This window comes from Chelatococcus sp. XZ-Ab1 (genome assembly GCF_029309855.1).
Classification (GTDB): Bacteria; Pseudomonadota; Alphaproteobacteria; order Rhizobiales; family Beijerinckiaceae; genus Chelatococcus_A; species Chelatococcus_A sambhunathii.
Genome location: NZ_JARKII010000001.1, coordinates 278,039 through 332,932, shown reverse-complemented (window position 1 = coordinate 332,932; position 54,894 = coordinate 278,039). Strand labels below are relative to the sequence as shown.

Genomic DNA, 54,894 nt, shown 5'->3' with positions numbered 1-54,894 from the left:
TAGGCGTTTCCGCCCTCGCGAGCGGCTACGGCACCTGGTACACGGCCAAGCTCGCCCTGGATTCGTGGACTTTCAACGAGAAATCCTATGGCATCGTGCCTGTGCCGCTCGTCATCCCGCAGGCGAGCCTCGCCATCGGCCTCGCCATACTGACCATTGCCATCCTCGACGAACTGCACGAGACCGCGGTGCGCGGACGTCCGTCCTTCCGCTCGGCAGAAGACGCCATCGCCGTCGGCAAGGAGGCCTGAGCGATGGACGCCGTCACGCTCGCGAGCCTGCTCATCGTCGTCCTCTTCCTCGTCCTCGGCACCGGCACCTGGATCGCGCTAGCTCTCGGCATCGTCGCCTATGCCGGCATGGTCATCGCCGTCTCGGCGCCGCCAGGCCAGGTGCTCGCCACCTCCGTCTGGGGCGCGGCGACGTCGTGGGACCTCACCGCCCTGCCGATGTTCATCTGGATGGGCGAGATCCTCTACCGCACCCGCCTGTCGCAGGACATGTTCTCCGGCCTTGCGCCGTGGATGCGCGCCCTGCCGGGCCGGCTCCTGCACGTCAACGTCGTCGGCTGCACGATCTTCGCTGCCGTCTCCGGCTCCTCGGCCGCAACCTGCGCCACCATCGGCCGCATCTCGCTGCCGGAGTTGAAGAAGCGCGGCTATGACGAGCGCCTCGCCATCGGTACGCTCGCCGGCGGTGGCACGCTCGGCCTGCTCATCCCGCCGTCGCTGATCATGATCGTCTACGGCGCGGCAACCGAGCAGTCGATCGCGCGCCTGTTCATCGCCGGCATCGTGCCGGGCATCGTCGTTGCCGGCCTCTTCATGGCCTATGTGGGCGGCTGGGCACTCCTCAACCCCGGTCGCATGCCCGAGCGCGAGCCAAGCATGCCACTGCGCGAGCGCCTTGCTGCCGGCTGGCGGCTCATCCCCGTCATCCTCCTCATCCTCGGCGTCATCGGCTCCATCTACGGCGGCTTCGCCTCGGCGACGGAGGCGGCGGTCGTCGGCGTCGCGCTGTCGCTCGTCATGTCGCGCGCCATGGGCACGCTCGACTGGGCAAGCTTCCGCGACGGGCTGCTCGGCGCCACACGCACCTCCTGCATGATCGCCTTCATCCTCGCCGGCGCGGCCTTCCTGACGACGGCGATGGGCTTCACGGGCATCCCGCGGGCGCTCGCCGAATGGATCGGCGCCATGAACCTCAGCCCGTGGCAGCTGCTGCTGGCGCTGACGCTGTTCTACATGGTGCTCGGCTGCTTCCTCGACGGCATCTCGATGGTGGTGCTGACGACGGCGGTCATCATGCCGCTCGTCCAGGCCGCGGGCTTCGACCTCATCTGGTTCGGCATCTACATCGTCATCGTCGTCGAGATGGCGCAGATCACGCCGCCCGTCGGCTTCAACCTCTACGTGCTGCAGGGCATGACCGGACGGAGCATCTTCCGCATCGGCCTCTATGCCCTGCCCTTCTTCCTCATCCTCGCCGTTGTGGTTGCCCTGCTCGCGATCTTTCCCGATCTCGCGCTATGGCTGCCGCGCACCATGCTCGAGGCCGGCTGAGAGCTTGCGGAGGTCGCCATGACGAAGAACAGCACAGACAATGCCCCAGCGGAGGCCCGGGAGTGGCCCGCACTCGGCCCCATCGTCTCCTCGGCCCATCTCGCCTCAGGCGCCCTGCCGGCCTTGTCGGAGTTCGAGTTCGGTCTCATCCTCGTCAGCCATGCCTTCCATCGCTGGATGGTGCGCGGCATGGCCGCCGCGGGGGTGCCGGACCTGTCGCCACTCGACGTGCTCGTGCTGCACTCCGTCAACCACCGCGGCAAGGGCAAGAAGCTCGCCGACATCTGCCTCGTCCTCAATGTCGAGGATACCCACCTCGTGACCTATTCGGTCAAGAAGCTGGAGCGGCTGAAACTCGTGAAGAGCGGCCGCACCGGCAAGGAGAAGACGGTCGCCGTTACCGCCGAGGGCGAAGCCGCCTGCCTGCGCTATCGTGCCATCCGCGAGCAGTTGCTCGTGCGCGCGGTCCGCGGCCTCGGCCTCGACGAGAGCGCCCTGTCGCAGATCGCGAGCAACATGCGGGCGCTGTCCGGCCATTACGACCAGGCCGCCCGCTCTGCCGCTTCACTCTGAGGCAGGGGTGCGCCGCTTGACCTTCGCGGCCGCGCCGCGCATCGTCCGCCACACGACCTTCACTCGATACGTGTGGAGAGAGCGATGCGCGCCTTATTCGCCTTGTCCGTCGCAGCCGTTATCATAAGTCCCATGGCCATTGCCGCCGACTACGACCGGACCATCGCCTATCGCGCCGGCCCGGCTCATCCTTACGACACCGTCCCGGCCGAGCGCCGGGAGGTGCCGTGGACGGGCCGCGTACCCGCCTGCGACGACCCGGCCGTGCTCTCCGACATCCGGGAGCGCTTCGCCACCACCGAAGCGCGCTACTGGGCCTCCTCGCTCAGCATCACCAGCTTCGAGCACATCCGCTCCCTGGGCTATCGTCCCTGGAGCGCGAGCTACATTCCACGCCGCTTCTGCGCGGCCCGGTCCTGGACGTCCGACGGGCGCAAGCGCACGGTCTATTACTCCGTGCGCGAGGATCTCGGGCTTGCCGGCTGGGGCTGGAACGTCGAATGGTGCGTCAGCGGGCTCGACCGCTCCTATGCCTATGGCGGCCACTGCCGCGCCGCCCGCCCCTGAAAGCGCGCCGATGCCGAGATCGAAGGGGCGGCCCCGCCTCACCGGCCGCAGAGCGGGGCTGGCCATCTGCGCGAGCCTGAGCGCCCTTCTGCTCGCGGGCGGTGCCGATGCCGCCGGGCCCGAGCGGGGCGGCCGCCCAGGCGCGTTCGACTTCTACGTGCTTGCCCTCTCCTGGTCGCCGGGCTTCTGCGCGCTGTCCGACAAGGCCGACGAACGCGAGCAGTGCCGTGACGGGGCTGGCCTCGGCTTCGTCGTGCACGGCCTGTGGCCGCAGCATGAGCGGGGCTATCCGACCGACTGCGCCAACGTGCCACGCAATCCCTCGCGCGCCGCCGTCGCCGAAGCCGCGGGGCTCTATCCGGACGAGGGCCTCGCGCGCTATCAGTGGCGCAAGCATGGCACCTGCTCCGGCAGGAGCCCGAGCGACTATTTCGCCGACGTGAAGCGCGCGCGCGACATGGTGACCATTCCGCCGCAGCTGCAGAGCCCGGCCGGGGACCAGGCCTTCACGCCCATCGACCTCGAACGCGCCTTCGTCGCCGTCAACAAGGGCCTCAGGACCGACATGATGTCGATCGTCTGCCGGCGCGGCGTGCTGCAGGAGGTGCGCATCTGCCTGACGAAGGACCTGCGCGGCTTCCGCACCTGTCCAGAGGTCGACCGCAGCGGCTGCCGCTTCGGCGATCTCAAGGTCGAGGCGCCGCGGTGAGGGCCTTACCGACATGAACTACCGTCACGCCTATCACGCCGGCAATTTCGCCGATGTGATGAAGCACGCGCTGCTTGCGCGCATCCTCGTCCATCTCCTGAAGAAGGACGCGCCGTTCCGCGTCATCGACACCCATGCCGGCATCGGGCTGTACGATCTTGCCGGCGAGGAAGCCGAGAAGACCGCGGAATGGCGCAACGGCATCGGCCGGCTAGAGGCGCCGCTGCCCCAGGAGGCCGAGGCGTTGATCGCTCCCTACCGGGCCGCCATCGCCGCCGTGCGCGCCCGCCACGGGGAGAGCACTTATCCCGGCTCGCCGATGCTTGTCTCGGCCATGCTGCGCCGGCAGGACCGCGCCATCGCCGTCGAGAAGCACCCGAAGGACGCCCAAACGCTCACCCGCACCCTGACCTACGACCAGCGCATCAAGGCCGTCGCGCTCGACGGCTGGACCGCGCTCCACGCCATGATCCCGCCGCCCGAGCGGCGCGGCCTGGTGCTCATCGACCCGCCCTTCGAGGAGCCGGGTGAACTCGGACGGCTGGCAGAGGAGATCGCCCGCGCCTGGAAGAAGTGGCCGACCGGCCTCTTTGCCGGCTGGTACCCGATCAAGGACGTGCGTGCCATCGACGCCTTCGCCGCGCGCCTCGCCGCGAGCGGCACACGCAAGGTGTTGCGCCTTGAACTGATGGTGACGGACGGGCGCGACGCGGCGCGCCTCAACGGCTCCGGCCTCGTCGTCGTCAACCCGCCGTGGACGCTGAAGGAGGAGGCCGAGGTCCTGCTGCCGGCCCTCGCCAGGCGCCTCGCGCAGGGCGCCGGCGCCGGCTTCCAGGCCGAATGGATCGCCGGCGAGTGACGGCCCGCACCGGCCCCGTCCCCCCTGCCATGCGTCACGGGCGCTTGCCCGCACAAGGCCGGCCCGTCACAAAGCTTGCCACGGCTGACGACAGGTCAGCCGCTGCCGATTCGCCTTCAGACCACACGAGGAGAAGCCTCGCCCATGCTCGTCCTGCGTTCGTCTCCCGCCTCTCCCTTCGGCCGCAAGGTTAAGATCGCCGCCGCCATTCTCGGCCTCTCCGACCGCATCGAGATCGTGCCGGCCGATACGACCGACCCGAGCGATTCGCTGCGCCGGCAGAACCCGCTCGGCAAGATCCCGGCTCTTGTCCTAGAAGACGGGCGCGTTCTCTATGATTCTCGGGTGATCGCCGAATATCTCGACCACCTCGCCGGCGGCGGCCTCCATCCGGCCGGAGAGAAGCGTTTCGATGCGCTCACGCGCCAAGCGCTCGCCGATGGCATCATGGATGCGGCCATCCTGCAGGTCTACGAGGGCCGCTTCCGCGGTCCGGACAAGCACGAGCCGAAATGGGTAGAGCACCAGGCCGGCAAGGTCGCACGGGCCCTCGCCTCGGCTGCCGCCGCCCCGCCGCGTCTTGCCGATGGCATCGACATCGGCCATGTCGCGCTCGCCTGTGCCCTCGGCTATCTCGACCTGCGCTTCGGCGGCGCATGGCGCCGCGAGCATCCGGCGCTCGTCGCCTGGCTCGACGACTTCGCGCAGCGCGTGCCCTCCTTCGAGGCGACGAAGGTTTCGGCGTGACGCCCCAGCCCGGCCTGCCCGCCCCAGGACCGGCTCTTTCAAAGCGTTGGGGAACTGCCGCCCCGGCCAATAAAAAACCCGGCGACCGAAGTCGCCGGGTCTTGAGGAACCGGTTTGAACCGGAAGCCGATTAGAACTTGTAGTTCAGACCGGCGCGGACGACCGAGAACTGGGTCTCCGCCTTGTTGGCACCGTAGTAACGGTTGTCGCCGAGGTCGACGTAGAGGTATTCGGCCTTGGCGGTGATGTTGTTGGTGAAGGCGTACTCAAGGCCGGCACCGAGCGTCCAGCCGACGTTGGTCTCCGACTTCGAGAAGGCGAGGCCAGCCGTGGCGTCGATGCCCGAGAACTTCGTCTCGCCGTAGGCAAGACCACCCGTCACGTAGATGAGGGCGCGGTCGAAGGCGGCGCCGACGCGGGCACGGACGGTGCCGAAGTACTCCACCTCGCCGCGGCCGGTGCCGATGTTGCCGTTGGCGAACGTCGTGGCAGCGGTCTTGCCCTTGAGGTCAGCGTACTGGATGTCCGTCTCGAGACCGACGACGAACTGGCCGATCTGGTAGTTGTAGCCGATCTGACCACCGCCGACGAAGCCGTCCGGATCATCGAAGCCTGCAGCCTTCGAGAACTCGCCCCAGCCGTAACCGGCGTTCACACCGACGTAGAAGCCGGTCCAGGTAAAGATCGGAACGACCGGAGCCGGAGCGACGGGAGCGACGTTGCGGCTCGGAAGGTCGGCAGCGAACGCCGCGGCGCCGGAAGCGATGAGGCCGGCAGCAGCAACACCCGCGAGAAGAATCTTTTTCATCATTTAACTCCTTCATGCTTCCCGCGGACCAGGGCCCGCCCGGAAGTTGCACCCTTCTAACCGAACCTCTGCCGGCTGTCTGTTGCCGCACCGCCACAGGCCCCTTTGGCGACTATGGCTGAAAAGTGACGGAAGCCGGGAGAAATGTGGGACCACCTTCAGGCGGGCGGCGCAAGAGCGGCTGGCACCTTCCGCGCGAGCGTATTAAACTGTTGTTTTTATTTCTTTTTCCCTCTTCGCTGCGGCATTAACCAACCGTTCATCATGCCCTTCTCAGCCTCGTTCCGGGCGTTATGGCGCAGCCTTCGCGGCGTGCCTGCCCGGTTGCTGCATTGCAGCTATGCCTAACGAACACTTAAGAGGCCGCCGCGCGACACTTGCTGCCGGATTGCGAACGCGCGAAGCGAGGGTGGAAGCGCGATCAGTCGCCCATCCCTCCTGCGATACCGGAGGGCCGCTTTGCAGGCTCGCGTTGCGCTGAAAAGGCGCCCCGCGCGGCGGCCTTCCATGGCGCGAGAGTCTTGCCGCGGGCCCACCCGCATGCCAAAGGCAGGCGAGAACTCAGGGTGTGATACGTGAGCCTGCCTCTCTCCATCTTCGTCATCGCGCACAACGAAGCTGACCGCATCGGCCGGACCCTCGAGGCGGTGCGGCACCTGACGGATGACCTCGTCGTCGTCGATTCGGGCTCGACGGACGGGACCGTCGCGGTTGCCGAGGCACACGGGGCCCGCGTCGTCTTCAACCCCTGGCCCGGCTACGGCCCGCAGAAGCGCTTCGCCGAGGACCAGTGCCGACACCCCTGGCTGTTCAACATCGACGCGGACGAGGTCGTGCCTCCGGATCTCGCGGCAGAGATCGCCGCCCTGTTCGCCTCCGGCGATCCCGCGGCCGATGCCTATGAGACGCGGATCGCCGAGATCTTCCCGGGCGAGGCGGCGCCGCATCGTCTCGCCTACGCCCTGGCGCCGGTCCGGCTCTACCGGCGCAACATCGGTCGCTATTCCGATTCGACGGTGCACGATCGGGTCGTGCTCGCCCCCGGTGCGCGCGTGCGTCGGCTCAAGGGCACCATTCACCACTTCTCGGTGCGCTCGCTCGGTGACCAGCTCGCCAAGCTCAACAGCTACACCGACGCCCAGGCGGACAATCTCGATGAGCGTGGCGAGCGGGTCTCGATGCTGCGGCTCTACCTCGAGTTTCCGGCAGCTTTCATCAAGGCCTATTTCGGCCGCCGGCACTTCGTGCGCGGGGTCTACGGCTTCATGACGGCGATGAACTTCGCCTTCTACCGCTATCTGCGCGTCGCCAAGCACGTCGAGCGGCGCCTGCGCACCGAGGCCACCGAAAAGGGCCGGCTTACGAAGTGAGCGTGATCGCCGCGATCAGCCGGCCGTAGTCCGCCTCGCCACGGTGGGTCGCCCGCCGATAGCTGTAGAAGCGTTCCTCGTCGCCATAGGTGCACAGGCCGAGGTCAATGAAACGACCGACGCCGGCCGCCGCCATGCGCGCACCGATGAATCCCGGCAGGTCGAACATGGCATGGTCCGCCCGCTGCGCGGGCGTAAAGAAGCGCCCACAGGCCGGGTCGGCCGCGCGGAACTGGGCGACGAATTCCGGCCCGACCTCGTAGGCCGATGCACTGATCGTAGGCCCGAGCACGGCGGTCATGCGCCCGCGCTCCGCGCCGAGCGCCTCCATCGCCACGACCACCGCCTCGACGATGCCGGAAAAGGCACCGCGCCAGCCGGAATGGGCGGCGCCGATGACTCGCGCCTCGGGATCGGCGAAGAGCAGCGGCCCGCAATCGGCCGTGGAGATGGCGAGGCCGATGCCCGCCACCCGGGTCACGCAGCCGTCGGCCTTCGGCCGCGCATCCGCCGGCCACGGCGTCTCGACGGTCACCACGTCCGGCGAATGGACCTGGTGGAGTCCGAGCAGGCTCTCGGCCGGCAGCCCGAGCCGGGCCGCCATGCGGCGGCGGTTCTCGCGCACGGCGGCCGCGTCGTCGCGCGAGCCGGTGCCGCCGTTGAGCGAGCCGTAGATGCCACCAGAGACGCCACCACGGCGCGTGAAGAAGGCGTGGCGGATGCCGCCGAGCGCGGCGAGCGCCTCCGCCTCGATCGCCTCCGCCGTCGCACTGTCCGCAAAGGCCCTGTCCGGTGCGTTCATGGTTCTTCCCCGCTTGCCTCGGCCGGTGTCGTCAGGCGGTCGAAGCCCGGCAGCATCGGCAGGTCCGGATGCGTCACCGCCATCACCTTGAACAATTCCCCCATCCCGGTGCGCCCGCCCTCTACCAGCCGCTCACGCTGACCGGCGATGGCCCGGGCCTGATCGGGACTGCCCGAGCGCTGCAGCCGATCCGCCCGCGCGCCAAGCCCGAGCGCCTCGAGGAAAACCCGCTGCGTGACAGGCCCCTGCAGCACGGCGCCGGCGGCGAGCGCCGCCCGCCCGAGGGCGGCGAAATCCACATGCGCCGTCAGGTCCGCCTCGCCCGGCTCGGCCAGCGGATCGACCGGCTTGTGATTCTTCATCGCCTGCAGCGTGTCGCCCGGCGCCGTCGCGAGATGGCCGTAGTCGATGGCGAGCAGCGCCCCGCCGTCGGCCGCGAGCCGCTGGGCGAGGGCGCGCATGATGCCGTGACCGACGAGCGGCACCTCCAGCACCGCCCCCTCCCCCGCCTGCTGCGTCAGCCGCGGCTCCGGCTCCGCCGCAAGGCCGAAGACGAGACGCCCGTCCGCTCCGAGGCCGACGAGCCGCTCGCGCCAGACGCCGCCCTGGCGCACGAACTGGCGCACCGGCAGGGCGTCGAAGAACTCGTTGGCGACGATGATGGCCGGCCCCGGCGGCAGGTCCTCGACCCGGTCGTGCCAGTGGAGCGCCGCGACGCGCCCGGCGAGCGAGGCCTTCTGCGCCGCGCGCAGCACCGGGCTCGTCTCGACGAGATGGACGTCGACCGCCTCAGAGAAGCCGGGCAGCACGCGGCCGGCGCGCAGCAGGTCCGCCATCAGCGTGCCCCGGCCGGGGCCGAGCTCGACGAGGCGCAGCTTGCCGGGGGCGCCCATCGTCTGCCAGACGGACGCCACCCACAGGCCGACGAGTTCGCCGAACATCTGCGACACTTCCGGCGCCGTGATGAAATCCCCCGCCCGGCCAAACGGGTCGCGCGTCATGTAATAGCCGTGGCGCGGGTGGCCGAGGGCGAGCGCCATGAAGCGCTCGACCGATATCGGTCCCTCGGCGGCGATGATGGCGGCGATTTCGTTCTTGAGCCGGCTCATGCCGCTGCTCCCCTTCCGCCGGCCGGCAGCGGCTCGCGCCGCAGGGCCCGCCAGATGAGGAAGAGTCCGGCAGCGAGCAGCGGCAGGCTGAGCAGCATGCCCATGGTCACGCCGCCCTCGAGCGCCGAGACCTCGCGGCCGAAGAGGAAGCCGAGCTGCGGATCCGGCTCGCGGAAGAACTCGCAGACGCTGCGCGCCACCGCATAGCCGGCGGCGAAGGCGCCGGCGACGAGGCCAGGCCGGCGAAAGCCGGCGACGCGCACGACGAGCGCAAGGAGCACGAACAGAAGGAGCCCCTCCGAAAAGGCCTCGTAGAGCTGGCTCGGGTGGCGCGGCACTGGCCCGGCGCCGGGAAAGACGACGGCATAGGGAAAGTTAGGCGCCGGCCGCCCCCACAGCTCCGCATTGATGAAATTGGCAATGCGACCGAAGAAGAGGCCGATGGGCGCCACCGTCGCGGCGAGGTCGAACATCGTCAAAACCGAAAGCCCGCGCCGGCGCGCCAGCCAGACGACGCCGAGCGCCGCCCCGACAAGGCCGCCGTGGAAGGACATGCCGCCCTTCCACACCGCGAAGATCTCCGCCGGCTGCGCGAGATAGTGCGGCAGATTGTAGAAGAAGACGTAGCCGAGGCGTCCGCCGAGAACGACACCAAGCGCGGCATAGACGAGCAGGTCGTCGAGATCGGTCTGTGTCGGCTGCGGGCCCGCCCCGCTCCAAAGGCCCGGCCGGCGCACCAGGGCGCGCGCATACCACCAGCCGCCCAAGAGCCCGGCGATGTAGGCGAGCGCATACCAGCGGATGGCGAGCGGCCCGATGCTGATAGCTACCGGATCGATCGTGGGGAAGGCGATTGCAAAGGTTGGCATCTCGATCTCGTCGGCGGATCGTCCCGGCAGTCTTCGCGCGACTTTCCCGACCACGGATGCGGCGTCAACCCCACACCGCGTCAGCCTGCGACGACAGGACCGGCAATAGCACGGGAAACGGGCCCGAGTGCGACAATCTTTTCGTGAGAAGGGGCCACCCGCCTGCCGCACTTGTGCTATAGCCAAGCCGAACTGCGCGAGGAGGCAGCCATGACCCAGACCACCGGCCGGATTTTCGACGACATCGCCCGCCTCGTCACCGACGCCGCCGGCATGGCCGAGGGCGCCCGCCGCGAGGTGGAAGCTGTCGTCCGCGCCCAGATGGAACGCATGCTGCGCAGCATGGACGTGGTCAGCCGCGAGGAATTCGACGCCGTTCGCGACATGGCCGCAGCCGCCCGTGACGAGAACGAGCGTCTCGCCGCCCGGATCGCCGAGCTTGAGGCGCGCCTCGCCCGCGACGAGCAGGACGCGGCGGAGCGGGAATAGCAGGGCGCAAGCCGAACGCGCACCCGAACCCGGCACAAGAAGCCACCGGCTGTGCTGGCGTGCCCGTACCGGAGACCGATTCTGCCAGCGGATCCACGGGGCGTCGAGCGAGCCGGTGAAGCTGATGAGGCTGTCGCTCGCGGAGGGCGCGGTCGGTGTTTCCGCCATTGCGGCATGCATCGCCGCCTGCCATGAAGGGTTCATGAAGCTCCATCCCCGCCATGGCTGGGCCGTGACACCGCGTGACGCCGTCGTCCTGCAGCAGGACTTAAGGGGCGAGATCGATACGAGCCGGCCGCTGTCCCTGCCCGACGTCCGGCTCATTGCCGGCGTCGACGTTAGCATCAAGAACGGCCTCTCGCGTGCAGCCGTCGTCGTCACCAGTCTGCCGGATTTCGCCGTGATCGAGACGGTGCTCGCCACGCGGCCGACACCCTTCCCCTACGTGCCCGGCCTGCTCAGCTTCCGCGAAGGACCAGTGCTGGAAGAAGCCTTCAGTAAGCTCGGCACCGAGCCGGACGTCTTCATCTTCGACGGCATGGGCATCGCCCATCCACGGCGCATCGGCATTGCCAGCCACATGGGCCTGTGGCTCGAGAAGCCGACCATCGGCTGCGGCAAGACGCTGCTCGTCGGCCGTTTCGAGGCGCTCGGGCTGAAGAAGGGCGCCGCCGCACCGCTTGTCGACAAGGGGGAGACGATCGGCGTCGCCTTGCGCACGCGCGAGCGCGTCAGTCCCGTCTTCATCTCCCCGGGCCACCGCATCGACCTCGCGAGCGCCGTCGCCGTGACGCTCGCCGCGACGACACGTTTCCGGCTGCCTGAGCCGATCCGCCTCGCCCATGCCGCCGCCGGCACGCTGTGAGCTAGCGCGGGCGCGTGCATTTGGCCAAGGGCAGAATTGCTCCGGCGCCCGTCGTCGAGGCGCGGCCTTTCCGCTATAGCCCAAGTTGGGGCCCGCTGCCCGGCGCGACCTCGTCTGCCGGGCTCACGATCGGCGAGGTGTTCATGGCGCTCACTCATTACGAGGATTTCGAACCCGGCATCCGCCTGTCCCTCGGCCCCCGCCCCATCACCATGGACGAGATCGTCGCCTTCGCGCGGCAATACGACCCGCAGCCGATGCACACGGACCCCGAGGCGGCGAAGGAGAGCCTCGCCGGCGGGCTGATCGCCTCGGGCTGGCACAGCTGCGGCATCGTCATGCGCATGATCGCAGACGGCTTCATCCTCGCCTCCACGGGCCAGGGTGCCCCGGGCATCGAGGAAGTGCGCTGGCTGCGGCCGGTGCGGCCGGGCGACGATCTCACGCTCACGGTCGAGGTGCTGGAGCGCCGCCCCCTGCGCAGCCGGCCGGAGATCGGCATGGTCCGCTTCCGCATGGTGCTTGCCAACGGGGCGGGCGAGGACCTGCTGCAGCAGACCAACTGGGTCATGTTCCGGCGCCGCGATCCCCGCCGGGAGGCCGAAGCCGCTACTTCGATCGCAGCGCGGGGCCACCAGGTCGCGACGCCGGATCTGCCCGCAGCCCGGCCCTCCCCGGACCATGCGCGTTTCCTGGACGATCTCGTGCCCGGCGAGACGGCTTCGCTCGGCACCTATCAGTTCACCCCCGAGGAGATCGTCACCTTCGCGCGCGCTTACGACCCGCAGCCGTTCCACGTCGATGCGGAGGCGGCCCGGCGCTCCCTGTTCGGGGGGCTCTGCGCCTCCGGCTGGCACACGGCCGCCGTGTGGATGAAGCTGATGGTGGCGCACTGGGAGCGGCAGCGGCAGGCCGCCCTGTCCCTGCGCTTGCCCGTCCCCAGCCTCGGCCCCTCCCCGGGCTTTCGCGACCTCAAATGGCTGAAGCCGGTCTTCGCCGGCGACGCGCTGACCTATGCGGTGCGCATGGTGGAGGCGCGGCCCTCCGCATCCCGCCCCGGCTGGGGCCTCGTGACCCAGCACAGCACGGCCGTGAACCAGAATGGCGAGCCGGTTTTCGCCTTCACCGGCACCGTGATGTGGCAGCGAGCGCCTGCCGCCTGACGCTGATCACCATGGCCGGCGTTGAAAGCCGGCCCCCGATGTGGTCCCCTTAAGGCGGCGCAGCCGGCTGCGCATCAGCCTTTCAACAGGGGACCTTCTCCGGGATTCATGAAACATTTCATCGCGCTCGTCTGTCTCTGCCTCGCGTCCTTCCTCACTGCAGCCGGCCCGTCGTCCGCCCAGACGACCCCCGCGCCGGCGGCAAGCACGGGCGAGGCGCCGGCGAACACGAGTGTCGATGCGCTCATCAGGATCCTGGAGGACGATGCCGCCCGCCAGGCGCTGATCGACCGGCTGCGGAGCGCAGCCGCGGAACCCGCGCCGCCGGCCGAGGCGCCGACCTTCGCCCGCTGGCTGGCCGAGCACACGACCCAGGCGACGACCGCCCTCAAGGAGGCGCTCGCCTCCGCCTGGGCCTTCACCGAGCGGCTCGGCGAGGTGCTGGCGGGCACAGCATCGCTCGACCTGCCCCGGCTGTGGGACGTCATCGCGAGCCTCGGCTCCGTGATGCTCGTCGCCTTTCTGCTGCTCTTCGCCGCGCGGTTGATCGCCAATCGCTTCCTCGATCGGACGGCGCTGCGGGCCGCAGGTGCCCCACTCGTGACACGCCTCGCCCTCGCGGTCGTCGCGGCGCTGATCGATGCGCTCGCCGTGGTCATTGCCTGGGGCGCCGGCTATCTCATCGCGCTGCAGCTCGGCAGCGAGGCGGCGCTCAGCTTCGGCGAGACGCTGTTCCTCAACGCGCTTATCGTGCTCGAGCTCGGCAAGGTCAGCCTGCGCTTCCTTCTGGCGCCCCGCCATGCCGCTCTGCGGCTGCTGCCGCTCGACGACACCGACGCAAACTACTGGTACTTCTGGCTGAGCCGCCTCGTCAGCCTCGTCGGCTACACCTTCCTGTTCGTCGCGCCGCTCGTCGCGGTCGCCACCACCTTCGCCGCCGCCCGATCCGTGCGCGTCATCGTGCTTTTGGCGGCGCTCTTCATCGGTATCGCCATCATCCTGCAGAACCGCGACGCCGTGCGCGCCCGCCTGTCAACGGCCGGGCGCGAATGGGGCCATGCAACGCGGCAGGTCCTCATCGTCCTCAGCCGCATCTGGCATGTCCTCGCCATCGTCTATCTCGTCGCCCTCTTCGCCGCCTGGCTGTCGAACCCCTTCACCGTCCTGCCCTTCATGCTCAGAGCGACGGTGGAGACCGGCATCGCCGTGCTCGTCGGCAGCCTCGTCACGGCCTTCATCACGCGGGCCCTGCGGGGCGGCATGTCCTTGCCGGACGATGTGAAGGCGCGCCTGCCCCTGCTGGAGGCCAGGCTCAACGCCTTTATTCCCTCGGTGCTGCGCGTTGCCCGGACGCTGGTGCTCGTCCTAGTGCTGCTGGCCATCGCAGACGCCTGGGCTGTCCTTGACCTCGGCGGGTGGCTGGCGAGCGAGACAGGCCGCAACCTCGTGGGCGCCCTGATCTCCACCTCGCTCGTGCTCGTCATCGGCTGGCTCGTCTACGTCGCCGTGTCGAGCTGGGTGGAGTACCGGCTGTCGAACGATTTCGGCCGCGTACCAAGCGCGCGCGAGCGCACCCTGCTCTCCCTCTTCCGCAACGCCTTCACCGTCGTGCTTCTCGTGCTTGTCGGCCTCCTCGCCCTGTCTGAACTCGGCGTCAATATCGGTCCGCTGCTCGCTGGCGCCGGCGTCATCGGCCTTGCCGTCAGCTTCGGCTCGCAGAAGCTGGTGCAGGACATCATCACCGGCGCCTTCATCCAGATTGAGAACGCCATGAACGAGGGCGACGTCGTCAATCTGGGCTCGGTCTCGGGCGTGGTGGAGAAGCTCACCATCCGCTCCGTCGGCATCCGCGACCTCGACGGCATCTATCACCTCGTGCCGTTCAGCGCCGTGACAACCGTGTCCAACTTCATGCGCGGCTTCGCCTTTCACGTCGCGGAGATTGGCGTCGCCTACCGCGAGAACATCCCGCAGGTGAAGGAGGCCATGCACGAGGCCTTCGACAGGCTGTCAAAGACCGAGCATGGCAGCGCCATCATCGGGCCACTCGACATGCAAGGTGTCACGGGCTTTGCCGATTCGGCAGTGAAGGTACGGGCCCGCATCCGCACTCTCGCCGGCCAGCAGTGGAATGTCGGCCGCGCCTACAACGAGATCCTGAAGGCCGTCTTCGACGAGCGGGACATCGAGATCCCCTATCCGCACATCACCGTCTACATGGGACGCGACAAGAAGGGCCATGCGCCGCCCCTGCATATCGTGAACGACCGGCCTGTCGAAGCGGGCGCGGGCGAGGACGCGGCTGCTGCGGCGGCGAAGAAACCGCGCCGGTCAAGGCCACAGCGCCACCGCCCCGAGCGGGCTTCCTCCGGACCGGAGAGGCTGGTGTCCGGCGAACCAGACGATACCGGCAAGCCCTGAGGCTCAGTGCCCTTCGAAGGACATGAGCGTGCGCACGGTGACGCCCATGTCGCGCAGGCGTCGGGCGCCCCCGAGATCCGGCAGGTCGATGACGAAGACGGCTGCGACCACCTCCGCGCCCATCTTGCGCAGCAGCTCGACGGCCGCCGTCGCTGTGCCGCCGGTGGCGATGAGGTCGTCGACGAGGATGACGCGCTCGCCGGGCGCGATCGCGTCGCGGTGCATCTCCATCTCGTCGATGCCGTATTCGAGGGAATAGGCGATCGTCACCGTCTCGTGCGGCAGCTTGCCCTTCTTGCGGATGGGCACGAAGCCGGACGCGAGCTGGTGCGCCACCGCGCCGCCGAGGATGAAGCCACGCGCTTCGATGCCTGCAACCTTGTCGATCTTGGAGCCGGGCCACGGCTGCACCAGTTCGTCCACGGCGCGGCGGAAGGCGCGCGCGTCTCCGAGCAGCGTCGTGATGTCGCGAAAGAGGATGCCGGGCCTTGGATAGTCAGGGATCGTCCGCACCGCTGCCCTGAGATCGCTGCGCTCGTCCATGTCGCTGTTCCACCGTCGGGTTTCGTCAAGTCATCAACCCGGCCGCCCCGCGCGTCAAGAAGCGTCGGAAGCCATCCGCCAATGAAAAAGGCGCCCGAAGGCGCCTTTCCTGGCAGGACGCGGACGCTCAGCCGTGTGCTTCCTCGGCATGTGCACGGGCCCAGATCTTCTTCTTGGTGAAGTAGAGCAGCGCCGCGAAGACGATAAGGAAGATGATGACCTTGAAGCCCATCGCCTTGCGGGCCTCGAGATGCGGCTCGGCCGCCCACATCATGAAGGCCGAGACATCGCGCGAGTACTGGTCGACCGTCTCCGGCACCACCGGGTTGCCGGCCTCGTCCTTCGGGTATTCCACCTGCCCGTCGCTGAGCGGCGGAGGCATGGCGATGGCATGACCGGGCATGTACTCGTTCCAGTACTGCCCCGGCTGCAGTGTGGTTCCCGCCGGCGCCTCGCGGTAGCCTGTCAGCAGCGCGTGGATGTAATCGACGCCGTGCTCGGCATATTCGAAGAAGGGGATGGCATCGACGATGAACAGCGGGAAGCCGCGCTCGTAGGTGCGCGCCTTCGCGAGCAGCGAGAAATCCGGCGGGTAGGCGCCGCCGTTGGCCGCGCGCGCCGCATTCTCGTTCGGGAACGGCGACGGGAAATGATCGGCCGGGCGGCCCGGTCGCTCGAACATGTCGCCCGCCTCGTTCGGCCCGTCCTGGATCTGGTATTCAGCGGCGAGCGCCTTGACCTGACCCTCGGTGAACTCGGGCCCGCCCGGCTGGGAGAGGTTGCGGAAGGCGACACGGCTGAGGCCGTGGCAGCTGGCGCAGACCTCGCGGTAGACCTTGAAGCCTCGCTGCAGCTGGGCACGGTCGAAGGTACCGAAGGGACCGGCAAAGCTCCAGCTCTCGCGCGGCGGCTTCACCTGCTCGGCCGCAGAGGCCGGCACCGCCGCAACGACAGCGGCTGCGAGGAAGCCGGCGATGAGAAGGGTCGTCTTTTTCATGTCGTCATTTCCCCCGCGCCGCAAGGCGCGATCAGCCCCAATCTCAGCCCTTGGAATTCGGCTCGGCACTGGCGCCCGAGGCGAGGCCCACTGGCGCACCGCCATGCTTGCGCAGCACGTCCTCGGCGATGCTGCCTGGCATGGCGCGCGGCTTCTCGATGAGGCCGAGGATGGGCAGGATCACGATGAAGTGCAGGAAGTAGTATGCGGTCAGCACGCGCGAGGCGATGACATAGCCGCCCTCCGGCGGCTTGGCGCCCAGATAGCCGAGACCAATGCAGCACAGCACGAAGACCCAGAACAGCTGCTTGTAGAGCGGCCGGTAGGTGGCCGAGCGCACCCGCGAGGTGTCGAGCCACGGCAGGAAGGCGAGCACCGCGATCGCCGCGAACATGGCGATGACACCGGCGAGCTTGTCCGGGATGGCGCGCAGGATGGCGTAGAACGGCAGGAAGTACCACTCCGGCACGATATGCGCGGGCGTCACCGCCGGGTTCGCCTCGATGTAGTTGTCCGCATGGCCGAGATAGTTCGGGATGTAGAACACGAACCAGGCGAAGAAGACAAAGAAGCAGACGACGGCGAAGAAATCCTTGATCGTCGCGTATGGCGTGAAGGGCACCGTGTCCTTCTTCAGGTTCTTGACGTCGAGGCCGGCCGGGTTGTTCTGCCCCACGACGTGCAGCGCCCAGATGTGCAGGGCCACCACGCCGACGATCATGAAGGGCAGCAGATAGTGCAGCGAGAAGAAGCGGTTGAGCGTCGGATTGTCGACCGAGTAGCCGCCCCACAGCCAGGTCACGATCGGCTCGCCGACGATGGGCAGCGCCGAGAAGAGGTTCGTGATGACGGTGGCGCCCCAGAAGCTCATCTGCCCCCACGGCAGCACGTAGCCCATGAAGGCGGTGGCCATCATCAGGAGGAAGATGATGACGCCGAGGATCCACAGGATCTCGCGCGGGGCCTTGTAGGAGCCGTAGTAGAGGCCGCGGAAGATGTGGATGTAGACCGCGATGAAGAACATCGAGGCGCCGTTGGCGTGCAGGTAGCGCAGCAGCCAGCCGTAGTTCACATCGCGCATGATGTGCTCGATGGACGAGAAGGCCAGCGTCGCATGCGGCGTGTAGTGCATGACAAGCACGATGCCCGTCACGATCTGCGCCACGAGCATGAAGGACAGGATCGCCCCGAACGTCCAGAAGTAGTTCAGGTTGCGCGGCGTCGGGTAGGCGACGAAGGACGAATGGACGAGGCCGACGAGGGGAAGCCGGCTCTCGAACCATTTCGCCACTGCGCTCTTCGGAACGTAGGTGGAATGTCCGCTCATGGTCTTGGGTCGCCTGATGTTGCTCGGTATCGCGGGCGTGATGCTGGTGGGCGCGTCAGCCGATCTGAATCTTCGTGTCGTTCACGAAGGCATAGGGCGGGATCGGCAGGTTGGTCGGCGCCGGCCCCTGCCGGATACGCCCGGATGTATCGAACACCGAGCCGTGGCACGGGCACAGCCAGCCGTCATAGGCGCCCGCATTGCCGAGCGGGACGCAGCCGAGGTGGGTGCAATTGCCGTAGACCACGAGCCACTGGGCGTGACCTTCCTTGACGCGGGCCGAATCGGCTTCCGGATCCGGCAGCGAAGCGACGTTGACGTCCTCCGCTGCCTTGATCTCCTCCGCCGTCCGATGGCGGACGAAGATGAGCTTGCCGCGCCAGAACAGCTTGACGATCTGCCCTTCGGCGATCGGCGTCAGGTCGACCTCGACCGGCGCGCCGGCGGCAACGGTTGCCGCATCCGGGTTCATCTGCGCGATGAAGGGCCATGCCACCGCGGCAACACCCACGGCGCCCACGGCGCCAGTCGCGATGAAGAGAAAGTCTCGCCGGGTCGGTTCGGCGGTAGCGGTCTCAGCCACGTTGGCTCCCCAGTCTCACAATCCTGGCTCGACGTTTCGCCACCGCGACGGTTCCCTTCCGCTCCCGCATCCTGCGGGGTCCAGCCGAAACCGTCGGTCATGGCGGCGCGCCGACTTCAAAGCACGGACGCGACAGCCCCGCAATGCGACCGGGAGTCGCCGCGCGGCGGCTGTTTGGCATGGTTCCAGAACCATGTCCATACTTTCGGCAGACAAAGCCGTGCGCTACGTGCATTGCCCGGCCATCCGGCCTCATGCCCTCGAACCTGACGCCCCCATGCACCCGCTGCGCCTTGCCCTCTACCAGCCCGACATTCCGCAGAACACCGGCACCATGGTCCGGCTCTGCGCCTGCCTCGGCGTCGCCGTCGACATCATCGAGCCGGCGGGCTTTCCTGTGTCCGACAGGGCGTTCCGCCGGGCGGGCATGGATTATCTCGATGCGGTCGAGATCGTCCGGCACGCGAGCTGGCGCGCCTTCGCGGCCGATCGCGCGAGCTCGGGCCGCCGCCTCGTGCTCGCCACCACACGCGCGGCTTTGCCCTATCACGCCTTCTCCTTCGCGCCCGGCGACGTCGTCCTGATGGGGCGAGAATCGGCCGGCGTGCCGGAGGAGGTGCACGACGCCGCCGATGCGCGCATCCTCGTGCCCATGCGGCCCGGCCTGCGCTCGCTCAATGTCGCCGTCACGGCCGCGATGATCCTCGGCGAGGCCCTGCGCCAGTTGGACGCCTTTCCCGGCGGCGGGGAGGCTTCTACACCGGCGGGCAGTTGAACGGTCCCCAGCCGCATGCCGCAGCACGCCACCAGGAGCCGAGGAAGGACAAGCCATGACCGACGCCCAGCCCATCGATCCCGCCCTGATCGCGCGCCTCAAGGACGAGGCCGGCACCTGGTTCGCGGCGCTGCGCGACGCCATCTGCGCCGATTTCGAGACGATCGAGGACGAGGCGCCGGGCCCGTTCTTCCCCGAGGCGGGCGGGCCGGGGCGCTTCGAGCGCACGCCCTGGCAGCGCACCGACCATAGCGGCGCGCCGGGCGGCGGCGGCACCATGGCGATGATGCGCGGCCGCATCTTCGAGAAGGTCGGCGTGCACGTCTCGACGGTCTTCGGCGAGTTCGCGCCCGAGTTCCGCGGCCAGATCCCCGGCTCGGCCGAGGACCCGCGCTTCTTCGCCACCGGCATCTCGCTCATCGCCCACCCCTGGAACCCGAACGTGCCGACGGTGCACATGAACACGCGCTTCGTCGTCACCACGAAACCGTGGTTCGGCGGCGGGGCGGACCTGACGCCGGTGCTGGAGCGCCGGCGCGAGCAGAAGGATAGGGACGCCGTGGCCTTCCACACCGCCATGTGCGGCGCCTGCGCGGCCCATGCCGCCGTCGCGCCCTACGAGAAATACAAAGCCTGGTGCGACGAGTACTTCTTCCTCAAGCACCGCAACGAGCCGCGCGGCATCGGCGGCATCTTCTACGACTATCACTGGTCGGGAGACCCGGACGCGGACCTCGCCTTCACCCGCGCCGTGGGCGAAGCGTTTCGCGAGGTCTACGGCCGCATCGTGCGCGCCAACTGGGCGACGCCCTGGACCGACGAGGACCGGCACGAGCAGCAGGTGCGCCGCGGCCGCTATGTCGAGTTCAACCTGCTCTACGACCGCGGCACCATCTTCGGCCTGAAGACCGGCGGCAACGTCGCCTCCATTCTGTCCTCGATGCCGCCGACGGTGCGCTGGCCCTGACCGGTAAGCGGCCGGCCCGCCCGACGTCCGGAGCCGGCCATCATCACGCCTGTCGCGCACGCGGGCTGGCGTTTTGCGCGAACCGCTAGATAGCAAGCTCCCGATGGGCAATGCAGCTGCAAGCTGCCAGCACTGGGCGCAACCGGTCATCGTCGCGTGCCCGCGTGGTTTAGCTCGGGCAATGCCACACCCCCCTCAATCCGCGCTCGGCAGCCTACGCATGGTGAATTCGATGCGGCCGTCGCCGAGGTCGCGCCAGCTCTCGACCTCGGTCATGTAGGCCGCCTTCGGGAAACGCCGGAACCATTCGCGCGCCTTGGCCCGGGCGGCCTCGCGCTCCAGCACGAAGGTCTCGCGCCGCCAGGTGGCGCCGGTGTCGTCGCCCGCGCGGCCGGACTGCGCCTTGTCGCGCCGTTGCGCCAGGCGCTCGGCCACATCCGCCGGTCCCCGCCCTGCCCGTGCCATCGCGATCCCTCTCAGAGAGCGCCGGCAAGCGATGCCGGCAAGTGATGCCAGCGGGTCCATGCTAGAGCAGGAATGCGGGCGAGGAAACGGTCAGCCGGCTCGCCCGGCGGCAACCGCCTGTTGCAGGATGCGCTTTAGCGCTGCCGCGTCTGCCGGACAGTCCTCGTCGAGCCAGCGCTCTCGCGCCGCCGCAAGCACGGCGCCGACCCGCGGCCCCTTCGGCACGCCGGCGGCGACGACCTCTTCGCCCGACAGGGGGAAGACCGGCGCGATTGCCTCGCCGCGCGCCACGGCGGCGAGGAAGTTGCGCCCGCGGGCGTCGATGTCCGCCTGCGGCGCGGACGCCGCGAAGGCGGCGGCGACGATCTCGGGCGCGAAGGACAGGGCGAGCGCCCTGAGATCGCGCAGGCTCCAGGGGCCGGCGGTGCCGTTGAGGCGTTCGACAAGCGCCGCGAAGGCGTGGATGCGCCGCGTCTCGGCATTGGACAGCCGCAGCCGGTCGCGCAGGCGGGCCGCATCCTCCGGGATGTCGGTGCCGAGCGCGGCGAGCCGCAGCACCGGATCCGGCCTGCGGCCGCAGGCGGCCTCCCAGGCGATGAGTCGCGCAAGGCGCATGTCGTGCGTCACGCCGGCGAAGATGCGCTGCAGGAGGCCGGCATCGATCATGATGCGGCAGGTCTCGAGCGCCCGGGCGGCGCCGAGCAGCTTGGCGATCTCCGTCCGCAGCCGCTCGTGCGACAGAAGGTCGAGCCCGGCCCGCGCCCTGACCGCCGCCGTGAAGCCGGCCGCATCGATATCGCCCGACCCGTAGGCCGCATGGAAGCGGAAGAAGCGCAGAATGCGCAGATAGTCCTCGGCGATGCGCTGGCCGGGATCGCCGATGAAGCGCACGTGCCGCGCCGCAAGGTCCGCGAGCCCGCCGACGAAGTCGTGCACCTGCCCCGTGCGATCCGCATAGAGCGCGTTCATCGTGAAGTCGCGCCGGCGCGCATCGGCCGCGAAGTCGCGGCCGAAGGCGACCTTCGCCCGCCGCCCATCGGTCTCGACGTCCTCGCGCAGGCTCGTCACCTCGAAGGGCGTGCCCTCGACGATGACGGTTACGGTGCCGTGGTCGATGCCCGTCGGCACCACGCGGAATCCCGCCTCTGCCGCGCGGCGCATGGTCTCCTCGGGTGTCGCGGTCGTCGCGCAATCGACGTCGCTGACGGGGCGGCCGATGAGCACGTCGCGCACGGCGCCGCCGACGATCCAGGTCGTTTCGCCGCCACCGTCGAGCACGGCGAGCAGCCGCTGCAGCGCGGGCCGCGCGACGAGCGAGGCGACGGCCGCCCGGTCGATGGTCATTGGAACTGTCCCGGCACGAGGCGGCCGTTTTCCAGATGCGTCGGCACATAGGCGCCCGAGTGCCGCTCGGCCGTGATGCCGAGATAGACGAAGGCACCGATCGCCAGCAGCAGCCCGGCGATGACGAGCCACGGCACATGCCCGTCCCACTCGTGCCGGGTGAAGGGATTGCGCCTGCGCAGCAGCAGATAGACCCCGAACAGGAGGAAGGGAACGAAGAAGAGGACCAGTTGCTGGAGGATCGCCCGCGTCATGGACCGTAGAGCCTCTCGTAGAGGTTGCGGATGATGCCGGCCGTCACGCCCCAGATGTAGCGCTCGCCGAAGGGCATGGCGTAGTAGTGGCGCAACGTGCCGCGCCACTCGCGCGAATGGCGCTGGTGGTTGGCCGCATCCATGAGGAAGTCGAGCGGCACCTCGAAGGCCTCATCCACCTCCTCCCGGTTGACGGTGAGGGTGAAGCCGGGCGTCACGTGGCCGACCACAGGCACGATGCGATAGCCGGTCGCGGACAGATATTCGTCGAGATAGCCGAGCGGGCGCACATGGTCCCGGTCGAGACCGATCTCCTCCTGCGCCTCGCGCAGAGCCGTCGTCAGCGGCGTCGCGTCCTCCGGGTCCATCTTGCCGCCGGGAAAGGCGATCTGCGCTGAGTGCTGGCGCAGGTGCGCCGCCCGCTGGGTCAGGAGCAGGTTGACGCCGGTGGAACGGGTGACGATGGGCACCAGTACCGCCGCCGGCCGGGCGATATCGGCGGCAACGTCAGGACGGACGCCGGCAAGGTCGTGGTCGCCACGCAGACGCACCGCCCCGACGGCCCCGTGCGGCTGCGGATAGAGGCACCGGCGCGCCCGGTCGAGAAACGTCTCTTCGTCCACGAATGTCTCTTGATCCACCAATGTCTCTCGGTCCACGCGAGCCTTGTCGATCGTCGCCGTCACGTCCCGCCGTCCTCTCCATCGCCTGCGGCCGCGATGGCGAAGAAGGCACCGGCCGAGGCGACGCCCATGATCTGTCCGCCCGCGGCATCCGGGCGCACCTCGACGAGATCGGCGAGGCCGAGCGCCAGGGCGCGCGTCAGCCGCGCCCACAGGCCGCCGCGTATATGGACATAAGGCTTCATCCCGCCTTTCGCATCCGTCTCGAACCGCAGGGGATGGTTCGGCCCCGCCTGCACGATGTCGTCGACATTGGTGCGGAAGGTGAGCACGCGCCCGCCCGCGGCCTCGCTCGCCGCCATCTCGACGGCTATAAAGGGCACGTCCTCGACCGTGATGCCGACACGCTCCACCGGCGTCACCAGCACGTAACCCTCCGGGTCGCGCCGCAGGATGGAGGCGAACAGCTTCACGAGCGCCGGCCGGCCGATGGGCGAGCCGCGGTAGTGCCAGGAGCCGTCGGCCGTGATTCGCATGTCGATCATGCCGCAATGCGGCGGGTTCCACTTCTCCACCGGCCGCGCCTTCGCCGCCGGGCCGGCGGAGGCGAAGAGTGCGGCGAGGCCAGATGGGAGGCTCTCGGGCGTGGCATGGGTCCCGACGCCCGCCGTTCCGCGCTTTTTGCCCTGCTCGCCGCTCACGTGTTTGTGTCCTCGCAACCTTGGCAGCCGATTTCGGCGCGCGCCGCTTGTAATCTGGGTCCCGGCACCACTATCGCAAGAATGGGCACGCTGGGGAACCGAAGGTGTCCGGCCTCAAGCGGCTTGAATAAGACATGATCACCGATGCAGACTGCTCCGACGGGGGCACAGAAGGAGAGTTGCCGATGACGAGCGGCACTGACCGTACCGCTGTGGCCCAGACGCCGACGACCATCGACGATGCCGTCATCAAGGCGGCCGAGGCGGCGCTCGACCATGTGGCCAGAGCGCGCAGTGCCATCGGCTCCGTCATCTTCGGCCAGGCGCACGTCGTCGAGCTCGCCCTCGTCACGGTGCTCGCCGGCGGGCACGGCCTGCTCGTGGGCGTGCCCGGCCTCGCCAAGACCAAGCTCGTCGAGGCGATGGGCACGGTGCTCGGTCTCGACGGCCAGCGCATCCAGTTCACGCCCGACCTGATGCCCTCGGACATTCTCGGCACCGAGATCCTCGACGAGAGCGCCGATCGGCAACGCAGCTTCCGCTTCATCAAGGGGCCGATTTTCGCCCAGCTGTTGATGGCGGACGAGATCAACCGCGCCAGCCCGCGCACCCAGTCCGCTCTCCTGCAGGCCATGCAGGAGTATCACGTGACGGTGGCCGGTGTGCGCTACGACCTGCCGCGCCCATTCCACGTACTCGCAACCCAGAACCCTATCGAGCAGGAGGGTACCTATCCGCTGCCCGAGGCGCAGCTCGACCGCTTCCTTCTCGAAATCGACATCGGCTATCCCGACCGCGATGCGGAGCGCCGCATCGTCCTTGAGACGACAGGTCTTGAGGAGCATCGCCCGTCAGCTGCCATGAACGCGGAAACGCTCATGGGCATCCAGCGTCTCGTGCGCCGCCTGCCGATGGGTGAGAGCGTGCTGGAGGCCATCGTCTCGCTGGTGCGCTCGGGCCGTCCCGGCGAGGGGCCGGAGGAATTGACGCGAGACCTGTCTTGGGGCCCCGGCCCCCGCGCCAGCCAGGCACTGGCACTTGCCGTGCGTGCCCGGGCCCTCATCGAGGGGCGCCTCGCGCCCTCGCTCGACGACGTGGCGGCCCTCGCCGAACCGGTGCTGAAGCACCGCATGGCGCTGACCTTCGCGGCGCGCGCGGACGGCCGCACCATGCCCGACGTCATCGCTCGCCTCGTGGAGCGGCTCGGCTAGGAGCGTCCATGGCCCGCGTTCAAACCCTTTCCGAGGCCGAGCGCTCCCCTGGTATTCCGCACGCCCTGGCGGCTCAGGAACTGACGGCCCGGTTGCCGCATATCGTGCTGGAAGCAAGGCGCGTTGCCGCCTCCGTCAGCCACGGCATCCATGGACGCCGGCGTGCCGGCCCGGGCGAGAGCTTCTGGCAGTTCCGTCCCTTCATGTCGGGCGAATCGGCGACGCGCGTCGACTGGCGGCGCTCGGCGCGTGACGGGCGCCTCTACGTGCGCGAGCGCGAATGGGAAGCGGCGCACAGTATTTATCTTTGGGCCGACCGTTCGGCCTCCATGGGCTTCGTCTCCTCCCTCGCCGCGCAGTCGAAGGTGGAGCGCGCCCTCGTCCTCACCCTCGCCTTGTCGGAAACCCTCGTCGATGCCGGCGAGCGTGTCGGCCTCATGGGCCTGGTGCCGCCGCGCGCCAGCCGCAACATCGTCGAGCGTTTCGTGGAGCTCATCGCCAAGGACGCCGCCGGGCACAACGCCGACCTGCCGGCTGCCGAGGCGCTGCCGCCGCTGAGCGAGGCCGTGCTCGTCAGCGACTTTCTCGTGGAACCGCCCGCCTTCGATGCCGTTGTGGGCCAGCTTGCCGCCCGCGGCGCCCGGGGCCATGCGATCATGATCATCGATCCCGTCGAGGAGACCTTCCCGTTCACGGGCCAGGCGGAGCTGGAAGATCCTGAGGCGGGCCTGCGCCTGCGCATCGGCGATGCCGTCCTGTGGGGCGAGGACTATCGCCGACGCATCGCCATCCACCGCGACGCCATCGGCGCGGCGCTCAAGCGTCGCGGCTGGACGCTGACGCTCCATCACACCGATCGCCCGGCGAGCGAGGCGGCGCTGCGCGTCCTGACGCAGCTCTCGGCCGCGCGCGGCGGCCGCAGCGGCCTCATCGGGGCACGGGGAGGCTGACATGTTCGCTGGCCTCGGCTTCGGAGCTCCCCTCGTTCTCATCGCCCTCGCCGCCTTGCCGGCGATCTGGCTCATCTTGCGCATCACGCCGCCGCAGCCACGCCGCATCCCCTTCCCGCCGCTGCGCGTCATCGCCGACCTCATGCCCCGGCGCGAGACGCCGGCACGCACGCCCTGGTGGCTGCTCGCCCTGCGCCTGGCGCTCGCCGCGGCCCTCATTCTCGCCGTCGCCGGGCCTGTTTGGAACCCGATCACCGGCGGCGTATCCGCCCCAGGCCCACTCGTCATTGCCATCGACAACGGCTTCGCCGCCGCGCGCGACTGGGACGAGCGCACGGCGCTCGCCGAAGAGCGCATCATGTCGGCCGAGCGCCAGAACCGGCCCGTAGCCATCGTTGGCCTCGCCGACCGGCCGGACACCGTCGAGGCTCTGGCCCCCGGCGCCGCCATGGACCGGCTGCGCGCCCTCGCGCCTCAGCCGCACGTGCCCGACCGCGCGAGCCATCTTGCCACGCTCGGCGCCTTCCTCTCGCAGCATGGTGAGGCCGAGATCGCCTGGATCAGCGACGGCATCGCCTTCGGCGCAGACGGCTTCGCGGACAGCCTCGGCGAGGCGTTCGCGGGGCGCACGGGCGCCGTTACCATCTATCGCAATCCTGTGGCCGAGCCGCTCATGATCGCCGATGCCCACAACGGCCCGAGCGGCATCGAGGTGCGGCTGGTACGCGCAGACCCGAACGGCCGCGACACCGGCACGCTGCGCGCCCTCGACACCAAGGGCCTGCTCCTCGCCGAGATGCCCTTCAGCTTCTCCGCCGGCGCCAGCGAGACGACGGCGCGCTTCGACCTGCCGGTCGAGCTCGACAATGCCGTGGCGCGGCTCGAGATCGCGGGCGAGACTTCCGCCGGCGCCGTCGGCCTCATCGACGAGAGCGGCAAGCGCCGGCGGGTCGGCCTCGTCTCCGGCGGCACGGTCGACACGGCTCAGCCGCTCCTGTCGCCGACCTACTATGTGTCGCGGGCGCTCGCCCCCTACGCCGAGCTGCGTGAGGCGCGGCGCGGCATCCCCGATCCCGTCGGCGACCTCGTCGACCAGGGCGTCAACGTCCTCGTGCTCGCGGATGTCGGCTCGCTCGACAGCGAGACGGAAACGAAGCTCGCCCGCTTCGTCGAGGAGGGCGGCCTGCTCATCCGCTTCGCCGGTACGCGCCTCGCCGCCGGCAACGACGAACTGGTGCCGGTGCGCCTCAGGCGCGGCGGGCGCAGCCTCGGCGGCTCGCTCTCCTGGGATGCTCCGAAGACCTTCGCCCCTTTCCCGGAGACGAGCCCCTTCGCTGGTCTGCCGGTCCCTGACGAGATCACCGTCTCGCGCCAGATCCTGGCCGAGCCGGACGGCGAGCTCTCGCGCCGCACCTGGGCGGCGCTGGCAGACGGCACGCCGGTCGTTACCGCCGCCAAGCGGGGCGAGGGGCTGATCGTTCTCTTCCACGTCACTGCCGATCCGGGCTGGTCGAGCCTGCCGCTCTCCGGAGTCTTCGTCGACATGATGCGGCGCACGATCGCGCTCGCCGGCCGGAGCGTCGCGGCCAACGCCGGCGAAGGGAAGAACGGCGCCGACATGGCCGCGCCCCAGCGCACGCTCGACGGCTTCGGCATCTGGCGCTCGCCGCCGGCGACGGCCAAGCCCATCCCCCGCAACCACACCGGCCGCGCCACGCTCGACCACCCGCCCGGCTTCTACGGGCCGAGCGAGGCGAGCATCGCGCTCAACACGCTGTTGCCGGACGACCGGCCGATGGCGCTCGACTACGGCCCGTTCGCCGGCAGCCTCGTTCCCATCGCGCGGGCCGCGACCGTCGACCTGAGGCCGTTTCTTCTCCTCATCGCGGCCCTCCTCCTCATCGCCGACACCATCGCCTCGCTCCTCCTCGGGGGGCATCTCGGGGGACTCGGCGGCTTGCGCCGGCGCCCGAGGCCGCGCGGCGCCACCGCGGCGATCCTTGCCCTCGCCACCCTCGCCGCCATTGCCCTGCCGGCCGGACAGGTGCGCGCCCAGGGGGCGACGGGAGAAGCGCCGCAGGAGACCGCACGCGAGCTGCCGCCAATCTCGGCCGAAGAGGTGGAGCGCGCGGCGATCACCCGCCTCGCCTACGTCGTCACCGGCAATCCCGACATCGACGGCACGAGCCGCGCCGGGCTCGACGGCCTGACGCGCGCCCTCGTCATGCGCACCGCGCTGGAGCCGGGCGAGCCCGTGGGCGTCGACGTGGAGCGCGACGAACTCGCCTTCTATCCCCTGCTCTACTGGCCCGTGGTGGCTGGCAATGCGCTGCCCTCGCCGGCGGCCTTGCGCCGGCTCGACGCCTACATGAAGGGTGGCGGCACGGTCATCTTCGACACCCGCGACGCCATGGCGCTGCGCTTCGACGGCGCGGTGACGCCGGAGGGGCAGCAGCTGCGCCGCATGCTCGCGACGCTCGACATTCCCGAGCTCGAGCCGGTGCCGCGCGACCATGTGTTGAGCCGGGCTTTCTACATCCTCGACTATTTCCCGGGCCGCTATGCCACGGGCGAGACCTGGGTGGAGGCGCTGCCGCCGGAGGACGAGGCGAGCCGCCGCCCGGCACGCGCCGGCGACGGCGTGAGCCCGCTCATCATCACCAGCAACGACCTGGCCGCGGCCTGGGCCGTCGGCGGCCGGGGCGAGCCGCTCTTTCCCGTCGTCGGCCCCGATCCGCGCCAGCGCGAGATCGCCTATCGCGTCGGCATCAACATCACGATGTATGCGCTGACCGGCAACTACAAGGCCGACCAGGTGCATGTCCCGGCGCTGCTCGAGCGGCTGGGGCAATAGGGTCACGGCATGCTGAGCCTCTCCTTCACCCCGCTGGTTCCGACCCTCGTGCTCGCGGCCGTCGCCGTGCTCGCGGCGGTGGCGGCCCTCGTCTCCATCCTGACCCGCGGCGTCACCGGCATCGTGCGCACCCTCGCGCTCGCCTGCCTCGTCATCGCCCTTGCCAATCCCTCGCTCGTGCGCGAGGAGCGCGAGCCGATGAAGGACATCGTCGCCGTCGTCATAGATCGTTCCACCTCGCAGACGCTGGGCCCCCGCGCCACGCAAACAAACGCCGCGGTGGAGGAGTTGCGGAACCGCCTCGGCGCCATGGACCGGCAGATCGAGGCGCGTTTTGCCACGGTGACCGACAATGCCGGCGGCGGCGACGGAACCCGTCTCTTCTCCGCCCTCTCCGACCTGCTCGCCGACGTGCCGAGCGAGCGCGTCGCCGGCGCCCTCCTCGTTACCGACGGCGTGGTGCATGACATCCCGGGCTCGACCGCCCTCCTCGGCTTCAATGCGCCGCTGCACGCCCTCGTCACCGGCCATGAAGGCGAACGCGATCGGCGCATCGCCCTCCTCGAGGCGCCGCGCTTCGGCCTCGTCGGCAAGGACCAGACCATCCGCCTCATGGTCGAGGAGCGCGGCGGCACGGGCGATGCGACGCTCACCGTGCGCCGCGACGGCCAGCTCTTGCGCACGCTCACCGTCGCGACCGGCCGCCCCTTCGCCTTGCCGATCACCATCGACCACGGCGGACCGAACGTCGTCGAGCTCGAGGTCGACGGCCTCGACGGTGAACTGACCAACGCCAACAACCGCGCCGTCCTTACCATCGAGGGCATCCGCGAGAAGCTGCGCGTGCTGCTGATCTCGGGCGAGCCGCACGCGGGCGAGCGCACCTGGCGCAACCTCCTGAAGTCGGACGCCAATGTCGATCTCGTCCACTTCACCATCCTGCGTCCGCCGGAGAAGCAGGACGGCACGCCGATCAACGAACTGTCGCTTATCGCCTTCCCGACGCGCGAGCTCTTCCAGCAGAAGATCAGCGAGTTCGACCTGATCATCTTCGACCGCTACGCCAACCAGAGCATCCTGCCCAACATCTATTACGACAACATCGCCCGCTATGTGCGCGAGGGCGGCGCGCTACTCGTTGCCGCGGGGCCAGAGTTTGCCACCGCCGGCAGCATCGCCCGCACCGCGCTCGGCCCGGTCCTGCCCGCGGCGCCCGACGGGCGGGTTCTGGAGGCGCCCTACAAGGCCGAGGTGACGGAAACGGGCCATCGCCATCCCGTCACGCGCGCCCTGCCCGGCAGCGAGACCACCCCGCCTTCCTGGGGCGAATGGCTGCGCCTCGTTGGCGCCCATGTCGACACGGGCTCAGTGCTGCTGTCCGGCTCGGAGGAGCGCCCACTCCTCGTGCTATTGCGCGAAGGCGAGGGCCGCGTCGGCATGCTGCTGTCGGACCACGCCTGGCTGTGGGCGCGCGGCTACCGCAACGGCGGCCCGCATCTCGACCTGCTGCGCCGCCTCGCCCACTGGCTGATGAAGGAGCCTGCTCTCGAGGAGGAGGCGCTCAGGGCCAACGCCCGCGGCGGCGAGATCCTCATCGAGCGCCAGACCATGTCGGACGCGCCCGGCCCGGTTGTCGTGACGAGCCCGGACGGCACAACGCGCGAGGTCACGCTCTCCGGCGGCGAGCCGGGCCTGTTCAACGCCGTCACACCCGCGGAACAGCACGGCCTCTATCGCCTGACGAGCGGCGACCTCGCGGCCTTCGTCAATGTGGGGCCGGAGAACCCGCGCGAGTTGACTGACGTCTTCAGCGACACGGAGCGTTTGCGCCCGCTGGCGGAGGCGACGCGCGGCTCCGTGCGCCGCATCGCCTCCGGCATGACGGACGCCGTCGACCTGCCGCGCCTGACACTGGTCTCGAGCGGTTCGCGCTTCTCGGGCGGCGACTGGATCGGTCTTCGGGCCAGCGGCAGCGCCGTGGTGCGCGGCGTCTCGGTGATGCCGCTCGGCTACGGCTTCCTTGGCCTTGCACTCCTGCTCGGCGCCGTGCTCGTCGTCTGGCTCGTCGAGGGCCGGCGGCGCGGCCTCAGCGAGCCGGACGCAGCGCGGTGACAGGCCCCCGCGCACGCTCCATCACCCCGTCCTGCAGCGGGCAGGCGAGGAAGCGGCGCGGATCGACCGGCCCCGGCAGCGTGAACTGCCCCGGGGGCACGGGCGCGAAGCCGAAGCGCGCATAATAGGGCGCATCCCCGACGAGGAGGACGAGGCTGTGGCCGGCCTTGCGGGCCGCGTCGAGCGAGGCGTTCATCAGCGCCGCGCCGATGCCGCGGTTCTCGAAGGCGGGATCGACCGTGAGCGGGCCGAGCACGAGCGCCGGCTCCTCGCCCGCCATCACCGGCGAGACGCGCACGGAGCCGACGATGAGCGTACCGACGAGGGCGGTGAAGGAGAGGTCCGCGAGCGGGGGCACGCCCTCGCGCAGGCGGAAGGCGGTGCGGGAGAAGCGCCCGGGCCCGAAGGCGCGCTCGTGCAGCTTTTCCACGGCCTCGGCATCGGCGGGCAACTCACGCCGGATGGTGAGCTTGAGATCGGTCATGACGGGTCTTGCGGAAGGATGTTTCCATCGAAGCCGCTCCCGGGGGGAGCGGCGGCGCGCATGATGCTGCGGCCGCTTTGCGCGGCCGTGCCGTTATCGTCGTCGCTGGGCAGCAAAGATGCGCACGTCGCCATCCGCTCTCGTGAGGATTGCCGCTCTACCACAGACCTCGCCGCACCGTCCATGGCCTTGGTAGGGCCGCCCTGCTTCTTCCCATCCGTGCAAGACCGGTCTTGCACGCCTGCCCCTCCCGCCCGGTGCCGCCTATGTCATGGTGGAAGCGAAGGACACGCGAAAGGAAGACGTCATGGGTCTGCTCGTCGATGGGGTGTGGCACGACGAATGGTACGACACGAAGAGCACCGGCGGGCGCTTCGTGCGCAAGGATTCGGCCTTCCGCAACTGGGTGACGCCGGACGGCGCGCCGGGGCCGAGCGGCGAAGGCGGCTTCAGGGCCGAGGCCGGGCGCTACCACCTCTATGTCTCGCTCGCCTGCCCGTGGGCGCACCGCACGCTCATCTTCCGCAAGCTGAAGAAGCTCGAGGACGTCATCTCCGTCTCGGTCGTCGATCCCTACATGGGTTCGGAAGGCTGGGTCTTCGGCGACAGCCCGGGCACGGTGCCGGACACCGTCAATGGCGCAAGGCGCCTCTACGAGGTCTATCTGAAGGCCGACCCGCACTACAGCGGCCGCGTTACCGTGCCGGTGCTGTGGGACAAGCAGCGCGGAACGATCGTCAACAACGAATCGAGCGAGATCATCCGCATGTTCAACGCGGCCTTCGCGGCCTTCACCGACGTTGCGGACGACTATTATCCCGAGCCGCTGCGGAAGGAGATCGACCGCGTCAACGAGCGCGTCTATCACGCTGTCAACAACGGGGTGTACAAGGCCGGCTTCGCCACAACGCAGGAGGCCTATGACGAGGCCTTCGACACCCTCTTCGGCGCGCTCGACGAACTCGACACCCGGTTGGCGAGGAGCCGCTATCTCCTCGGCGACCGTCTGACGGAGGCGGATTGGCGGCTGTTCACGACGCTGGTGCGCTTCGATGCCGTCTATGTCGGCCATTTCAAGTGCAACCTGCGCCGCATCGCCGACTATCCCAACCTCGGCCCCTATCTGCGCGATCTCTACCAGGTGCCTGGCGTCGCCGGGACGGTGAACATGGAGCACATCAAGCGGCACTATTACGAGAGCCACAAGACCATCAACCCGGCGGGCATTGTGCCGCGCGGCCCGGCGCTCGACCTCGATGCACCGCATGGCCGCGAGCAGTTCGGGGCCGGCTGAGCCTCACCAGTCGGCGGACGGCGGCCGTTCCTCGACGATCTCGACGATACGGGCTCGCGTGCCAGGCGTGACGCCCTCGGGCAGCGCTGCAACCGGAAAGAAGCCCGTCTCCACGATTTCCTTGTCGGGCGGGCGCGGGCCGGCCACAAACTCGCGCACGACGTAGATGGCGACGTGGTCGCGCCGCGACACCTTGCGGTTGAAGAAGATGCCGTGCAGCACGATTTCGCCGCTCGGCACGATGTTGCCCTCCTCCGCAAGCTCGCGGCAAAGCGCTTCGAGCATGCTCTCGCCGGCCTCCACCCCGCCGCCGGGCAGGTGCCAGCCGGGCGTGTAGCTGTGGCGCACGAGAAAGACGCGCTCGTCGTGGTCGATGACGGCGGCCCGTACGCCGAGTGTCATCGGCCGCGAGAAGCGCCACCAGGTGTGCATCATGCGTCGGGTCACGGGCTCCAGCCCGTTCATCCGCCGCGGAAGCGCGATGCCGCCCATCGGAAGGATCTCCTGAACAACTCGTTAACGCCGCCCGCTATCCTCATGCGTCCGACGCATATCTCTGTTGCTGCTTTGCCCGACGATATGACGTGCAGACACGAAAGAGAATCGCCATATGAGACAGGAAGCCATACGGCAAGGACAGGACAGATGCTTCTCACCTTCATTCTCGCGCGGCTCTCCCGGCTCCACGGTTATGCTTGGCAGCCTGCGGTCGAACTCGACGATCCCCAGCTCATCTCGACCCTCATTCCCGACGCGCAGCACTGACGGCGGGTCACAACCACGCTTTGTCGGCCCCTGCGGCTTGACGCGCGGGCTCTGAGCGGCGATGCCTTGGCAATCCACCTGGAATGCCAATGTATCTCATCGCCCACCTGTCCGATCCGCATATCGGCCCCATTCCACAACCCAGGCTGCGCGAGCTCGTCGGCAAGCGCATGACGGGCTACGTCAACTGGCGCCGTGGCCGCAAGGTCGCGCATGACATGACGGTGCTGGAGCGGCTGATCGAGGACATGCGGGCGCACCGGCCGGACCACATCGCCTTCACCGGCGACATCGCCAACATCGGCCTCGCCTCGGAATTCCCCATCGCGCGCGCTTTCCTCGAACGTCTCGGCGCGCCGGATTTCGTCTCCTTCGTCCCCGGCAATCACGATGCCTATGTGCGCGGCTCGCTGAAGCCGCTGGCCAATGCCCTGTGGCCGTGGATGGCGAGCGACGGCGCCTCCTCCAGCGCCTTCCCCTATCTGCGCCGTCGCGACGGCATCGCCTTCGTGGGCCTGTCGTCGGCCGTGCCGACCATGCCTTTCGTCGCCAGCGGCACGCTGGGCAAGCCGCAATTGGCCGCCTTCGAGGCGATGATGAACGAACTCGACCGTGAGGGCCTGTGCCGCGTCGTCATGCTGCACCACCCGCCCCTGCGCAGCGGCACCGCCGTCGGTCGCAGCCTCACCGACGCCGGCGCCTTCGAGAAGGTTATCGCCCGGGTGGGCGCGGAACTCGTGCTGCACGGCCACAATCACCGCACGTCCCTCACTCACATCCCCGGCAAGCACGGGCCAGTGCCCATCCTCGGCGTGCCATCCTGCTCGGCGATCAAGGGCACGTGGACGCACCGTGCCGGATACCACCTTCTCAGCATCGAGCCGGACGGCGCCCGTTCGCGCATCACCGGCGTGACCCGCGGCCTGACGCGCGAAGGTGCCATCGCGGAAATCGGCAGCCTCGACTTCACGCCGGTCTGACGAGCAGCCTCGCGCCGACAGCCCTGCACAAGCGCGGCGATCTAGATTTCGTTCGTTTTCCAGTCGCGTCACGCTTTCGAAATGTCCAGCGCGCCATCCGGCGGGCCGGCCTGTCGTCGGACAACGGGAACACGTCATGGCGGAAGTCAACGGCGAGAGCTTCGTCCGTCTCAGCGACATCGCGACGCGCACGGCAACCGCGCGCGACCTTACCAACGCGAAGGTGGGGCAGATCCGCTCCGTGACGCAACGCTTGCGCATCCTTGCCCTCAACGCGCTCGTCGAGAGCGCCCGGGCGGGTGATGCCGGACGCGGTTTCTCCGTGGTGGCGCAGGAGGTGCGCGGCACCTCCTCGCAGGTCGAAGGCATCGCAAGCTCGCTCGAACGGGAACTTGCTGGCGAGATCGCTGTCCTCGAGCAGCTCACGCGGCTGATGGCTGGCGAGGCTCAGGGCCAGCGCCTCGTCGATCTCGCCCTCAACGCCATCGAGATCATCGACCGCAATCTCTATGAGCGCACCTGCGACGTGCGCTGGTGGGCGACCGATTCCGCCATCGTCGATGCCGCCGGGCAGCCGACCGATGCGGGCTGCCGCCACGCCGGCAAGCGCATGGGCGTGATCCTCTCGGCCTACACCGTCTATCTCGACCTGTGGCTCTGCGACCTCGACGGACGCATCCTCGCCTCCGGCCGGCCGGATCGTTTCGCCGTCGCCGGACGTGAGGTGCGCGACCGCGACTGGTTTGTCCGCGGCAAGGCGCTCGCCAGCGGCAACGACTATTATGCCGGCGACATCGCTGTCGAGCCGCTGCTCGGCGGCGCCCGCACCGCGACCTATGCGGCGAGCGTGCGCGAGGGCGGCGCTGCAAAGGGCCGGCCGCTCGGCCTCCTCGCCATCCATTTCGACTGGGAACCCCAGGCGCGCACCGTCGTCGAGGGCGTGCGCCTGCGCCCCGCGGAGCGCCAGCGCTCGCGCGTCCTGCTGCTCGATGCACACAACAGGGTGATCGCCGCCAGCGACGGCAAGGGCGTGTTGAGCGAGCGCTTCAACCTCGCCACAGGTGATCGGGAATCGGGCTTCTACAAGGAGCCGGACGGGGCCATGGTCGCCTTCCACAAGACCCCCGGTTACGAGACCTATGCCGGCCTCGGCTGGCACGGCGTCATCCGCCAGGAGCCCTGATCCTGCTTCGCCCCTATCCCAGAACCTTCCACCACAGCGCCAGGTAGAACAGCGTCGCCCCCACGATGGCGCCCATGACGAAGGCGAAGAGGAGACTGCCGCCTTGGCCGTCGGCCGCCTGCGGCCGGGGCCTTGCCGCAAGTTCGCCGTCGGCGGCCAGCGCCTTCTCACGTTCGACGAGGCGCCGCGCCACATAATCGGTCACCGCCCGCCGGATGGTGTCGACATCCTCGCTGGCGGCCAGCACCTGGCGGCCATGGCGCGTATCGACAAGGAAGCGGTAGGTGCGCCGGTCACGATCGACTTCGACGAAGGCGAGCACGTCGACATAGAAGCGCGGCTGATCGCCCGTGACGAGGCCGTGATCGAAGAGATCGACGTCCTCGGGCAGTTCTGCAAGAACCGGCGCCAGTGCCGCCGCGACGAGTTCGAGGCGTACCAACGCCCTGCTTCTCAGCTCCGCAATGACGTCGGAGCGCTCGGCATCCTCAAGACGTGCCCGGCGCACGGCCTCTCTGAGGTCGCTTTTCTCCTCTTGCCTTGACGGCGGGTGGTCGTTCATCTCTCGTCCATGCGCGGCGTCGGGCTGCCCGGCGACCATGGTAGACCATCCCCCCCGCCGCTGCGAATGCGGCAGAAAGCCGAGACGGGGCAAAGGAGGCGACGGGAATGAGCGAGACGACGCGGGAACTGCCGGCGAGTTCGGCACGCGTGGCCGAGGCGGCCCGCAGGCTGGGGCTCACCATCAGCATCGCCGTGCATGACCGGCCGACGCGCACGGCGGAAGAAGCTGCGGCGGCCTGCGGCACGGGCGTCGAGCGCATCATCAAGTCGCTGGTCTTCGAGGGCGCCGACACCGGTCGGCCCTACCTTCTCCTCGTCGCCGGCAACAACCGTGTCGACGAGAAAAAGGCGGCCGCAACTCTCGGCGAGGCGCTGCGCCGGCCGGATGCCGGCAAGGTACGGGCCCTGACGGGCTATGCCATCGGCGGCATCCCGCCGTTTGGCCATGCCGAGACGCTGCGGACCTTCATTGACGCGGATCTCCTCGCCCATGACCTGGTCTGGGCGGCCGCCGGCACGCCGACGACCGTCTTCCCCGTCGATCCGCGGCGCCTCGCCGAAGCGACCGGCGCCACGGCCATCACGGTCGCCTGATCCTCAAACGCAGCGCCCGCCGTCGACCTCGAGCACCGAGCCGGTGATCATCGACGCCTCGTCCGAGCACAGGAACAGCGCCGCATTGGCGATGTCCTGCGGCGTCGACAGCCGGCCGAGCGGGATCGAGGCACGAAAGGCGGCCCGCTTCTCAGGCGTGTCCTCGCCCATGAAGGTGGCGAGCAGCGGCGTCTCGCCGGCGACGGGTGCGAGCGCATTGACACGTATGCCCTCGGGCGCGAGCTCGACGGCCATCGACTTCGACAGGAGATTCACGGCGCCCTTGGAGGCGTTGTACCACGCAAGGCCGGGCCGCGGCCGGATGCCCGCCGTCGAGCCGATATTGAGGATGACGCCGCCGCCCTGCGCCCGGAATTGCGGCACGAAGGCCTTCGCCATCAGATAGATGGACTTGACGTTAACGGCGAAGACCTTGTCGAACTCCGCCTCGCTCACATCGAGCATCGGCTGGTTGCGGTGGCTGACGCCGGCATTGTTGACGAGAATGTCGAGCCGGCCGAAGGCGGCGAGAACCGTCCTTGCCGCGGCCTCGACCTGATCCCACCGCGACACGTCGGCCGCGACGCCGATGGCGCCGCCACCGATCTCGGCCGCAGTCGCTTCGGCCGACGCCAGATCGAGGTCGAGCACGGCGACGCGCGCGCCCTCACGCGCGAAGGTGGCCGCAATGCCCTTGCCGAAGCCCGATGCGGCGCCCGTTACCAGCGCCGTCTTGCCGTTCAGTCTCATGACGCCTCCGTTTGAGCACGAATGAATCGCTGCTGGCTAGCATTTTGCGACCGGCTTGTCTCGCCGCAGCGGTGATGCGCGGCTCAAGCGGCGTCGATCCTCCCCCACATGGGGGAGGTGGCGCTGCGAAGCAGCGACGGAGGGGGCTACGCGTTCAACATCAAGGCGTCGATCCCGGCCTCGGCCCCACCCGTCTCGGTCCTTCGGACCGATCCACCCTCCCCTGAAGGGGAGGGATCAGGACCGCTCGCGTATCGTACTCAGCTCGTCAGCAGCCGGTCCTCAGCCAGTTCTTCGCCGCGTGCCTTGCGGAAGGCGTCGATGAGATCCTCCACCGACAGCTTGCTGCGATGCTCGCCGGAGACGTCGAGCAGGATCTGACCTTCGTGCAGCATGATGGTGCGCGTGCCAAGGTCGAGCGCCTGGCGCATGGAATGGGTCACCATGAGCACGGTGAGCGCGAACCGCTCCGCAAGCATGCGCGTGAGGTCGAGCACAAAATCGGCGTTGCGCGGGTCGAGCGCGGCCGTGTGCTCGTCGAGCAGCAGGACACTCGAGGGGGCGAGCGTCGCCATGACGAGCGACAATGCCTGCCGCTGCCCGCCCGAGAGCGAGCCCATCGGCTGGTCAAGCCTGTCCTCGAGGCCGAGCGCCAGTTCCCTGATGCGCGTGACGAGCATCTCGGCACGCTCGCGGCGCAGGGCATTGCCGAAGCCGCGCCGGCTGCCGCGGCCCGCGGCGAGCGCAAGGTTCTCGGCGATCGAGAGATTGCCGCAGCTGCCGGCGAGCGGATCCTGAAACACGCGGGCGACATGCTGCGCCCGCGCCTCCGCCGGCTGGCGCGTCACGTCCCGGCCGGCAACGAGGATGCGGCCCGCCGCGGCCGACACGTCGCCGGCAATGGCGCCAAGCAGCGTCGACTTGCCAGCGCCGTTCGAGCCGATGACACAGACGAATTCGCCATTGGCAAGGGCCAGTGACACGCCCCGCAGGGCCCGCCGCTCCAGCGGCGTGCCAGCATTGAAGACGACGGAGAGATTCTCGACGGCGATCATGCCCCGGCCCTCCGACCAAGGGTCCGGCCGAGCGCGCGCCCGCGCAGCTTCGGCAGCACCAGCGCGACGAGCACCAGGAGGGCGGTCGCGAGATTGAGGTCGGAGGCCTGCAGGCCGAGGAAATCGGCGCTGAGCGCAAGCTGTACCGCAAGGCGATAGATGACCGCGCCGACGATGCAGGAGACGAGCGCCACCCAAAGGCGCCGCGACGGCATCACCGTTTCGCCCACGATGACCGCGGCAAGGCCGACGACAATGGTGCCGACGCCGGACGTGACATCGGCGAAGCCGTTTGTCTGTGCAAAGAGCGCCCCGGCGAGACTGACGAGCGCGTTCGACAGCATGACGCCGGCGATGACCTGTGCACCGACGCGCACCCCCTGGGCGCGCGCCATGCGCGGATTGGCGCCGGTGGCGCGCATGGCAAGCCCTGTTTCACTGCGCAGGAACCAAGCAAGGCCGATGAGCGCAACGAGAACGATCACGGCGAGGAATAGCGGGCGCACCCACAGGTCGTCGAGCCCAAGGCCGACGAAGGGCGTCAGCACCGTCTCCTGCGTCAGGAGCGCCACGTTCGGCCGCCCCATGATACGCAGATTCACCGAGAACAGCGCGATCATGGTGAGGATCGACGCGAGCAGGTGCAGCACGCCGAAGCGCACGCTGACGAAGGCCGTGGCAAAACCTGCGAGCGCGCCGGCGACGATAGCGACGAAGGTCGCGAGCCAGGGATCGAAGCCAGACACGATCATCGTCGCGGCCACGGCAGCGCCAAGCGGGAACGAGCCGTCGACCGTCAGATCGGGAAAATCGAGGACCCGGAAGGAAAGATAGACGCCGAGGGCGACGAGCGCATAGACGAGCCCCAGCTCGACGGCACCCACGAGGGCGATTTGACTCATGCGACGACCTGTTCAACCTGCGCCGGTGCGCCGGGACCGTCCCCGGCCTCTCGCCCCCGCAGGGCTCCTGACTGTGGCGTGCCGGGCGTCGCCCCGCAACGCTTTCTCGCAAATCGGGGCGCACGCCACAGCCGCGGCATGCGCCCCCGTTGAATTTGGCTGATGCTCCGCTTCGTCAGTCGACGACCTTGGCGGCCTTGGCGACGAGCGCCTCCGGCAGCGTGATGCCGAGCTTGGCGGCCATCCCCTTGTTGAGGTGGAGGTCGGTGCCCTGGGCGAAGACCACCGGCAGGTCGCCGGGGTTCTCGCCCTTCAGCACCTTCGCGACGAGCTCTGCCGTCTCGAGACCGATCTGCTTGTAGTTGAAGCCGACGGAGGCGAGCGCCCCGCGGGCCACGCTGTCGGTATCGGCGGCATAGACCGGGATCTTGCCCTGCTGGGCCGCGCCCACCGCCGCCTCGAAGGCCGAGACGATGGTGTTGTCGGTCGGCACGAAGAGGGCGTCGGCCTTGCCGATGAGCCCACGCGCCGCTGCCTGCACCTCGGCCGACTTGGTCGCCGGCCCCTCGACGACGGCAAGGTCGAGCTTCTCGGCGGCAGCCTTGATCATGGCGAGCGAGGTGACGGAATTGGCTTCGCCCGGGTTGAACAGCACACCGATCGTCTTCACGTTCGGCGTGATCTCCTTGACGAGGGCGAGTTGGTCGGCGAAGGGGGCCATGTCCGATACGCCGGTGACGTTGCCGCCCGGCTTCTCGGTGGATTTCACGAGTTGGGCGCCCACCGGGTCGGTGACGGCGCTGAAGATCACCGGGATCGACTTCGTCGCCGACGCCACCGCCTGAGCCGAGGGGGTCGAGATGGCAACGATGACGGACGCCTTGTCACCCACGAACTGACGCGCGATCTGCACCGCGGTCGGCGCTTGGCCCTGAGCGCTCTCATAGACGAAGGTGACGTCCTTGCCCTCGGCATAGCCAGCCTTGGCGAGGCCTTCCTTCACGCCATCGCGCACCGCCTCGAGCGCGGGATGGTCGACGATCGCCGTGATGGCTACCTTCGGCGTCTGGGCCTGGGCCAGACCGGCGCCCAGCAGCAAGCCGGCCAATGTGCCGACAACGGTTCTCTTGTGCATTCTCTCCCCTCCCGGTTCCGGAATGATCCTCACCGCGTTTGCTGCCGTGCCGCGCGTGCCGCGTCAAGACGCTCCTGCGCGAGATCGACGGCGACGAAATGCGGGGAGCGTCCTTCCCGCGCCGCGCGCAAGAAGATCTCGTCGAGCGTGTCACCAATCCGGTCCACCCGACGCATCACCGCGGCCCGGTCGTAATTGCCGGCGATCTCGGCGGCTACATTGACGATGCCGCCGGCATTGATGGCAAAATCCGGTGCATAGAGGATGCCACGCGCGTGGAGCGCATCAGCAATCGTCTCATCGGCCAGTTGATTGTTCGCCGCACCCGCGACCACCGGCGCCTCGAGCTGCCCGACGGTCTCGGCATTGAGGATGCCGCCGAGCGCGCAAGGGGCAAAGACATCGAGCCGCTCGCCGACGAGCACATCGACATCGACGATGCGTGCCCCGCACCGGTCCGCAACGGTCCGGCACCGCTCCTCGGCGATATCCGCCACGACGAGCCTAGCGCCGGCATCGCTCAAGAGGCCGGCCAGAGCACCGCCGACATGGCCGAGGCCGAGCACGCCGACCGTGATCCCCTCGAGCGTGTTGCGGCCGAGACGGTGGCGCACCGCCACCTCGATGCCACGCCACACCCCGCGCGCCGTGACGGGCGAAGGATCGCCGCTCGCCGCCGGGCCCTGGTCGAGACCGGCCACATGGCGCGTCTCGCCGCCGACAATGGCAATGTCCGACGGGCTCATGCCCACGTCCTCGGCGGCGATGTAGCGCCCGCCGAGGCACTCCACCGCACGCCCGAAGTCGGCGAGCAGCGCCGGCGTCTTGTCTTTTCCCGGATCACCGATGATGACGGACTTGCCGCCGCCCAGCGGCAGGCCGGCGAGCGCGCTCTTGAGACTCATGGCGGCGCTGAGGCGCAGGACGTCGTCGATCGCCTCCTGCTCGTTGCCATAGGCATGGAAGCGCACACCGCCGCACGCCGGCCCGAGCGCCGTCGAATGCACTGCTATGATCGCCTTGAGCCCGCTGTGCGGGTCGCGGAAAAACGCGACTTCTTCGTGATCGCGGAATGCAGTCGATGTCATCAGCACGATATTTTCCTCCCGATTGGTCGGAATAATAGCGCGCGACGGCGCGGAAGAACACAAAAAGAAGAAATAAAGCCGTTATATCTCAATAATTTACGGAAAATCGCGATCGAGCAATGATCGTACTTGGAAGCCGCCCGGCCCGACTTCATCGCTGCCGGCACGCTCTTGTTACAGCAATTTTATGACATGCCCGGCAGCTCGGCACTTCACAACATCACGACAATTGATGAATGGCACTCGCTCAACTCGTGAAGCGCGCGAGCGTCACGCTCGGCCGGCGCGTGCCGATGAGGCCGCGCGGGCGCCACACCATGACGAGCACCATGGCCGCGCCGAAGAGCAGCATGCGCAGTTCGGCGAATTCGCGCGTCATCTCCGGCAGCGCGACGACGATGATGGCGGCCAACGCGACTCCGAGTTGGCTGCCCATGCCGCCGAGGACGACGATGGCGAGCACGAGGGCGGATTCGATGAAAGTGAAGCTCTCCGGGCTGATGAATCCCTGGCGCGTGGCGAAGAACGTGCCCGCGAAGCCGCCGAACATCGCCCCGATGGCGAAGGCGGAGAGCTTGACGCGCGTCGCATTCACGCCGAGTGCCCGGCAGGCCACCTCATCCTCGCGCAGCGCCTCCCAGGCGCGGCCGATGGGCAGGCGCCGCAGGCGCGCCGCGATCACCGCCGTCAGCACCACCAGCACCAGGATGAGATAGTAGAGGAACAGGACCCGGTGCATGGAGGAGAAGGAGAGGCCGAACAGTTCGTGGAAGGGCACCTCGCCCTCCGCCGCCGTACGGGTGAAGGGCGCGCCGAAGAAGCTCGGCCGCGGAATGTTGGTGATGCCGTTCGGCCCGCCGGTCAGGGCGCCCCAATTGATGAGGATGATGCGGATGATCTCGCCGAAGCCGAGCGTCACGATGGCGAGATAGTCGCCGCGTAGGCGCAGCACCGGAAAGCCGAGGATGATGCCGAGAAACGCCGCCATGACGCCGGCAATCGGCAGGCACATCCAGAACGAGAAATCGTAATGCGTTGCAAGGAGAGCGAAGGAATAGGCACCGATGGCGTAAAAGGCGACATAGCCGAGATCGAGCAGCCCGGCGAGGCCGACGACGATGTTCAGCCCTAGGCCGAGCATCGTATAGATGAGCACCGTCGTCGCTGTATCGACGATGTAGCGGTCGGCGATTGGCAGGAAGGGGAGCGCGAAGGCCAGCAGGCAGGCCGCGATCCCGATGGCCGTCTGCGACACGCGCCCGCCACGCACCGTGCGCGCGCCCCCCTGGGCGAGGCGCCCGCGCAATTGCTGAAGCTCGGGCCGGAAGAGCGCGACCAGGAAGCGGCCGATCGCCACGACGACCCCGGCGATCACCACCTGATCGAAACGGTAGGCGATGCCGAGTCCCTGCCCCGGCGTCTCCTGCAGGCGAAAGCCGACAAGCGGGAGCGCGATGCCGATCATGATGATGCCGGCGATCGCCGCCTCGCGCAGCGCTGCGCGCAGCCTGTCGGTGACCGGGGAAGCGGAGGAGGCTTGCATCGCGGGCTCTCGATGCCGACGGATTTGGGAAGGCGGCAGATGACGGAAAAATGGAGCGGGCCGCCGGCCCGCTCCGGCAAAGGATCAGAGCTTCGTCGGCGCATAGGCGCCGTCGCGCCACTCGAAGATGACATATTCGGGGTCGATGAGATCGCCCTTGGCGTCGAAGCGGAAGGTGCCGACCACCGTCTCGAAGCCATTGGCGCGCAGGTCTGCGGCCACCGCCTCAGGCTCCTTGCCGGCCCGTGCGACGGCGTCGGCCAGCGTCTGCACCGCCGCATAGTAGTAGAAGGCAAAGTTGTCCGGCTCGCCCTTCTTTTTCAGTTCCTCGTAGACGCTCTGGGCCGAAGGCTTCGCCTTCACGTCGGCGCTGAAGGTGAAGAGCGTGCCCGCCCCGCCCTCGCCGGCAATGGACCAGAACTCGTTGGTGGCGAGGCCGTCCGCGCCGACGAAGCGCGTCTCGAGGCCGGCTTGGCGCGCCTGGCGCACGATGAGGCCGAGTTCGGTATGATAGCCGCCGTAATAGACGATATCGATGCCCTCCTGCTTGAGGCGAGCGACGAGCGCCGAAAAATCACGCTCGCCGGCATTGACGGAGCCCTCATAGGCCGGCGTCACGCCCGCGTCGGCGAGGGTCTTCTTGGCCGCCTCGGCCAGGCCCTGGCCATAGACCTGCTTGTCGTGGACGATGGCGACTTTCTTGCCCTTGAACTTGTCGGCGATGAACTTGGCTGCGACGACGCCCTGCTGGTCGTCACGCCCGCAGGCCCGGAAGACGAGCTTCATGCCGCGCTCGGTCAGCTCCGGCGAGGTGGCCGAGGCGGTCATCATCAAGATGCCTTCCTCGTCATAGACGCCGGAGGCCGCGATCGAAGCGCCGGAGCACAGGTGGCCGACGACGAAGCGGATGCCCTTCGACACCACCTGGTTGGCGGCGCTCACCGCGCTCTTGGGGTCACACTGGTCGTCAGCGATCTCGAGCACGAGCTTCTCGCCCTTGATGCCGCCCTTGTCGTTGATGGCCTTTACCGCGGCTTCGGCGCCGAGCCGCGCCTGGGCGCCGATGGCGGCGATCTGCCCGCCGGTGGCGGGGATGCCGAGGGCGAAGGTCACATCCGCCCGTGCGGGCGCCGCCGCCAGAAGCGCGGCGGCACAGGCGGACAGCATCAGTTTCGTCATCGCATTCATGGTCTTTCCTCCCTTATCCGCCCCGTCCGGCAGTACCGGCGGTGCGATAGGTCTCGCGCTCACACCTTCTCCACCTCCTGCCGGCCGAGCAGTCCCGTCGGCCGGAAGAGGAGGATGAGGACGAGGATGGCGAACACCGCCACGTCCTTGTACTGGATGTCGGAATAGGCCGACCACAGCGCCTCGATGAGGCCGATGAGCAGCCCGCCGAGCATGGCGCCGGGCAGCGAGCCGATGCCGCCGAGGACGGCGGCAGTGAAGGCCTTGAGCCCGGCGAAAAAGCCGATGAAGAAGTCGATGGAGCCGTAGTAGATCGTATAGAGCAGCCCGGCGACGGCGGCGAGCGCGGCTCCGAAGACGAAGGTCAGCGAGATGGTGCGGTCGACATTGACGCCGACCAGTTCGGCCATGCGCCGGTCCTGCTCGCAGGCGCGCTGCGCGCGGCCGAGCGCCGTGCGCGAGACGACGAGGCTGAAGCCGGCCATCAGCACCACGGTGACGACCACGATGACCACCTGCACCACGGCTACTGACAGCTGATGGTCGCCGATCGAGCCGAGCGGAATGCGCCCCGTCAGCACCGGAGGCAGCGGCTTCACCCGTGCGCCCTGCAGCAATTGCACGAGGTTCTGCAGGAAGATCGACATGCCGATGGCCGAGATCAGCGGTGCGAGGCGGAAGGAGCCCCGCAGCGGCCGGTAGGCGATTCGCTCGACGACGAAGCCCCACAAGGCCGTGAAGACCGCCGTGAGCACGAGCGTCACGAGGATGGCCAGGGGCACCGCCGCGACCCCGAGTTGGGCCAGCAGGAGCAGCACAATGAGGGAAATGAAAGCGCCGATCATGAACACCTCGCCATGGGCGAAGTTGATCATGCCGATGATGCCGTAGACCATCGTGTAGCCGATGGCGATGAGGCCATAGACAGAGCCGAGGGTCAGCCCGTTGATGAGCTGGTCCACAAAATAGCCCACGGCATTCCCCCCTTTTATTATGCGGCCTTATGAGCTGCCACGAGACTACTCGCGGCCCGCGCTTTTGCAAGGGGATAGGTCAGTGCAACTGACCAACACCGCATGTGCAAGGCACCGGCCGGTTCCCTAAAGGAGCACTCCCGCCGTCACGAGGCAATGGGCGCAGGTGCCTGGCGCAGCCTTCGCCGATCGTCCTCAGGCTCCATCAGGCGAAGATGGCTGGGTGATCGTCACTGCCAGCGGCGTGAGGCCAGCAATGGTCGCCTCGATGACGTCCCCCGGCACCACCGCCCCGACGCCGGCCGGCGTCCCCGTCATGACGAGGTCACCAGGCTCCAGCCGGTAGAAACGCGAGAGGAGGGACAGCATGGGCGCCACCGGCCAGATCATGTCCGCGATATCGCCGCGCTGGCGGGTCGTGCCATTGACCTTGAGCTCCATTGCGGCACGATCGAACGGTCCGGTCTCGGCGGCCGGCGTGATGGCGCCGACCGGCGCCGACTGCTCGACGTTCTTGGCGAAGTCCCACGGCCGGGCCAGATCCTTCGCCGCCGCCTGCAGGTCGCGCCGCGTCATGTCGAGGCCGACGGCATAGCCGAAGACGATCTTCGCCGCCGCTTCCTCGTCGAGGTCCTGCCCCGCCCCGTCGATGGCGACGACCATCTCGAGCTCGAAGTGATAGTTCTTCGTCTGCCGCGGATAGGCGATCTCGCCGCCCCCAGGCACCACCGTCTCGGCCCATTTGGTGAAGAAGAAGGGCGGCTCGCGGTCCGGATCCCGCCCCATCTCGCGCGCGTGCTCGGCGTAGTTGCGCCCGACACAGAACACGCGGCGCACCGGGAAGCCGGCCTCGCGGCCGACCACGGGAATGACGGGCGTCGGCGGCAGGGCGAACAGCGTCTTCATCGGCGGCCTCTCGGAATCGTCGCAACGCCCCTGCTATAGGCCATGGACAAGAGCGCGTCGACGCCAGACGGCGGCCGTCCTGCCCGCAACCAAGAACACTGGCAGGCCGTGGGCCGTCGGCCCCGTTGCTCCCGGCGAAGTGCCCTTCCCGATCAGTCGCGCGGCGGCAGATGCGCCGACAGCGCATCGATGTCGATGAAGTGGCCAGCACGCTCGCGCTTGGCCGCGAGATAGCGGATGTTCTCGCTGGTCGGCCGGCCAATGACGCGCTGCTCGTCGACGACGGCAAGGCCCGCCGCCTTCAGGGCCGCGATCTTCTCCGGGTTGTTGGTCATGATGCTGACGCTGGCGACGCCGAGCTGGCGCAGCATCTCGGCGGCAAAGTCGAACCGGCGCTGGTCGAGCCCGAAGCCGAGGATCTCGTCCGCGTCATAGGTGTCGAAGCCCTGCGCCTGCAGCTTGTAGGCGCGCATCTTGTTGGCGATGCCGTTGCCGCGCCCTTCCTGGTCGAGATAGAGCAGGATGCCGCCGCCGTTCTCCGCCATCCACTGCACGGTATTGCGCAACTGGTCGCCGCAGTCGCATTTGAGGCTGCCGAAGAGGTCGCCAGTGAGGCAGGCCGAGTGCAGGCGCACCGGCACCGTCTGCGCGAGGTCCGGCCGGCCGACGACGATGGCCACCTGGTCGCGCAGCCCCTCGCCGCCGCGGAAGACGACGAACTCCGTCTCGCTGGCCCCCTCGAGCGGCACCGGCGCGCGCCCGACGATGCGCAGCGAGCGCACCTGGCTCAGGCGAAAGGCGGCGATGTCGTCTTCAGAGACGGCCACCACATCGGCTAGCGCCGGGTCTTGCGGCGAGACCGACACGGTGACGACCGCCGGCAGGACAAGCGACAGGCGCGCCAGCTCGAGCGCCGCCTCGTCGAGCGGCTGCAGGCAGCCGACGGGCGCGTCGAGCCGCGCATCGCTGGCGAGCGACAGGTGCATGACCCGGCGCAGGTCGATCTCCGGCAGGGCGATGATGCCGGCGCTCGCCCGTTCCGCCCCGAGACGCCGCAGGCGCGCCGTCGGCAGCACGAGCCGGGCCCGATCGGCCGCCTTGCGCTCCAGCGCCGCCGCGAGTTCCTCGTCGAGGCCCTCGATCCCCACGGCCAGCACGGAGACCCCGCGTCCGGTAATGCGGACGGGGCGGCCTGCACGGAACTCCGCCAGCGCCCGTTCGACGCTGATCTGGCCGCGATCCTTGATAAAATCTGAACTCATCGGCGGTGAACTCTCGTGGGCCATAGTTCTGTGGCCGTGAAACCTGCCGGTCCCTACGAACCGCAAAACATGCGACACATGTGTATCGAAACGATGTCCGGCAAGGCTCTTCCTGTGGCGCGACGGCTGATATGTCTCCTGCGGCGCCGGCCATGCCATGGCGGCACGCCCGTTGCCGATGTATGAACAGGGCATGCCTTCGACGAATGACGATGCCCTACCCGGCGGGAAACCATGCAGCAGCAAGAGGGCCCTGTGACCACACCCGACGAGATGGACGGGCGTTCCACGCCGGTGGATTGCTTAACACATCGTGCGCTGGCGCGCATAGCCGATGTGCCGCAGGGCAGCACCCTCGTGGTCGCACAGCTCGGACAGTCGCTTGACGGGCGTATCGCCACGCCCACCGGTGATTCCCGTTACATCAACCGGGCGGCTGCGCTCGACCATCTCCATCACCTGCGAGCGGCCGTCGATGCGGTCGTCGTGGGTGTCGGCACGGTCATCGCGGACGATCCGCAACTCACCGTGCGGCGCGTTGCCGGGTCGAACCCGGCCCGGGTCGTGCTCGACCCGCGCGGGCGCCTGCCGCCGGACGCCCGCTGCATGACGAGCCCTAATGCGCGGCGCCTCGTAGTGAGCGGCGCCTCCGTCCCACGCCCGGCGGGGGTCGAGGAGGTTGTCCTGCCGCTCGCCGGCGGCCGGCTCGATCCGCATGCCATCATCGCGGCTCTGGCAGCCCGCGGGATGCGCCGCCTGCTGATCGAGGGGGGCGCGCGCACCATCTCGGCCTTCCTCGATGCCGGCTGCATCGACCGGCTGCATCTCCTCGTCGCGCCCATCATCATCGGCTCGGGACGGGCCGGGCTCGAGCTAGCGCCGATCGGCCCTCTAAGCGAGGCGCTCAGGCCGGCGACCGACATCTATCCGCTTGCTGACGGCGACATTCTGTTCGACTGTGACATGAGGCGCCGCAACGGGGAGGCCAGCCTTGTCGCCGAGACCGATGCACGAGGGCTACGGCCCCACGGCTAAGTGGCTGCACTGGCTCATGGCGCTCGCCATCCTGACCACGATCCCGCTCGGCATCGCCATGGTCAATGCGACGCCGGGGCCAACCCAGAACGCCCTCTACGACCTGCACCGCTCCTTCGGCGTCACGGTGCTCGCCCTGGCGGCCGTGCGCCTTTCGGTCCGCCTCGTGCGCGGAGCGCCGGCGCCCCATCCCTCGCTCGGCCGCCTGCTGCAGGCGCTATCCGTCACAGTGCACCGGGCGCTCTACGTGCTCATCTTCCTGGTACCGCTGCTCGGCTGGGCCGGGACTTCGGCCTTCGGGGCGCAGATCACGGTCTTCGGCCTCTTCGTGCTGCCGCCGATCCTCCCCAAGGACGAGGCCCTGTCGGAGACGCTGCTCGGCCTGCACAAGCTCGCCGCCTTCACGCTGGCGGCGCTCGCGACCCTGCATATCGGCGCCGGCCTCTGGCACGGCTTCGTGCGCCGCGACGGGGTGCTGGAGCGGATGCTGCCAGCCCGCCGCTACTGATCGGCGTGAGGCGGCACGGCGAGGAGATCGGCGTGACCGACAAGGCAGCGCGATGCCTGAGCACGTGCAGCGCGCCAGGCGGCGAGCCGGTCCGCCGCCACCTGTCCGGTCTCGCCCACCGCGGCAGCCGTGCCGTCGGCAAGCATCGCGACGAGCGCCCGTTCGCGCTCGGTCAGTCGCCAGGGGCTCGCCGCCTCGCTGACGGTATAGCCCGCACCACGAAAGCCGTCCGCGAGAAGCCCGGTTGCACGCGGCCCGGCCGCCGGACCGAAGCCCTTGTCGCGCTGCTGGTGGGCGAGGAAAGCGCCGTGCACCGCCTCATCGTCCGCGTGCGGCGGCTCCCAAGCCTCCCGGCCGTCGTATGTCAGCGCCGTATAGAAGGGCAGCCTTGCCACCGCGACCGCTTGCACGAAGGTCTCGATCCACGCCGCCGATACGAGATCGAACAAGGCGGCCGCCGTCACGAGATCGGTCGGCGCCGCGAGGAGCGGCCCGATCCCGCCGGAGAGGTCATGCGCGATGAAGGAAACCCCGATGCGGCGCCCGGCGGCGGACAGCACAAGGCCGCCGGTGTCCTCGGCGAAGGTCGCATCGGCCCAGCAGCGCAGCTCCTCCCGCGCCTTCGCAAGCAGAAGGGCATCGTGATCGACGAGCCGCCAGTGCTGCTCCGGGCCGAGCTGTGGCGCCGTCGCCCGGAGGTTGGCCCCCGTGCCGCAGCCGAGATCGAGGACGTGCAACGGTTGCCGGTCCGCCACCGCCGCGGTGGCCGCCATCAGGAGATCGCGGTTGCGCGCCGCATGGTCGGCCGGCTCGCGCAGGGCGAGCCATTCGGCGGAAAAGCCGCTCACGCCGCCCTCCCCCGTCCGGCCAGCGAGCGGATGACGCCGGCGATCGCGGCCGCGGCATCGTCCCAGCGCGGCAGCGCCTGCCCTGCGCGCCAAGCGGCTTCCGCCATGACCGAACGCCTCTCCCGGTCGCCGAGGACCGTCTCGAGCGCTGTGGCAAGGGCAGCCGTATCGCCCGGCGGCACCTTGAGCGCGGCGGTATCCGGTACGCGCTCGTCCGCCGCCCCGACGCGGGTCGTCACGATGGGCAGGCCACGCGCCAGCGCCTCCGTGAGGACCATGCCGTAACCTTCATAGTGCGAGGCCATCACGAAGAGGTCGGCCGATGCATAGGTGCGCTCCAGCGCCGCATCGTCACAGGCGCCTGCCAGCGCGACGCGACCGGCAAGCCCCGCCCCGGCGATCAGCGCCCGCAGCCGCGCCGCCTCCTCCGGCGCACGGTCGAGGCTGCCGACGATGGTGGCGCGCCACGACAGCGTGGAAAGGCGTGCGAGTGCCGCGACAAGAACGTCATAGCCCTTGCGCGGCGAGACGGCCCCGACGGCGATGAGATGCGGCGGCTCGCCATCGGCGGGCGCGCGAGAGGCCGGATCGGTGCCCGGTTCCGCGATCGTCAGCCGATCGGCGGCAACACAGAATTCGCACGCGAGCACCCGGCCCGTCGGCGCGCTCGTCGCGACGACGGCATCGACCGCCGCAAGCGCCGCACGCTCGCTGGCGAGGAGCTGCCGCCGCGCCGCGTCGGAAAGGCCGGTCTCATGGCCGAGCGGATGGTGCACCAGCGCCGCGCATCGTCTGCCGCACCCGCGCAGCAAGACGGCCGGCAGGGCGCCGCAGGCAAGCCCGTCGATCAGGAGCACGGCGTCGCGCGGTGTATCCGCGAAGGCCGCCGCGGTTGCCGCAAGCTCGGCATCGGTCGGAAAAGGAAAGCCCGCCGCCAGCGTCAAATGGGCGATGTCGATGCCCTGCGCCGGCAGGTCGTTGAGCATCCGTCGCGCATAGGCGTAGCCGCCCGTCGGGCTGGCGAGGTCGCCCGGAATGGCGAAGACGACGTCAGGCACGGGCCACGAGCCCCTCGAACCACGCCCGGGCCACATGGCTCTCGTGCAGCGTCACGCGGATGTGATCGATGCCCTCCCCGCCCGGCCCGAGCGCGCCGCCGCGAGCCGCCTTTGCCATCGCATCGAAGATGTGACGGCTCAGGAATTCCGTCGTTGTATTGCAGCCGGCAAACTGCGGCAGGTCGTCGAGATTGCGGTAGTTGAGCGGCGAGAGCACCGTCTTCAGCGCCTCGTGGGCGCGGCCGATGTCGACGACCACCCCCTCGGCCGTCAGTTCCTTCCGGAAAAAAGCCACATCGACGATGAAGGTCGCCCCGTGCAGGGCCTGCGCCGGCCCGAACAGATCACCGCGGAAACTGTGGGCGATCATGACGTGGTCACGAACCTCGACGGCATACATGGCACCCTCCCTCGATCGGGCCTGTCATTGATAGCGCACCGCAGTCATCAGCCCGCCCGTCTCCCCGTCGAGGATCGCGGGCAGCGCCTCCGGCAGATCGGTGAAGGCGACCTCGCCGGTGATCAGGTCGTCGAGCCGCGCGTCGGCGAGCAGCGAGAGCGCCTTGGCGAGGCGCCGCCCCGCCTCCCAGCGCGGGCGGCGCGAGGCCGCGACCTGCCCGACCTGCGAGGACACGAGCCTGAGGCGGCGGGCGTGGAACTCGCCGCCGAGATGAACCGGCACCGCCTCGTCGCCGTACCAGCTCAGTTCGACGAGCATGGCCTCGTCGCCGCACAGCGACAGCGCTGTCGCGAGGCCGGCCGCCGTGCCGCTGGCGTGAATGACGACATCCGCCTCCCCCGGGGCCGCGCCCGGCAGGGCGAAACCGGCGCCGAAACGCCGCACCACCGCCGCGCGCGACGGGTCGGTATCGACGACGGTCACCTCCGCGCCGGGCAGGCCGGCACACAGGAACGTGACCAGGAGGCCGACGACGCCGGCCCCCACCACCGCAATCCTGTCCCCCGGTCCCGCCCCGGCGTCCCAGACGGCGTTGAGCGCCGTCTCCATATTGGCGGCGAGCACGGCGCGGCGGGCGGGCACGGCTTCCGGCACCGCGGCGACGGCGGCGGCCGGCGCCGCGAACATCTGCTGGTGCGGGTGCAGCACAAAGACCGTGCGGCCGACGAGATTTGCCGGCCCGGCCTCCACCAGGCCGACGGCGCAATAGCCGTATTTCACCGGGAACGGAAAGGTCCCCTCCTGCATCGGCGCGCACATGCGCCGGCGATGGCTCCGGCGGCACAGGCCGTTGAAGACGAGGCGCTCCGTGCCGCGGCTGATGCCGCTGAACAGGGTGCGGACCATGACGTCTCCGGGCCCGGGCTCGATCGGCGCGACGGGACGCAGTTCGGTGCGGCGCGGCTCCACGTACCACAGTGCGAAAATGCCGGAACCCTCGCGGTTCCTTGCGTTAATGCCCATCGCACTTCTCTTCGTTTTGCTCTATATCGCCGCGGCGCGACAGCGGACGGTGCCAGATGACGGAACGGCTCGATCCTGTGACCCTCACCCTCATCGAGGGGGCACCCTCCTCATCTACGACACCGAGCGGAATGCAGTCCACCACGACGCTGCGGCGGCGACGGACCGTGGTCGGTGCGCTGAACCTCGCCACATGCGGCGCTCTCGCCGCGGCCATGGCATGGATCCTCTCCGCCGGCGGATGGAGCCTTCTCGACGGCCTCCTCCTCACCTGCTTTCTGCTCGTCACGCCCTGGACCGTGCTCGGCTTCTGGAATGCCATCATCGGCCTGTGGCTGCTGCACGGCCGACGCGAGGGACTTGCCGAGGTCGCGCCCTTCGCCAGCGCCGGCAACTCGGGCGAGGCCGTATTCCTGCGTACCGCCGTGCTTATGACGTTGCGCAACGAGGATCCGGCGCGCGCCTTCTCGCGCCTCTCGGCTGTCGCCGAGAGCATCGCCCGCACCGGTCACGGGCACCACTTCGCCTATTTCGTCCTGAGCGATACCTCCCGTCCCGAGATCGCCGCCGCCGAGGAGGAGGCCTTCGCGGCCTTCCGCGCCACGCTCGCGGATGGTGCCAGGGCCGTCTATCGCCGGCGAGAGGACAATGTGGGCTACAAGGCCGGCAACCTGCGCGATTTCTGCGCCCGCTGGGGCGGCGAGTACGAGCTGATGCTGCCGCTCGATGCCGACAGCCTGATGGCGGGCGAGACGATCGTCTCCATGGTGCGCATGATGCAGGCCTACCCCCGCCTCGGCATCCTGCAGAGCCTCGTCACGGGCATGCCGGCCGCGAGCGGCTTCGCGCGCATCTTCCAGTTCGGCATGCGCCACGGCATGCGGCCCTACACCATGGGAAGCGCCTGGTGGGCTGGCGATTGCGGGCCCTTCTGGGGTCACAACGCACTCGTGCGCATCGCGCCCTTTCGCGACGACTGCCATCTGCCGGTGCTTCGCGCTCGCCCCCCGCTCGGCGGCCCCATCCTGTCACATGACCAGGTGGAGGCTGCGCTCATGCGCCGCGCCGGCTACGAGGTACGCGTCCTGCCGGTCGAGGGCGGCACTTGGGAGGAAAACCCGCCCACGGTCGTGGATTTCGTCCGCCGGGACCTGCGCTGGTGCCTCGGCAACATGCAATACGTCAGGCTTCTCGGCCTGCCGGGTCTCCACCCGATGAGCCGTTTCCAGCTCCTGTGGGCCATCCTGATGTTCGTTGGCCTGCCGGCCATGACGGCGATGATCGCGCTGTCGCCCTTCGCGGTGCGCGAGGCACAGGCGGCGGGCGCCTTCCCGACGGCCCTGGCGGCTGGCCTCTACAGCCTTTTCCTGTTCATCTGCCTCTTCCCCAAGCTCGCCGGCCTCGCCGACATCGCGCTGACGCGTGACGGGCTCACCCGCTACGGCGGCGGGGCGCGCTTTGCCCTTTCGGCCTTCATCGAGATCGTCTTCGCCTTCCTGCAGGGGGCGGTGTCCTCCTTCCGCACCAGCCTCTTCATGCTCGGCCTCCTCGCCGGGCGGGCACATGTGGGCTGGAACGGCCAGGAGCGGGATGCCCATGCTCTCTCCTGGGCAACCGCAGCGGCCGGGCTGTGGCCGCAGACCCTGTTCGGCCTCCTCGTCTGCGGCGCGCTGGCCTGGGCCTCGCCGGCCGCCCTCCTGTGGAGCCTGCCGCTCACGGCGGGCTATCTGCTCGCCATCCCCTTCGCCGTCGTCACCGCGCGGCCGGCCTTCGGCGCTTTCCTCGCGCGGCATCGGCTCTGCGCCATCCCCGAGGAATTCGACGAGCCTGCCGAGATCGCGGCCCTCGCACGCCCGGCGCCGCAGCCGGTGGCCGTCGCCGCATGAGCAGGCTCGGCGCCACCTTGACCGAATGGCGCGGGCTCGTCCGCTCCCTCGTCCTCTATCACGGCAACCGCGCCCGCCATCGCGCCATGGATGCGCTCCATCGCCGCTTCCTCGCCCCCGGGGACCTTGCCTTCGACATCGGCGCCCATGTCGGCGACCGGACCTCGTCGTTCCGCCGCATCGGTGCGCGTGTCGTCGCGGTCGAGCCGCAGCCGGGGCCGATGCGCCTCCTGCGTCTCGTCCATGGCCGCGACCGGGACGTGACCCTCGTCGAAGCCGCCGTCGGCGCAGCGGAGGGGACCATCGAACTCCACGTCAACAGCGCCAATCCCACCGTCACCACCGCCTCCGGCGCGTTCCTCGCCGCCGCGCGCGACGCCGATGGCTGGCGCGAGCAGCGCTGGGACCGCACCCTGTCGGTGCCGATGACGAGCCTCGATGCGCTGATCGCCCGCCATGGCTTGCCGGCCTTCGTCAAGATCGACGTCGAGGGCTTCGAGGACGCGGTCCTTGCCGGGCTGTCGCAGCCGCTGCCCGCGCTGTCCTTCGAGTTCACCACCATCGCCCGCGACGTAGCCGGCCGCTGCCTCGACCGGCTCGCCGATCTCGGCCGCTACCGCTTCAACCTGTCGCTCGGCGAGGAGCAGCGCCTCGCCTTCGCTGAGCCCATTGTCGCCGGGGCGATGCGGGACCATCTCGCCGCATTGCCCCAACGCGCCAACTCGGGCGATGTCTATGCGACGCTCGCTGCAACGAGGCCCTGAGCGGCAGGAGACCGCCTTTTTCACAGGACAACGCATGTCGAGAACCATTTGGGGCCTGCTCGCCGCAGGCCTTCTTGCCGCCGCCA

57 protein-coding genes (2 of these 57 only partly in view) are annotated in these 54,894 nt (G+C 69.1%); 27 read left to right on the top strand and 30 right to left on the bottom strand.

The features are described from left to right. The 7 genes from P2T65_RS01695 to P2T65_RS01665 all read left to right on the top strand — a co-directional run. Nucleotides 1–251, top strand: partial view of a TRAP transporter small permease subunit gene (locus P2T65_RS01695; RefSeq protein WP_063189942.1) — the 3' portion only. Its footprint begins 307 nt before the window's first position; the window shows 251 of its 558 coding nt (coding positions 308–558); its start codon lies beyond the left edge, outside the window; the stop codon is at nt 249–251. Nucleotides 252–254: 3 nt separating this feature from the next. Then, nucleotides 255–1,562, top strand: a complete 1,308-nt coding sequence (locus P2T65_RS01690) for a TRAP transporter large permease subunit (protein WP_276199085.1) — start codon at nt 255–257, stop codon at nt 1,560–1,562. 18 nt (nt 1,563–1,580) lie between these two features. Next, entirely contained in the window at nt 1,581–2,135 is a 555-nt protein-coding gene (locus P2T65_RS01685) for a winged helix DNA-binding protein (RefSeq protein ID WP_055457548.1), read from the top strand. An 84-nt stretch (nt 2,136–2,219) separates the two neighbouring features. Continuing rightward, a complete protein-coding gene (locus tag P2T65_RS01680; RefSeq protein ID WP_071924065.1) occupies nt 2,220–2,702 on the top strand; it encodes a hypothetical protein in 483 nt (160 codons plus the stop codon). Between the two features lie 10 nt (nt 2,703–2,712). Further along, complete coding sequence (locus P2T65_RS01675; protein ID WP_072249418.1) at nt 2,713–3,411, top strand: ribonuclease T2; 699 nt, start codon at nt 2,713–2,715, stop codon at nt 3,409–3,411. A gap of 13 nt (nt 3,412–3,424) precedes the next feature. Next, nucleotides 3,425–4,270, top strand: coding sequence for a 23S rRNA (adenine(2030)-N(6))-methyltransferase RlmJ (gene rlmJ / locus P2T65_RS01670; protein ID WP_071924066.1), 846 nt, complete (start codon nt 3,425–3,427; stop codon nt 4,268–4,270). Nucleotides 4,271–4,414: 144 nt separating this feature from the next. Beyond that, on the top strand, nt 4,415–5,017 hold the full coding sequence (locus tag P2T65_RS01665) for a glutathione S-transferase (protein WP_055457551.1): 603 nt from the start codon (nt 4,415–4,417) through the stop codon (nt 5,015–5,017). A gap of 130 nt (nt 5,018–5,147) precedes the next feature. On the opposite strand, the gene P2T65_RS01660 is transcribed toward P2T65_RS01665, so the two are convergent. After that, a complete protein-coding gene (locus tag P2T65_RS01660) occupies nt 5,148–5,825 on the bottom strand; it encodes an outer membrane protein (RefSeq protein WP_055457900.1) in 678 nt (225 codons plus the stop codon). A gap of 575 nt (nt 5,826–6,400) precedes the next feature. Here P2T65_RS01660 and P2T65_RS01655 point away from each other — a divergent pair. Then, complete coding sequence (locus tag P2T65_RS01655; RefSeq protein WP_055457552.1) at nt 6,401–7,195, top strand: glycosyltransferase family 2 protein; 795 nt, start codon at nt 6,401–6,403, stop codon at nt 7,193–7,195. On the opposite strand, the gene pgeF is transcribed toward P2T65_RS01655, so the two are convergent. Genes pgeF through lgt form a run of 3 tightly spaced genes read right to left on the bottom strand, consistent with a single transcriptional unit; the run spans nt 7,185 to nt 9,975 of the window. Beyond that, the gene (gene pgeF / locus P2T65_RS01650; protein WP_276199084.1) at nt 7,185–7,997 is read right to left on the bottom strand and encodes a peptidoglycan editing factor PgeF; all 813 of its coding nucleotides are present in this window, start codon (nt 7,995–7,997) and stop codon (nt 7,185–7,187) included. The two genes, P2T65_RS01655 and pgeF, sit on opposite strands and share 11 nt — an antisense overlap. Continuing rightward, nucleotides 7,994–9,106 carry a class I SAM-dependent methyltransferase gene (locus P2T65_RS01645; protein WP_276199083.1) on the bottom strand — a complete coding sequence of 371 codons (1,113 nt, stop codon included), beginning with the start codon at nt 9,104–9,106 and terminating at the stop codon, nt 7,994–7,996. Before P2T65_RS01645 ends, pgeF begins: the two co-directional genes overlap by 4 nt. Beyond that, a complete protein-coding gene (gene lgt / locus P2T65_RS01640) occupies nt 9,103–9,975 on the bottom strand; it encodes a prolipoprotein diacylglyceryl transferase (protein ID WP_071924069.1) in 873 nt (290 codons plus the stop codon). The genes P2T65_RS01645 and lgt overlap by 4 nt, the downstream gene beginning before the upstream one ends. A 210-nt stretch (nt 9,976–10,185) precedes the next feature. On the opposite strand from lgt, the gene P2T65_RS01635 reads away from it, so the two are divergent. The 4 genes from P2T65_RS01635 to P2T65_RS01620 all read left to right on the top strand — a co-directional run bounded on the left by P2T65_RS01635 (nt 10,186) and on the right by P2T65_RS01620 (nt 14,913). Next, on the top strand, nt 10,186–10,464 hold the full coding sequence (locus tag P2T65_RS01635) for an accessory factor UbiK family protein (RefSeq protein ID WP_055457556.1): 279 nt from the start codon (nt 10,186–10,188) through the stop codon (nt 10,462–10,464). Between the two features lie 202 nt (nt 10,465–10,666). Continuing rightward, complete coding sequence (gene nfi, locus P2T65_RS01630) at nt 10,667–11,329, top strand: deoxyribonuclease V (RefSeq protein ID WP_055457901.1); 663 nt, start codon at nt 10,667–10,669, stop codon at nt 11,327–11,329. A 143-nt stretch (nt 11,330–11,472) separates the two neighbouring features. Beyond that, nucleotides 11,473–12,492 carry a MaoC family dehydratase gene (locus P2T65_RS01625; RefSeq protein ID WP_276199082.1) on the top strand — a complete coding sequence of 340 codons (1,020 nt, stop codon included), beginning with the start codon at nt 11,473–11,475 and terminating at the stop codon, nt 12,490–12,492. A 108-nt stretch (nt 12,493–12,600) separates the two neighbouring features. Then, entirely contained in the window at nt 12,601–14,913 is a 2,313-nt protein-coding gene (locus P2T65_RS01620; RefSeq protein WP_276199081.1) for a mechanosensitive ion channel domain-containing protein, read from the top strand. A gap of 3 nt (nt 14,914–14,916) precedes the next feature. Here the strand turns inward: P2T65_RS01620 and P2T65_RS01615 are convergent, their stop codons facing one another. From P2T65_RS01615 to petA, 4 genes are all read right to left on the bottom strand, one after another. Continuing rightward, nucleotides 14,917–15,456, bottom strand: a complete 540-nt coding sequence (locus P2T65_RS01615) for an adenine phosphoribosyltransferase (protein WP_055457558.1) — start codon at nt 15,454–15,456, stop codon at nt 14,917–14,919. A 127-nt stretch (nt 15,457–15,583) separates the two neighbouring features. Continuing rightward, the gene (locus P2T65_RS01610) at nt 15,584–16,453 is read right to left on the bottom strand and encodes a cytochrome c1 (protein ID WP_055457559.1); all 870 of its coding nucleotides are present in this window, start codon (nt 16,451–16,453) and stop codon (nt 15,584–15,586) included. 43 nt (nt 16,454–16,496) lie between these two features. After that, entirely contained in the window at nt 16,497–17,780 is a 1,284-nt protein-coding gene (locus P2T65_RS01605) for a cytochrome b/b6 (protein ID WP_055457560.1), read from the bottom strand. A 55-nt stretch (nt 17,781–17,835) separates the two neighbouring features. Then, complete coding sequence (petA, locus tag P2T65_RS01600) at nt 17,836–18,363, bottom strand: ubiquinol-cytochrome c reductase iron-sulfur subunit (RefSeq protein WP_055457561.1); 528 nt, start codon at nt 18,361–18,363, stop codon at nt 17,836–17,838. A gap of 277 nt (nt 18,364–18,640) precedes the next feature. On the opposite strand from petA, the gene P2T65_RS01595 reads away from it, so the two are divergent. Then, nucleotides 18,641–19,138: a tRNA (cytidine(34)-2'-O)-methyltransferase gene (locus tag P2T65_RS01595; protein WP_055457562.1), complete on the top strand. Its 498-nt coding sequence runs from the start codon at nt 18,641–18,643 to the stop codon at nt 19,136–19,138. 55 nt (nt 19,139–19,193) lie between these two features. Continuing rightward, complete coding sequence (gene hemF / locus P2T65_RS01590; RefSeq protein ID WP_276199080.1) at nt 19,194–20,105, top strand: oxygen-dependent coproporphyrinogen oxidase; 912 nt, start codon at nt 19,194–19,196, stop codon at nt 20,103–20,105. Between the two features lie 195 nt (nt 20,106–20,300). Here the strand turns inward: hemF and P2T65_RS01585 are convergent, their stop codons facing one another. The 5 genes from P2T65_RS01585 to P2T65_RS01565 form a co-directional block, all read right to left on the bottom strand. Further along, nucleotides 20,301–20,570 carry a hypothetical protein gene (locus P2T65_RS01585; RefSeq protein WP_055457564.1) on the bottom strand — a complete coding sequence of 90 codons (270 nt, stop codon included), beginning with the start codon at nt 20,568–20,570 and terminating at the stop codon, nt 20,301–20,303. 90 nt (nt 20,571–20,660) lie between these two features. Beyond that, nucleotides 20,661–21,914: a CCA tRNA nucleotidyltransferase gene (locus P2T65_RS01580; RefSeq protein WP_276199079.1), complete on the bottom strand. Its 1,254-nt coding sequence runs from the start codon at nt 21,912–21,914 to the stop codon at nt 20,661–20,663. Then, the gene (locus P2T65_RS01575; protein WP_055457566.1) at nt 21,911–22,168 is read right to left on the bottom strand and encodes a DUF6111 family protein; all 258 of its coding nucleotides are present in this window, start codon (nt 22,166–22,168) and stop codon (nt 21,911–21,913) included. The genes P2T65_RS01580 and P2T65_RS01575 overlap by 4 nt, the downstream gene beginning before the upstream one ends. Next, entirely contained in the window at nt 22,165–22,791 is a 627-nt protein-coding gene (locus P2T65_RS01570; protein WP_082464684.1) for a CoA pyrophosphatase, read from the bottom strand. Before P2T65_RS01570 ends, P2T65_RS01575 begins: the two co-directional genes overlap by 4 nt. A 59-nt stretch (nt 22,792–22,850) precedes the next feature. Beyond that, nucleotides 22,851–23,492, bottom strand: a complete 642-nt coding sequence (locus P2T65_RS01565) for a DUF1285 domain-containing protein (RefSeq protein WP_071924076.1) — start codon at nt 23,490–23,492, stop codon at nt 22,851–22,853. A gap of 185 nt (nt 23,493–23,677) precedes the next feature. Here P2T65_RS01565 and P2T65_RS01560 point away from each other — a divergent pair, with 185 nt between their 5' ends. The 4 genes from P2T65_RS01560 to P2T65_RS01545 are packed head-to-tail and all read left to right on the top strand — an operon-like array spanning nt 23,678 to nt 30,619. Continuing rightward, the gene (locus P2T65_RS01560) at nt 23,678–24,703 is read left to right on the top strand and encodes a MoxR family ATPase (RefSeq protein ID WP_055457568.1); all 1,026 of its coding nucleotides are present in this window, start codon (nt 23,678–23,680) and stop codon (nt 24,701–24,703) included. Nucleotides 24,704–24,711: 8 nt separating this feature from the next. Next, on the top strand, nt 24,712–25,653 hold the full coding sequence (locus P2T65_RS01555) for a DUF58 domain-containing protein (RefSeq protein WP_055457569.1): 942 nt from the start codon (nt 24,712–24,714) through the stop codon (nt 25,651–25,653). A gap of 1 nt (nt 25,654) precedes the next feature. Continuing rightward, a complete protein-coding gene (locus tag P2T65_RS01550) occupies nt 25,655–28,507 on the top strand; it encodes a DUF4159 domain-containing protein (protein ID WP_276199078.1) in 2,853 nt (950 codons plus the stop codon). Between the two features lie 9 nt (nt 28,508–28,516). Continuing rightward, nucleotides 28,517–30,619, top strand: a complete 2,103-nt coding sequence (locus tag P2T65_RS01545) for a hypothetical protein (RefSeq protein ID WP_276199077.1) — start codon at nt 28,517–28,519, stop codon at nt 30,617–30,619. Here the strand turns inward: P2T65_RS01545 and P2T65_RS01540 are convergent. Further along, nucleotides 30,594–31,103 (bottom strand): N-acetyltransferase, encoded by a 510-nt coding sequence (locus P2T65_RS01540; protein ID WP_055457572.1) that lies wholly within the window; start codon nt 31,101–31,103, stop codon nt 30,594–30,596. The two genes, P2T65_RS01545 and P2T65_RS01540, sit on opposite strands and share 26 nt — an antisense overlap. Nucleotides 31,104–31,410: 307 nt before the next feature. On the opposite strand from P2T65_RS01540, the gene P2T65_RS01535 reads away from it, so the two are divergent. Beyond that, the gene (locus P2T65_RS01535; RefSeq protein WP_276199076.1) at nt 31,411–32,397 is read left to right on the top strand and encodes a glutathione S-transferase family protein; all 987 of its coding nucleotides are present in this window, start codon (nt 31,411–31,413) and stop codon (nt 32,395–32,397) included. Between the two features lie 3 nt (nt 32,398–32,400). Here the strand turns inward: P2T65_RS01535 and P2T65_RS01530 are convergent, their stop codons facing one another. Further along, the gene (locus P2T65_RS01530; protein ID WP_055457574.1) at nt 32,401–32,889 is read right to left on the bottom strand and encodes an NUDIX domain-containing protein; all 489 of its coding nucleotides are present in this window, start codon (nt 32,887–32,889) and stop codon (nt 32,401–32,403) included. Nucleotides 32,890–33,251: 362 nt separating this feature from the next. On the opposite strand from P2T65_RS01530, the gene P2T65_RS01525 reads away from it, so the two are divergent. Next, the gene (locus P2T65_RS01525) at nt 33,252–34,142 is read left to right on the top strand and encodes a metallophosphoesterase (RefSeq protein WP_055457575.1); all 891 of its coding nucleotides are present in this window, start codon (nt 33,252–33,254) and stop codon (nt 34,140–34,142) included. Nucleotides 34,143–34,278: 136 nt separating this feature from the next. Next, nucleotides 34,279–35,325: a methyl-accepting chemotaxis protein gene (locus P2T65_RS01520; protein ID WP_276199075.1), complete on the top strand. Its 1,047-nt coding sequence runs from the start codon at nt 34,279–34,281 to the stop codon at nt 35,323–35,325. A gap of 13 nt (nt 35,326–35,338) precedes the next feature. Here P2T65_RS01520 and P2T65_RS01515 read toward each other — a convergent pair whose 3' ends face one another. Beyond that, nucleotides 35,339–35,767, bottom strand: coding sequence for a hypothetical protein (locus tag P2T65_RS01515; RefSeq protein WP_276199074.1), 429 nt, complete (start codon nt 35,765–35,767; stop codon nt 35,339–35,341). A gap of 227 nt (nt 35,768–35,994) precedes the next feature. On the opposite strand from P2T65_RS01515, the gene P2T65_RS01510 reads away from it, so the two are divergent. Then, nucleotides 35,995–36,483: a YbaK/EbsC family protein gene (locus P2T65_RS01510; protein ID WP_276199073.1), complete on the top strand. Its 489-nt coding sequence runs from the start codon at nt 35,995–35,997 to the stop codon at nt 36,481–36,483. Between the two features lie 3 nt (nt 36,484–36,486). On the opposite strand, the gene P2T65_RS01505 is transcribed toward P2T65_RS01510, so the two are convergent. The 10 genes from P2T65_RS01505 to ribA form a co-directional block, all read right to left on the bottom strand. Beyond that, nucleotides 36,487–37,233: an SDR family oxidoreductase gene (locus P2T65_RS01505; protein ID WP_055457578.1), complete on the bottom strand. Its 747-nt coding sequence runs from the start codon at nt 37,231–37,233 to the stop codon at nt 36,487–36,489. 260 nt (nt 37,234–37,493) lie between these two features. After that, complete coding sequence (locus P2T65_RS01500) at nt 37,494–38,288, bottom strand: ABC transporter ATP-binding protein (RefSeq protein ID WP_063189982.1); 795 nt, start codon at nt 38,286–38,288, stop codon at nt 37,494–37,496. Then, a complete protein-coding gene (locus P2T65_RS01495) occupies nt 38,285–39,190 on the bottom strand; it encodes an ABC transporter permease (protein WP_055457580.1) in 906 nt (301 codons plus the stop codon). Before P2T65_RS01495 ends, P2T65_RS01500 begins: the two co-directional genes overlap by 4 nt. Nucleotides 39,191–39,365: 175 nt before the next feature. Beyond that, nucleotides 39,366–40,325, bottom strand: a complete 960-nt coding sequence (locus P2T65_RS01490) for an ABC transporter substrate-binding protein (protein WP_276199072.1) — start codon at nt 40,323–40,325, stop codon at nt 39,366–39,368. Nucleotides 40,326–40,354: 29 nt separating this feature from the next. Beyond that, a complete protein-coding gene (locus tag P2T65_RS01485) occupies nt 40,355–41,413 on the bottom strand; it encodes a Glu/Leu/Phe/Val dehydrogenase dimerization domain-containing protein (protein ID WP_055457582.1) in 1,059 nt (352 codons plus the stop codon). Nucleotides 41,414–41,660: 247 nt separating this feature from the next. Beyond that, on the bottom strand, nt 41,661–42,956 hold the full coding sequence (gene livM / locus P2T65_RS01480; RefSeq protein ID WP_055457583.1) for a high-affinity branched-chain amino acid ABC transporter permease LivM: 1,296 nt from the start codon (nt 42,954–42,956) through the stop codon (nt 41,661–41,663). Nucleotides 42,957–43,040: 84 nt separating this feature from the next. Next, a complete protein-coding gene (locus tag P2T65_RS01475) occupies nt 43,041–44,144 on the bottom strand; it encodes an ABC transporter substrate-binding protein (protein ID WP_055457584.1) in 1,104 nt (367 codons plus the stop codon). Nucleotides 44,145–44,203: 59 nt separating this feature from the next. After that, on the bottom strand, nt 44,204–45,118 hold the full coding sequence (locus tag P2T65_RS01470) for a branched-chain amino acid ABC transporter permease (RefSeq protein ID WP_055457585.1): 915 nt from the start codon (nt 45,116–45,118) through the stop codon (nt 44,204–44,206). 195 nt (nt 45,119–45,313) lie between these two features. Further along, a complete protein-coding gene (locus P2T65_RS01465; protein WP_276199071.1) occupies nt 45,314–46,024 on the bottom strand; it encodes a fumarylacetoacetate hydrolase family protein in 711 nt (236 codons plus the stop codon). 152 nt (nt 46,025–46,176) lie between these two features. Further along, on the bottom strand, nt 46,177–47,286 hold the full coding sequence (gene ribA, locus P2T65_RS01460) for a GTP cyclohydrolase II RibA (protein ID WP_055457587.1): 1,110 nt from the start codon (nt 47,284–47,286) through the stop codon (nt 46,177–46,179). 255 nt (nt 47,287–47,541) lie between these two features. Between ribA and P2T65_RS01455 the strand changes: the two genes are divergently transcribed. After that, the gene (locus P2T65_RS01455; protein ID WP_346348312.1) at nt 47,542–48,321 is read left to right on the top strand and encodes a RibD family protein; all 780 of its coding nucleotides are present in this window, start codon (nt 47,542–47,544) and stop codon (nt 48,319–48,321) included. Then, nucleotides 48,278–48,829 carry a cytochrome b gene (locus P2T65_RS01450; protein WP_245280437.1) on the top strand — a complete coding sequence of 184 codons (552 nt, stop codon included), beginning with the start codon at nt 48,278–48,280 and terminating at the stop codon, nt 48,827–48,829. Before P2T65_RS01455 ends, P2T65_RS01450 begins: the two co-directional genes overlap by 44 nt. On the opposite strand, the gene P2T65_RS01445 is transcribed toward P2T65_RS01450, so the two are convergent. The 4 genes from P2T65_RS01445 to P2T65_RS01430 are packed head-to-tail and all read right to left on the bottom strand — an operon-like array spanning nt 48,823 to nt 52,158. After that, on the bottom strand, nt 48,823–49,677 hold the full coding sequence (locus P2T65_RS01445) for a class I SAM-dependent methyltransferase (protein ID WP_276199070.1): 855 nt from the start codon (nt 49,675–49,677) through the stop codon (nt 48,823–48,825). The two genes, P2T65_RS01450 and P2T65_RS01445, sit on opposite strands and share 7 nt — an antisense overlap. Further along, on the bottom strand, nt 49,674–50,735 hold the full coding sequence (locus P2T65_RS01440; protein WP_276199069.1) for a glycosyltransferase family 4 protein: 1,062 nt from the start codon (nt 50,733–50,735) through the stop codon (nt 49,674–49,676). Before P2T65_RS01440 ends, P2T65_RS01445 begins: the two co-directional genes overlap by 4 nt. Continuing rightward, nucleotides 50,728–51,135 carry a 6-carboxytetrahydropterin synthase gene (locus P2T65_RS01435; protein WP_276199068.1) on the bottom strand — a complete coding sequence of 136 codons (408 nt, stop codon included), beginning with the start codon at nt 51,133–51,135 and terminating at the stop codon, nt 50,728–50,730. Before P2T65_RS01435 ends, P2T65_RS01440 begins: the two co-directional genes overlap by 8 nt. A 24-nt stretch (nt 51,136–51,159) precedes the next feature. Further along, nucleotides 51,160–52,158, bottom strand: a complete 999-nt coding sequence (locus P2T65_RS01430) for a zinc-binding alcohol dehydrogenase (protein WP_083585979.1) — start codon at nt 52,156–52,158, stop codon at nt 51,160–51,162. Between the two features lie 56 nt (nt 52,159–52,214). Between P2T65_RS01430 and mdoH the strand changes: the two genes are divergently transcribed. The 3 genes in view from mdoH to P2T65_RS01415 are tightly spaced (at most 34 nt apart) and all read left to right on the top strand, a layout consistent with a single transcriptional unit that may run on beyond the window. Then, complete coding sequence (gene mdoH, locus P2T65_RS01425) at nt 52,215–54,044, top strand: glucans biosynthesis glucosyltransferase MdoH (RefSeq protein ID WP_276199067.1); 1,830 nt, start codon at nt 52,215–52,217, stop codon at nt 54,042–54,044. Beyond that, nucleotides 54,041–54,808: an FkbM family methyltransferase gene (locus tag P2T65_RS01420; RefSeq protein WP_276199066.1), complete on the top strand. Its 768-nt coding sequence runs from the start codon at nt 54,041–54,043 to the stop codon at nt 54,806–54,808. The genes mdoH and P2T65_RS01420 overlap by 4 nt, the downstream gene beginning before the upstream one ends. Before the next feature lie 34 nt (nt 54,809–54,842). Further along, nucleotides 54,843–54,894, top strand: partial view of a hypothetical protein gene (locus P2T65_RS01415; RefSeq protein WP_055457595.1) — the beginning only. The gene runs 950 nt beyond the window's last position; only the first 52 of its 1,002 coding nucleotides appear in the window; its start codon is at nt 54,843–54,845; the stop codon falls past the right edge of the window.

What these genes read in the sequence shown, in the direction of transcription:
- P2T65_RS01690 (WP_276199085.1), top strand. Translation starts at nt 255, where the DNA reads ATGGACGCCGTCACGCTCGCGAGCCTGCTCATCGTCGTCCTCTTCCTC.
- P2T65_RS01685 (WP_055457548.1), top strand. Translation starts at nt 1,581, where the DNA reads ATGACGAAGAACAGCACAGACAATGCCCCAGCGGAGGCCCGGGAGTGG.
- P2T65_RS01680 (WP_071924065.1), top strand. Translation starts at nt 2,220, where the DNA reads ATGCGCGCCTTATTCGCCTTGTCCGTCGCAGCCGTTATCATAAGTCCC.
- P2T65_RS01675 (WP_072249418.1), top strand. Translation starts at nt 2,713, where the DNA reads ATGCCGAGATCGAAGGGGCGGCCCCGCCTCACCGGCCGCAGAGCGGGG.
- rlmJ (WP_071924066.1), top strand. Translation starts at nt 3,425, where the DNA reads ATGAACTACCGTCACGCCTATCACGCCGGCAATTTCGCCGATGTGATG.
- P2T65_RS01665 (WP_055457551.1), top strand. Translation starts at nt 4,415, where the DNA reads ATGCTCGTCCTGCGTTCGTCTCCCGCCTCTCCCTTCGGCCGCAAGGTT.
- P2T65_RS01660 (WP_055457900.1), bottom strand. Translation starts at nt 5,825, where the DNA reads ATGAAAAAGATTCTTCTCGCGGGTGTTGCTGCTGCCGGCCTCATCGCT.
- pgeF (WP_276199084.1), bottom strand. Translation starts at nt 7,997, where the DNA reads ATGAACGCACCGGACAGGGCCTTTGCGGACAGTGCGACGGCGGAGGCG.
- P2T65_RS01645 (WP_276199083.1), bottom strand. Translation starts at nt 9,106, where the DNA reads ATGAGCCGGCTCAAGAACGAAATCGCCGCCATCATCGCCGCCGAGGGA.
- lgt (WP_071924069.1), bottom strand. Translation starts at nt 9,975, where the DNA reads ATGCCAACCTTTGCAATCGCCTTCCCCACGATCGATCCGGTAGCTATC.
- P2T65_RS01635 (WP_055457556.1), top strand. Translation starts at nt 10,186, where the DNA reads ATGACCCAGACCACCGGCCGGATTTTCGACGACATCGCCCGCCTCGTC.
- nfi (WP_055457901.1), top strand. Translation starts at nt 10,667, where the DNA reads ATGAAGCTCCATCCCCGCCATGGCTGGGCCGTGACACCGCGTGACGCC.
- P2T65_RS01625 (WP_276199082.1), top strand. Translation starts at nt 11,473, where the DNA reads ATGGCGCTCACTCATTACGAGGATTTCGAACCCGGCATCCGCCTGTCC.
- P2T65_RS01620 (WP_276199081.1), top strand. Translation starts at nt 12,601, where the DNA reads ATGAAACATTTCATCGCGCTCGTCTGTCTCTGCCTCGCGTCCTTCCTC.
- P2T65_RS01615 (WP_055457558.1), bottom strand. Translation starts at nt 15,456, where the DNA reads ATGGACGAGCGCAGCGATCTCAGGGCAGCGGTGCGGACGATCCCTGAC.
- P2T65_RS01610 (WP_055457559.1), bottom strand. Translation starts at nt 16,453, where the DNA reads ATGAAAAAGACGACCCTTCTCATCGCCGGCTTCCTCGCAGCCGCTGTC.
- P2T65_RS01605 (WP_055457560.1), bottom strand. Translation starts at nt 17,780, where the DNA reads ATGAGCGGACATTCCACCTACGTTCCGAAGAGCGCAGTGGCGAAATGG.
- P2T65_RS01595 (WP_055457562.1), top strand. Translation starts at nt 18,641, where the DNA reads ATGCACCCGCTGCGCCTTGCCCTCTACCAGCCCGACATTCCGCAGAAC.
- hemF (WP_276199080.1), top strand. Translation starts at nt 19,194, where the DNA reads ATGACCGACGCCCAGCCCATCGATCCCGCCCTGATCGCGCGCCTCAAG.
- P2T65_RS01585 (WP_055457564.1), bottom strand. Translation starts at nt 20,570, where the DNA reads ATGGCACGGGCAGGGCGGGGACCGGCGGATGTGGCCGAGCGCCTGGCG.
- P2T65_RS01580 (WP_276199079.1), bottom strand. Translation starts at nt 21,914, where the DNA reads ATGACCATCGACCGGGCGGCCGTCGCCTCGCTCGTCGCGCGGCCCGCG.
- P2T65_RS01575 (WP_055457566.1), bottom strand. Translation starts at nt 22,168, where the DNA reads ATGACGCGGGCGATCCTCCAGCAACTGGTCCTCTTCTTCGTTCCCTTC.
- P2T65_RS01560 (WP_055457568.1), top strand. Translation starts at nt 23,678, where the DNA reads ATGACGAGCGGCACTGACCGTACCGCTGTGGCCCAGACGCCGACGACC.
- P2T65_RS01555 (WP_055457569.1), top strand. Translation starts at nt 24,712, where the DNA reads ATGGCCCGCGTTCAAACCCTTTCCGAGGCCGAGCGCTCCCCTGGTATT.
- P2T65_RS01550 (WP_276199078.1), top strand. Translation starts at nt 25,655, where the DNA reads ATGTTCGCTGGCCTCGGCTTCGGAGCTCCCCTCGTTCTCATCGCCCTC.
- P2T65_RS01545 (WP_276199077.1), top strand. Translation starts at nt 28,517, where the DNA reads ATGCTGAGCCTCTCCTTCACCCCGCTGGTTCCGACCCTCGTGCTCGCG.
- P2T65_RS01540 (WP_055457572.1), bottom strand. Translation starts at nt 31,103, where the DNA reads ATGACCGATCTCAAGCTCACCATCCGGCGTGAGTTGCCCGCCGATGCC.
- P2T65_RS01535 (WP_276199076.1), top strand. Translation starts at nt 31,411, where the DNA reads ATGGGTCTGCTCGTCGATGGGGTGTGGCACGACGAATGGTACGACACG.
- P2T65_RS01530 (WP_055457574.1), bottom strand. Translation starts at nt 32,889, where the DNA reads ATGGGCGGCATCGCGCTTCCGCGGCGGATGAACGGGCTGGAGCCCGTG.
- P2T65_RS01525 (WP_055457575.1), top strand. Translation starts at nt 33,252, where the DNA reads ATGTATCTCATCGCCCACCTGTCCGATCCGCATATCGGCCCCATTCCA.
- P2T65_RS01520 (WP_276199075.1), top strand. Translation starts at nt 34,279, where the DNA reads ATGGCGGAAGTCAACGGCGAGAGCTTCGTCCGTCTCAGCGACATCGCG.
- P2T65_RS01510 (WP_276199073.1), top strand. Translation starts at nt 35,995, where the DNA reads ATGAGCGAGACGACGCGGGAACTGCCGGCGAGTTCGGCACGCGTGGCC.
- P2T65_RS01505 (WP_055457578.1), bottom strand. Translation starts at nt 37,233, where the DNA reads ATGAGACTGAACGGCAAGACGGCGCTGGTAACGGGCGCCGCATCGGGC.
- P2T65_RS01500 (WP_063189982.1), bottom strand. Translation starts at nt 38,288, where the DNA reads ATGATCGCCGTCGAGAATCTCTCCGTCGTCTTCAATGCTGGCACGCCG.
- P2T65_RS01495 (WP_055457580.1), bottom strand. Translation starts at nt 39,190, where the DNA reads ATGAGTCAAATCGCCCTCGTGGGTGCCGTCGAGCTGGGGCTCGTCTAT.
- P2T65_RS01490 (WP_276199072.1), bottom strand. Translation starts at nt 40,325, where the DNA reads ATGCACAAGAGAACCGTTGTCGGCACATTGGCCGGCTTGCTGCTGGGC.
- P2T65_RS01485 (WP_055457582.1), bottom strand. Translation starts at nt 41,413, where the DNA reads ATGACATCGACTGCATTCCGCGATCACGAAGAAGTCGCGTTTTTCCGC.
- livM (WP_055457583.1), bottom strand. Translation starts at nt 42,956, where the DNA reads ATGCAAGCCTCCTCCGCTTCCCCGGTCACCGACAGGCTGCGCGCAGCG.
- P2T65_RS01475 (WP_055457584.1), bottom strand. Translation starts at nt 44,144, where the DNA reads ATGAATGCGATGACGAAACTGATGCTGTCCGCCTGTGCCGCCGCGCTT.
- P2T65_RS01465 (WP_276199071.1), bottom strand. Translation starts at nt 46,024, where the DNA reads ATGAAGACGCTGTTCGCCCTGCCGCCGACGCCCGTCATTCCCGTGGTC.
- ribA (WP_055457587.1), bottom strand. Translation starts at nt 47,286, where the DNA reads ATGAGTTCAGATTTTATCAAGGATCGCGGCCAGATCAGCGTCGAACGG.
- P2T65_RS01435 (WP_276199068.1), bottom strand. Translation starts at nt 51,135, where the DNA reads ATGTATGCCGTCGAGGTTCGTGACCACGTCATGATCGCCCACAGTTTC.
- P2T65_RS01430 (WP_083585979.1), bottom strand. Translation starts at nt 52,158, where the DNA reads ATGGGCATTAACGCAAGGAACCGCGAGGGTTCCGGCATTTTCGCACTG.
- mdoH (WP_276199067.1), top strand. Translation starts at nt 52,215, where the DNA reads ATGACGGAACGGCTCGATCCTGTGACCCTCACCCTCATCGAGGGGGCA.
- P2T65_RS01420 (WP_276199066.1), top strand. Translation starts at nt 54,041, where the DNA reads ATGAGCAGGCTCGGCGCCACCTTGACCGAATGGCGCGGGCTCGTCCGC.